Source organism: Kitasatospora sp. NPDC034035, from assembly GCF_055575755.1.
In genome coordinates, this window is sequence record NZ_JBVISA010000048.1 from 1 (window position 1) to 47,613 (window position 47,613).

General features: G+C 69.7%; 41 protein-coding genes and 2 pseudogenes. 23 read left to right on the top strand and 20 right to left on the bottom strand.

Translation table 11 applies throughout. From position 1 onward, the window contains the following. The first annotated feature begins 567 nt into the window (after positions 1-567). The 3 genes from ACZ52J_RS39140 (at position 568) to ACZ52J_RS39150 (ending at position 2,720) form a co-directional block, all read left to right on the top strand. The gene (locus ACZ52J_RS39140; RefSeq protein ID WP_465625760.1) at positions 568-1,110 is read left to right on the top strand and encodes a hypothetical protein; all 543 of its coding nucleotides are present in this window, start codon (positions 568-570) and stop codon (positions 1,108-1,110) included. A 450-nt stretch (positions 1,111-1,560) separates the two neighbouring features. Then, entirely contained in the window at positions 1,561-2,088 is a 528-nt protein-coding gene (locus tag ACZ52J_RS39145; RefSeq protein WP_465625762.1) for a hypothetical protein, read from the top strand. Between the two features lie 428 nt (positions 2,089-2,516). Next, entirely contained in the window at positions 2,517-2,720 is a 204-nt protein-coding gene (locus ACZ52J_RS39150) for a hypothetical protein (RefSeq protein ID WP_465625764.1), read from the top strand. Between the two features lie 588 nt (positions 2,721-3,308). On the opposite strand, the gene ACZ52J_RS39155 is transcribed toward ACZ52J_RS39150, so the two are convergent. Then, positions 3,309-4,520 (bottom strand): alpha/beta hydrolase family protein, encoded by a 1,212-nt coding sequence (locus ACZ52J_RS39155; protein ID WP_465625766.1) that lies wholly within the window; start codon positions 4,518-4,520, stop codon positions 3,309-3,311. Positions 4,521-4,954: 434 nt separating this feature from the next. On the opposite strand from ACZ52J_RS39155, the pseudogene ACZ52J_RS39160 reads away from it, so the two are divergent. After that, positions 4,955-5,179 (top strand): annotated as a pseudogene (locus ACZ52J_RS39160) (IS256 family transposase); the annotation flags it as partial. A gap of 66 nt (positions 5,180-5,245) precedes the next feature. Here the strand turns inward: ACZ52J_RS39160 and ACZ52J_RS39165 are convergent. After that, positions 5,246-6,076, bottom strand: a pseudogene (locus tag ACZ52J_RS39165) (helix-turn-helix domain-containing protein); the annotation flags it as partial. 396 nt (positions 6,077-6,472) lie between these two features. Between ACZ52J_RS39165 and ACZ52J_RS39170 the strand changes: the two are divergent. After that, entirely contained in the window at positions 6,473-7,669 is a 1,197-nt protein-coding gene (locus tag ACZ52J_RS39170) for a ParA family protein (protein ID WP_360505595.1), read from the top strand. After that, positions 7,666-8,883 carry a ParB/RepB/Spo0J family partition protein gene (locus ACZ52J_RS39175; RefSeq protein WP_465625768.1) on the top strand — a complete coding sequence of 406 codons (1,218 nt, stop codon included), beginning with the start codon at positions 7,666-7,668 and terminating at the stop codon, positions 8,881-8,883. The genes ACZ52J_RS39170 and ACZ52J_RS39175 overlap by 4 nt, the downstream gene beginning before the upstream one ends. A gap of 729 nt (positions 8,884-9,612) precedes the next feature. Here ACZ52J_RS39175 and ACZ52J_RS39180 read toward each other — a convergent pair. After that, on the bottom strand, positions 9,613-9,759 hold the full coding sequence (locus ACZ52J_RS39180; protein WP_465625770.1) for a hypothetical protein: 147 nt from the start codon (positions 9,757-9,759) through the stop codon (positions 9,613-9,615). A 930-nt stretch (positions 9,760-10,689) separates the two neighbouring features. On the opposite strand from ACZ52J_RS39180, the gene ACZ52J_RS39185 reads away from it, so the two are divergent. Then, on the top strand, positions 10,690-10,995 hold the full coding sequence (locus tag ACZ52J_RS39185; RefSeq protein ID WP_465625772.1) for a hypothetical protein: 306 nt from the start codon (positions 10,690-10,692) through the stop codon (positions 10,993-10,995). 539 nt (positions 10,996-11,534) lie between these two features. On the opposite strand, the gene ACZ52J_RS39190 is transcribed toward ACZ52J_RS39185, so the two are convergent. From ACZ52J_RS39190 to ACZ52J_RS39200, 3 genes are all read right to left on the bottom strand, one after another. Next, the gene (locus tag ACZ52J_RS39190; RefSeq protein WP_465625774.1) at positions 11,535-11,927 is read right to left on the bottom strand and encodes a hypothetical protein; all 393 of its coding nucleotides are present in this window, start codon (positions 11,925-11,927) and stop codon (positions 11,535-11,537) included. 272 nt (positions 11,928-12,199) lie between these two features. After that, on the bottom strand, positions 12,200-12,496 hold the full coding sequence (locus tag ACZ52J_RS39195) for a cupin domain-containing protein (protein ID WP_465625776.1): 297 nt from the start codon (positions 12,494-12,496) through the stop codon (positions 12,200-12,202). A gap of 135 nt (positions 12,497-12,631) precedes the next feature. Then, a complete protein-coding gene (locus ACZ52J_RS39200; protein WP_465625778.1) occupies positions 12,632-12,754 on the bottom strand; it encodes a hypothetical protein in 123 nt (40 codons plus the stop codon). Here ACZ52J_RS39200 and ACZ52J_RS39205 point away from each other — a divergent pair. From ACZ52J_RS39205 to ACZ52J_RS39215, 3 genes are all read left to right on the top strand, one after another. Then, positions 12,734-13,558: a helix-hairpin-helix domain-containing protein gene (locus tag ACZ52J_RS39205; protein ID WP_465625817.1), complete on the top strand. Its 825-nt coding sequence runs from the start codon at positions 12,734-12,736 to the stop codon at positions 13,556-13,558. The genes ACZ52J_RS39200 and ACZ52J_RS39205 overlap by 21 nt on opposite strands. Positions 13,559-13,677: 119 nt before the next feature. Further along, positions 13,678-14,355, top strand: a complete 678-nt coding sequence (lexA, locus tag ACZ52J_RS39210) for a transcriptional repressor LexA (RefSeq protein ID WP_360505521.1) — start codon at positions 13,678-13,680, stop codon at positions 14,353-14,355. Positions 14,356-14,772: 417 nt separating this feature from the next. After that, entirely contained in the window at positions 14,773-15,330 is a 558-nt protein-coding gene (locus ACZ52J_RS39215) for a hypothetical protein (RefSeq protein WP_360505519.1), read from the top strand. A gap of 1,404 nt (positions 15,331-16,734) precedes the next feature. On the opposite strand, the gene ACZ52J_RS39220 is transcribed toward ACZ52J_RS39215, so the two are convergent. Next, positions 16,735-17,340 carry a 2'-5' RNA ligase family protein gene (locus tag ACZ52J_RS39220; RefSeq protein WP_465625780.1) on the bottom strand — a complete coding sequence of 202 codons (606 nt, stop codon included), beginning with the start codon at positions 17,338-17,340 and terminating at the stop codon, positions 16,735-16,737. A gap of 365 nt (positions 17,341-17,705) precedes the next feature. Here ACZ52J_RS39220 and ACZ52J_RS39225 point away from each other — a divergent pair, with 365 nt between their 5' ends. The 7 genes from ACZ52J_RS39225 (at position 17,706) to ACZ52J_RS39255 (ending at position 23,629) form a co-directional block, all read left to right on the top strand. Further along, positions 17,706-17,984, top strand: coding sequence for an HU family DNA-binding protein (locus ACZ52J_RS39225; RefSeq protein ID WP_360505515.1), 279 nt, complete (start codon positions 17,706-17,708; stop codon positions 17,982-17,984). Positions 17,985-19,827: 1,843 nt separating this feature from the next. Continuing rightward, positions 19,828-20,205: a hypothetical protein gene (locus ACZ52J_RS39230; protein ID WP_360505513.1), complete on the top strand. Its 378-nt coding sequence runs from the start codon at positions 19,828-19,830 to the stop codon at positions 20,203-20,205. Further along, positions 20,205-20,648 (top strand): MarR family transcriptional regulator, encoded by a 444-nt coding sequence (locus ACZ52J_RS39235; protein ID WP_465625783.1) that lies wholly within the window; start codon positions 20,205-20,207, stop codon positions 20,646-20,648. The genes ACZ52J_RS39230 and ACZ52J_RS39235 overlap by 1 nt, the downstream gene beginning before the upstream one ends. Before the next feature lie 1,746 nt (positions 20,649-22,394). Continuing rightward, positions 22,395-22,661, top strand: coding sequence for a helix-turn-helix domain-containing protein (locus ACZ52J_RS39240; protein ID WP_360505510.1), 267 nt, complete (start codon positions 22,395-22,397; stop codon positions 22,659-22,661). 171 nt (positions 22,662-22,832) lie between these two features. After that, positions 22,833-22,985, top strand: a complete 153-nt coding sequence (locus ACZ52J_RS39245) for an LxmA leader domain family RiPP (RefSeq protein WP_360505508.1) — start codon at positions 22,833-22,835, stop codon at positions 22,983-22,985. A 38-nt stretch (positions 22,986-23,023) separates the two neighbouring features. Next, the gene (locus ACZ52J_RS39250) at positions 23,024-23,206 is read left to right on the top strand and encodes a hypothetical protein (RefSeq protein WP_360505506.1); all 183 of its coding nucleotides are present in this window, start codon (positions 23,024-23,026) and stop codon (positions 23,204-23,206) included. A gap of 240 nt (positions 23,207-23,446) precedes the next feature. Continuing rightward, on the top strand, positions 23,447-23,629 hold the full coding sequence (locus tag ACZ52J_RS39255) for a hypothetical protein (RefSeq protein ID WP_360505506.1): 183 nt from the start codon (positions 23,447-23,449) through the stop codon (positions 23,627-23,629). Between the two features lie 100 nt (positions 23,630-23,729). Here ACZ52J_RS39255 and ACZ52J_RS39260 read toward each other — a convergent pair whose 3' ends face one another. Together ACZ52J_RS39260 and ACZ52J_RS39265 are read right to left on the bottom strand one after the other, a co-directional pair. Next, positions 23,730-24,059, bottom strand: coding sequence for a transcriptional regulator (locus ACZ52J_RS39260; protein WP_465625786.1), 330 nt, complete (start codon positions 24,057-24,059; stop codon positions 23,730-23,732). After that, positions 24,056-24,475 (bottom strand): hypothetical protein, encoded by a 420-nt coding sequence (locus ACZ52J_RS39265; RefSeq protein ID WP_360505502.1) that lies wholly within the window; start codon positions 24,473-24,475, stop codon positions 24,056-24,058. Before ACZ52J_RS39265 ends, ACZ52J_RS39260 begins: the two co-directional genes overlap by 4 nt. 137 nt (positions 24,476-24,612) lie before the next feature. On the opposite strand from ACZ52J_RS39265, the gene ACZ52J_RS39270 reads away from it, so the two are divergent. Together ACZ52J_RS39270 and ACZ52J_RS39275 are read left to right on the top strand one after the other, a co-directional pair. Continuing rightward, complete coding sequence (locus ACZ52J_RS39270; RefSeq protein WP_465625788.1) at positions 24,613-25,521, top strand: ABC transporter ATP-binding protein; 909 nt, start codon at positions 24,613-24,615, stop codon at positions 25,519-25,521. Between the two features lie 77 nt (positions 25,522-25,598). After that, the gene (locus ACZ52J_RS39275) at positions 25,599-26,693 is read left to right on the top strand and encodes an ABC transporter permease (RefSeq protein ID WP_465625790.1); all 1,095 of its coding nucleotides are present in this window, start codon (positions 25,599-25,601) and stop codon (positions 26,691-26,693) included. A 77-nt stretch (positions 26,694-26,770) separates the two neighbouring features. Here ACZ52J_RS39275 and ACZ52J_RS39280 read toward each other — a convergent pair whose 3' ends face one another. The 7 genes from ACZ52J_RS39280 to ACZ52J_RS39310 form a co-directional block, all read right to left on the bottom strand. After that, positions 26,771-28,573: an ABC transporter ATP-binding protein gene (locus tag ACZ52J_RS39280; protein WP_360505496.1), complete on the bottom strand. Its 1,803-nt coding sequence runs from the start codon at positions 28,571-28,573 to the stop codon at positions 26,771-26,773. A 69-nt stretch (positions 28,574-28,642) separates the two neighbouring features. Continuing rightward, complete coding sequence (locus tag ACZ52J_RS39285; protein ID WP_360505494.1) at positions 28,643-28,936, bottom strand: helix-turn-helix domain-containing protein; 294 nt, start codon at positions 28,934-28,936, stop codon at positions 28,643-28,645. Between the two features lie 65 nt (positions 28,937-29,001). Continuing rightward, complete coding sequence (locus tag ACZ52J_RS39290) at positions 29,002-29,976, bottom strand: hypothetical protein (protein WP_465625793.1); 975 nt, start codon at positions 29,974-29,976, stop codon at positions 29,002-29,004. After that, entirely contained in the window at positions 29,973-30,596 is a 624-nt protein-coding gene (locus ACZ52J_RS39295) for a flavoprotein (RefSeq protein ID WP_465625795.1), read from the bottom strand. The genes ACZ52J_RS39290 and ACZ52J_RS39295 overlap by 4 nt, the downstream gene beginning before the upstream one ends. Then, complete coding sequence (locus ACZ52J_RS39300; protein WP_360505489.1) at positions 30,596-31,570, bottom strand: LLM class flavin-dependent oxidoreductase; 975 nt, start codon at positions 31,568-31,570, stop codon at positions 30,596-30,598. Before ACZ52J_RS39300 ends, ACZ52J_RS39295 begins: the two co-directional genes overlap by 1 nt. A gap of 77 nt (positions 31,571-31,647) precedes the next feature. Continuing rightward, the gene (locus ACZ52J_RS39305) at positions 31,648-32,802 is read right to left on the bottom strand and encodes a M16 family metallopeptidase (protein ID WP_465625797.1); all 1,155 of its coding nucleotides are present in this window, start codon (positions 32,800-32,802) and stop codon (positions 31,648-31,650) included. A gap of 122 nt (positions 32,803-32,924) precedes the next feature. Beyond that, a complete protein-coding gene (locus ACZ52J_RS39310; RefSeq protein WP_465625799.1) occupies positions 32,925-34,235 on the bottom strand; it encodes a M16 family metallopeptidase in 1,311 nt (436 codons plus the stop codon). A 156-nt stretch (positions 34,236-34,391) separates the two neighbouring features. On the opposite strand from ACZ52J_RS39310, the gene lxmK reads away from it, so the two are divergent. The 4 genes from lxmK to ACZ52J_RS39330 all read left to right on the top strand — a co-directional run bounded on the left by lxmK (position 34,392) and on the right by ACZ52J_RS39330 (position 39,277). Next, entirely contained in the window at positions 34,392-35,495 is a 1,104-nt protein-coding gene (lxmK, locus tag ACZ52J_RS39315; protein ID WP_465625800.1) for a class V lanthionine synthetase subunit LxmK, read from the top strand. Between the two features lie 2 nt (positions 35,496-35,497). Continuing rightward, on the top strand, positions 35,498-36,487 hold the full coding sequence (locus ACZ52J_RS39320; RefSeq protein WP_465625802.1) for a T3SS effector HopA1 family protein: 990 nt from the start codon (positions 35,498-35,500) through the stop codon (positions 36,485-36,487). 56 nt (positions 36,488-36,543) lie between these two features. Next, a complete protein-coding gene (locus ACZ52J_RS39325; protein WP_465625804.1) occupies positions 36,544-37,959 on the top strand; it encodes an NAD(P)/FAD-dependent oxidoreductase in 1,416 nt (471 codons plus the stop codon). A 76-nt stretch (positions 37,960-38,035) separates the two neighbouring features. Then, positions 38,036-39,277 carry a cation:proton antiporter gene (locus ACZ52J_RS39330; protein WP_465625806.1) on the top strand — a complete coding sequence of 414 codons (1,242 nt, stop codon included), beginning with the start codon at positions 38,036-38,038 and terminating at the stop codon, positions 39,275-39,277. A 58-nt stretch (positions 39,278-39,335) separates the two neighbouring features. On the opposite strand, the gene ACZ52J_RS39335 is transcribed toward ACZ52J_RS39330, so the two are convergent. From ACZ52J_RS39335 to ACZ52J_RS39350, 4 genes are all read right to left on the bottom strand, one after another. Next, positions 39,336-39,581, bottom strand: a complete 246-nt coding sequence (locus ACZ52J_RS39335; protein WP_465625808.1) for a hypothetical protein — start codon at positions 39,579-39,581, stop codon at positions 39,336-39,338. A 58-nt stretch (positions 39,582-39,639) separates the two neighbouring features. Beyond that, a complete protein-coding gene (locus ACZ52J_RS39340; RefSeq protein WP_465625810.1) occupies positions 39,640-40,848 on the bottom strand; it encodes an IS110 family RNA-guided transposase in 1,209 nt (402 codons plus the stop codon). 595 nt (positions 40,849-41,443) lie between these two features. Then, positions 41,444-42,856, bottom strand: coding sequence for a hypothetical protein (locus tag ACZ52J_RS39345; RefSeq protein WP_465625812.1), 1,413 nt, complete (start codon positions 42,854-42,856; stop codon positions 41,444-41,446). A gap of 2,145 nt (positions 42,857-45,001) precedes the next feature. Further along, positions 45,002-45,277 (bottom strand): chaplin, encoded by a 276-nt coding sequence (locus tag ACZ52J_RS39350; RefSeq protein ID WP_465625814.1) that lies wholly within the window; start codon positions 45,275-45,277, stop codon positions 45,002-45,004. Positions 45,278-47,613: the final 2,336 nt, after the last annotated feature.

The following is a 47,613-nucleotide window of genomic DNA, read 5'->3' on the forward strand; positions in this document are numbered from 1 at the left end:
ACGGGGCATCCGACAGGAGAGAGTCGGTCATGTCTGCCTTGCGTTTCGTGTTGCCTTTCGGCAGCCGGCGTTAGCTTCTTGGGCATCCTGTCCCGTCAGAGAATTAGGCCCCTCTTACGATCGGCTTACCGTTACGTTCGCGCACTGCGCCCGTCTCGGACTCTAGCGGGGTTTCCATGTTCCGCATGTGTGAGGTGCGGCTGGGGTTGGGTGTCCTTTATACCCCGAGGGCGGTGGTATCCACGCGACCAAAATCAGTCTTTGGCCGCCACCTGTCGCCTTTCAACGACGGGCCCCTGTCACCTTGTGATACATACCGCCACAAAGCGTTGGAATTACGAGGCATCAGCAAGGATTCACTGGTATTCACCCCATACCCAGCCTTCCCATCGCCTGTGGCCCCGGGGCGGAACGGAGACTCTTGGGCTTTCACCCGAGCTTCACACCCGGCTGAGCAGGACCCAGCCACGCATGTCGGGGTAGGGACAGGCCACGGATACGGCCCGGACTACGTCTTCGACCTCAGTCGAACCTCCTTCGACGTCTTCACTCAACACAAGCGACCTCATGTCGCAACGGACAGTTCCGATACTCAACGACGACAAACTGCCCACCACGGATCGCGTTGCTGGACTGCTGCTGATCCTCTACGCGCAGAAGATCTCCACGATCAGCCAGCTCACCGTCGATGACGTCGACATCACCGGCGACACCGTGGCCATCACCTTCGGAACCTCGCCCGTCACCTTCCCGAGTCCGCTGGCCGCCTTGGTCCGCGAGCTCGTCGCGACCCGTCGTGGAAAGGCCAAGATCGGCACACCGGACAACATCCCCTGGCTCTTCCCTGGAGGACGGCCAGGGCGCCCGCTCAGCGACAGCCAGATCGGTATGAGGCTGCACAAGATCGGAATTCGGCCCCAACAGGACCGCTCCACCGGGCTCTTCACCCTCGCCGTGGAACTCCCCGCCGCCATCCTCGCCCGGATGCTCGGCATCCATATCCAAGTCGCCGTCCAATGGCAGAAAGCGTCCGCCGGGGACTGGGCCGCCTACGCCGCAGACGTCAGCCGACGGAACAGCTGGCCCGACCCGAGCGGAAGTGGCACATGACTCCTCGTGAACAGCACCTTTGGGCCCTGGGGCCGGCCTTCAACGAAGCATCGTGCTGAGAATCGCGTCCCGCCGCTGAAATGATCACGTCCCGGAAAACCTCCTCGTGCCGGGCGGGATCGGCCCGATATGGTCATGCGCGGACTGGTCGAGCGTGGGATAAGGGGGCGGAGATGGCGGGAATCCGGGTCGTGGCCTGTCTGCCCGCGACTGCGCGGGATGACCTCGTCACGGCGCTCGGGCAGGCGATGGCACCGTTCGAGATGTACGCCAACCCGCAGTGGCGGTCCATCTGGGACGATCCGCGGAGGCAGTGACGGCAGCGGATTCTCGGCACGCCCTGGGTTCCACGACAGCACGCAGCTGATCCACGACGACCCCCGCTATGACGGCACACCGCTTCCGAGCCTGCCCGGGATGTGCGCCGGCGGGCCACGGGGGCTGCTGGACTTGACCGACTTCCGCGCACTCTCGAAGCGGATGGCGACCGTCCGAACCCGAGCAGGCGATCCGTGGGATCTGTGGCACCGCCTCGCCCCCGAGCATCCGCCGATGCTGCCGTGGTCGACGCTCCGCGCCCTTCACCTGGAGGATCCGCAGGGTTATCCGACGGAGCGGATGTGGGCCGACTTCACGACGCAGCCGCTGCTTCAGGCGTTCGTCGCGGATCCGTTCAGCCAGATCCCTGAGCTCGGTGACATCTCGTGGTTGAACCACCAGACTGGCCTTGTCGCCGCACTCGACGGTGACCGGGCGGACTTCGTTCGCCGGGTGACCGCCCGCATCCAGCAACCCGACCTTCTCACGCTCGACGGCTGGTGGATCGAGGACGGAATCACGCCCGTCCACGCTCTCTGCGAGGACTGGGAGACCTGCCCTCACATGGATGACGGGTGGCACTACCAACACGACATCGGCGGGTACCTGGACACGCTTGCCGACGATGTCCTGCTGATCAAGCTCAAGTGCCATGGGTGACCGGCCCCTGCTGGTCGAACCAACACGGCATTCGGACAGTTCCGATACCCGACTCCACCATTAGCCCGGCCCGGTGGCGCCCAGGCCTCCCTCCTCGCCGAGGTCGGCAAGCTGGAGGCCGAACGCAACAGGGACCTCACCTGGCAGGTCTGGCAGGACCACAAGGCCGGCCGGATGCCCGCCGGCCCCGGCGCCAAGAGCCTGCTCGACTTCTTCGCCTTCGTCGACACCCACACCGGCGCTGAACCCGGAGCGCCGGCCACCAAGCGCGGAGACCAGGAGGTACTGAACCTCCTGGCCTGGCGCGCGAAGACCCTGCATCTGGGCACCGCGAACTACTGCTGGCTACTTGCTGGTTCGCCGACCCCGCCAAGGCCCTGTGCCTCAAGCCGGCCGGTACACCGGCCGCCGACCGGCCCCTGGTGGGGATGTGCGACGCCGCGCGCTGCCCGCAGGCCACCCACCATGCCTGCCACCGGCCGGTCTGGGCCGCCGGCGCCGAGAACAAGAAGGCGTTCATCGCCGCGATCGGCCGCAGCCAGCGAGTGGAGAAGAGCCGGCTGCAGCAGGAACTCGACCGCGATATGCGCGTCCTGGAAGCCATCGACACCGCCCACAAGAACGGGGTGTGAGATGGCCCGGATCACCGAACAGACCCGCTCCCGCAACGAACACGCGATCCGCTCGGCCATGGACCGACTTTCTTCGCGGCGAAGTACCAGAGGGCGGCCGGTGCGATCCCAAGACCCTGGCTGCCGAAGCCGGCGTCACCCGTACCGCCTTCTACCCGAAGAAGAACCCCGACGGCACCACCAGACCGGGTCCCTACCGGCACCTCGCCGCGGAGGTCACTCGCCGACTCAAGGCGACGCAGGGCGCAGGAGGGACCCCGGACCCGCGAGACTCCCGGATTGCCCGCTTGAAGGACGCCAACGCCGTCCTGGCCCAGCGCCTCCAAGCCCAGGAGAAGCAGCTCAAGGAACTCATGGCATTCCGACAGCTGGCCCTCTCCCGGCTCGCCGCTCAGCACCTGGAGATCGAACGTCTACGTGCCCAGTGCGTAACACGGGCGCAGGACCCCGCCCAAGCGGTCAGGCGGCTGCTGCCTAACGCATCCCTGGGGACGGTGACGTCCATCACGCCAGCAGCGACCCCGAGGCGACAGGAAAGCGACAACGCCGGGGGACCCGATACGAGTAGGCCTCGCTGCTAGCGCCTGGCTAGTGCTGGAAGAGTACTTCCGGATTGTTCGGCGAGGGGCCGTCCAGCAGCGGACTGTGGATCCCCTTCAGCGTCCGGTCGAAGAACGCCGTCACGTACTCGCGGGTGATCACCAGCCCGCGTTCCGGGGAGAGGCCCTGCGTCGGGAACCCGGCCTGCTTCTTAAGCAGGTCCAGGTCGCTGAAGTCGAAGTGGTCGGCGTCGGTGACCGTCAGCCACTCCTTGTAGCCGCCGAGGGCGGCCCATGCCTGCTCCCACGTGGTGTTGTGGCCGCCGGCCGAGTGGTTTTCGGCCGTGCCCAGCATGAGGAACGGCCGGTTGATCTGGCCGGGCATCGGGGTCGGGTGGAAGGTGCCGTCCATGTTCACTCCGGCCCGTACTCGCGGGTCGGCGATCATCGCGGCGGCGGCGGACGCTCCGCCGAGGGAGTGTCCGGCCATGCCGATCTGGTGCTTGTCGATGAGGTGGGCCAGGCGCCACGCGGTATTGCCGTGCGTCAACTGGTCGATCACGAAGGACACGTCCGTCGCGCGGCTGGCGACGACGGAGTCGAGGTTGAGCGCCGGGTTGTCGCAGATCACGCACGACGACGTCTGGCCGTTCGCCAGCGTCTCGCCGCTGTCCTCGTTGGTGTGGCCGACGAGCGCGACGACGTAGCCGTGGCTGGCCAGGTCGGTCGCGAGCGCGGTGAGCGTCATGCGCGGGTTCTCGTGCGCGGCTGAGAGGACCACCAGCGGATACTTGCCCCTCTGCGGCCGCGCGCCGTCGAAGGCGTGGGTGGTGACGCCGGCAAGGGTCTGCGGGGTGACGCCGGAGCTCGCCGGCGTCTTCTGGCGCTGGAGGATTCCGGCTGCCTCGCCGAGGGTCATGTAAGGGGCCGGCGTCCCGGTCCCGGGGACGGCCGGGTAGATCATCGTGACGGTCAGTTGGCGGGGGCCGGATGACGGCACCCACGGGTCGGGACGGTTCGCGTCGGTGAGGTGGATGACCTCCTTGCCGGCGGCGTAGGGGCCGGTCGGCGCGGGGAGGGTGCCTTGGAAGGACCGTGTGGGCGCGGTGGCCGTGGCCGTGGCCGGTGCGGTGTCGAACGCGTGCGTGGCCACCGGTGTGGCCGACGGTGTGGTCGTGGCGGCGAACCCGGCGCCGGTTCCGGCGACGATGGCGGCGAGCGCCAGCGCCGCGACAGCGCTGATACGGCGATTGCGTTTCATGGGATCGACGCTAGGTTCCGCAGCTCCTCTGTCGCGTCGGCCGGTGGATGCAAACACTCTGATGTCGTTCGTAGCCCCGCGAGGTACCGGAGTAATCCGCCGGGAGTATGTCGTGCGGCGCGGGTTCCCTTCGGCGGCATCGTCGAGCGCCACCTTCGTCTCGGCCTACGACGAGCACGACGCCAAGCCCTACCGCTGGATCTACGACGGCAGCCCACTCAAAGCGGCATGAACCCCCGAAGGATCAACGCGGCGCTGCACTAGTCCTGTGAGACATGTTGCTCGCGGGACACGGGCGTGCCGGAACAAGGCTCGCGGTGGGCGGCTCGATCCTGGTCACCAGTACCAAGTCGGGTGCGGCCGCGTACGTGGACGACCGCGCCGCTCACCACGCCGGCAACTGGACCAGCACCCTCGCCACCGTCAGCCTCATCTGGATCCATCTGCGGACCACCTACCCGATCGAGTCGACCCTTCGCCACCGTCCGCCATCGCACGAAGGTCAGCAAAGGCGCCGGCTCCCGTGCGCCGGGCGGGCGATGGTGTTCAAGCTTGTCGAGTCCGTCCAGGCCCGCTGGCGGGCCGTCAACGGCGCCCACCTCGTCCCGTTCGTCCGCGCCGGAGCACGCTTCGAACGTGGCCGGCTCGTGGAGCGCCCCAGGGGGCCTCGCGGCCTGATTGTCTCAGCACCTCGAGGGCCGCTGCGGGGCGCACACGGCAGCGCGCTACTGCTCGAAACCGGCGCGCAGGGCCTCGATGAACCAGGCGAACACCGGCGCGAGGCTTGTCGGGGCGGGCCATCCGTTGATGACGGCCAGGAGGTGCCAGTAGCGTTCCGCGCGCGAGTCGTTGGCGACCTCCAGGCGTGTCGACAGCCAGCGGCGCAGGTCAGTGTCGTCGGCGCGGCCGAAGACCTGGGCGTAGCGGGCGGTGAGGGCGTCGATGATGGGTGCTGCCGCGGCGGAGGTGGGGGCGATGCCGGCCGTGAGGGCGTGCCCGACCTGTTCGCGGACCGTCTCGGTGAGGTCGTGGTGCAGTCCGGTGGTGTCGCCCTGGGCGCGTTCGGCTGCCTGGTGCTGTGCCATCCGGCGCACCGCGGTGCGGAAGTCTGGGTCCTGGGTGAGTTCGGCGAGTTCCACCCATGCTTCGACCTGATCCGGTTCGGGGTCGTCCGGCAGGTCGGGCATGGCCGAGCGCATCATGTCCACGAAGTCGGGGTTGGCGTCCAGGCCGCCGAAGGTGTCGTCGATGAAGTCGTTGACGAGGCGTCGGCGCTCGTCGTCGGAGAGTTTCGCGAGCTTGTGCATGAGGTCCGTCTCCTCAGGGGTGGAGCCCCGCTTGGCTACCGCTCGCAGTACCGCGCGGCGCAGCCGTAGGGTGCGGATCTGCACGTCCAGGGCGTCGGCATGCGCTGCCGCGACCTCAGGAACCGAGATCTCCCGGTCCAGCACCTGCCGGATGCCGGCAAGGTCGACTCCCAGGTCACGCAGTGTTCGCACGAGGTCCAGGCGCGCGAGCGCATGGAGGCCATAGAGCCGGTAGCCAGCCGGGCTGCGGTATGGCCCCGCCCATGAACGGCTAGCGGTGATGGGTGGGGAGTGACTCTCCTCGGCAGGCCTGGATCCGATCGCCGACACAGCGAAGGGCCTGCCTCCTCGGCGTCGAGCCAAGGAAGCAGGCCCTTCCGTGTTTTCGGGGCCGGAGTCATAGCCCCTGTACGGCGGGGGTCTTCCGGGACCCATGCCGCGGGCTGCCACCGGGTCAAGAGCCCTGGCCGGTCGGATCCCTGTGCTCCAAGGACCGGGCGACGTGAGCGTACAGGCCGCAGTGTCACGGGCCTCACCGTGAGCTCACGTGTAAACGCCGTTTACACCCGGGCGGAAGAGAAGCCCGAAGACACACGGTCGCAGGATGTGCCTAAACCAGCATGGCGCCACTATGGTGACGCCATGATGACTCAAAACTCTGGAGGCGGGCGGGAAAAGGTTGCGTCGAAGCTTCCCGTAGCCCTCCGTCAGGAACTCAAGACCCGGTCGGCGCAGCTCGGGATCGACATGCAGGACGCTGTCGCCCAGGCTGTCGAGCAGTGGCGTGTCCGGCCGGCCACGGACAACCCGACCGTTGACACGTCCGGGGCCGAGAGCTGGAACACCTGGCTCCCCCCCGGCCTGTACGACGAGTTCAAGGAGGACTGCGCCGGTCGTGGGATCTCCTTCGTCCAGGGCCTCGCCCAGGCGATCCGCGTGTGGATCGACTCACACAACGTCTCCCTGGCCGAGCTGGCGATCCCCAAGTACACCCGGCGGATCGTCGTCTGCAACCAGAAGGGCGGAGTCGGCAAGACCACCATCGCCGCCGGGACAGGCCAGGCCATAGCGCTCGGCCTGCCCGCCAGCACAGGCGCTTCGAAGCTGCCTGCCCTGCCCGGGCTGCGCACCCTGCTCGTCGACTACGACCCGCAGGGCCACCTGACGTCTCAGCTCGGCGTCAAGCAGACCCCGCCGGGTGAAGAGAGCCTGGTGACCCACATGGTGGACCGGGACCGCGTCGTCGGCTCACTGCTCGACCAGGTCGTGGCCATCGAGCCGGACCACTTCGAAGGCCGCCTCAGCCTGCTGCCCTCAAGCTTCGATGCGTTCCTGCTCGACTCCCGCCTGGGATCCGTCCGCGGCCCCCGCGAGACCAGCCTCCAGCGCGCCCTCGCCCCGCTCGAAGAGCACTTCGACGTCATCGTGATCGACGCCCCGCCGAACCTCGGCCTGGCGATGGACGCCGGTCTCTACTACGGGCACCGCCGCAAGAACGAGGCACCCGGCACCTCCGGCGTCCTCGTCCCTGTGGAGGCTGAGGACTCCTCCGCCGACGCCTACGCCATGCTCGACAGCCAGATCCGCACCGTCAGCCTCGACTACGAGGTCGACATCGACCGGCTCGGACTCGTCGTCAACAAGTTCGACAAGCGCAAGGGCTACGTCGCCACCCACTCCCTCGACAACTGGCAGTCCCTGGGCACACCGCCCGTCGTCTCCGTCGTCCCCGACCTCAAGGAACAGCGCGAGGCCGTCCACGTCAAGCAGCCGCTGCTCATGTACGCACCCACATCCATCCAGGCACAGCGCATGCGCGAGATCCGACGGAGGCTCTCGTGAGCATCGCCAAGAAGCTGCAGGGCGGCGGCGGGTCGTTCGGGGCGCTGGCTCAAGGCGCCGCACGCGGGGACGAGGTGCGAGCGCGCAGCGAGGCGCTGGACGCGACGGGCCGGGTGCGGCGTGCGTCGTCGGCACCGGTGTCGTCGATCGTTTTCAACCCGCTCAACCCCCGGAAGACCTTCGACAGGGAGTCGATCGGTGAGCTCGCCGAGAGCCTGGCCCGTCGGCAGATCGTCCCCGTCACCGTGGTGAGCCGAGGCGCGTTCCTCGACGCGCACCCGGACCAGTCGGATGCGATCGGCGAGGCGGACTTCGTCGCTCTCGATGGAAACCGGCGTCTGCGGGCCGCGCAGCAGGCTGGGCTCAAGACCCTTCGTGTGGACCTCAACGACGACTTGGTCTCGCGTGCCTCGGACATGGTCGAGGCGGCTCTGATCGCCAACGCGCACCGCGAGGACGTGTCGCCGTTCGAAGAGGCCCAGGCGATCGAGCAGCTGCTGAACACGGTCTACGAGGGCAACCAGGCCGCCGTCGCGCGGGCGCTGGGCAAGTCCCGTGCCTGGGTCGGACAGCGGCTGGCCCTGCTCCACCTCTCTCCGGAGCTTCAGGAGCAGACAGGAACCGGAGAGCTGGCCGTCGAGGACGCGCGCAGGATCGGGGCTGAAGCCCGGTCAGGGAGAATCACCCCGGCCGAGCAACTCGAGCGGGCCGAGGCCGCGAAGCAGGCGGCCGCCGAGAAGCAGGCCGCGAAGGCGGCGCGGACGGCCAAGCGCGCGGACCGTCCGGCGGGGGAGCAGGCGAGCGATCGCCCCTCGGCACCTGCCGCCGGGAACCACCGCGCCGGTGACGGTGTAAACGGCGTTTACAGGACGACTGCGCCCCAGCTCCAGGACGGCAGCTCATCGGAACAGCCTCCGGGTGTAAACGGCGTTTACACCTCCGGCCTACCGGACCAGCGCGACGCCGGCATCGATGCGAGCGACCGCATCACGTATTCGGCGGAGGAGTTCCCCGCAGACATGGTCCGGCAGGCTCAGCAGGCCGGCGGGGCGACGGTTCCGCCAACTGCGACCGGGGTGCCCGACTGGCGCGACCTCGAGGGAGTGGCGACCTGGCTCTGCCGCTTCCTCCAGCCCGACGAGCTGAGGGTTGTCGCCACCAAGGTGCTGGACCGGCTTGATGAGTACGCACCGGAACGGACGGCCGGCGGCTGATCAGCACGGGTTATGACCGACGGCCTGGGCACCGTGAAGGTGCCCAGGCCGTTCTGTCCTCGCCGGACCGGGGCGGTGTAAACGGCGTTTACACGCCGGGCGTGGCGCAGTCGTCGGCGGGTGGCTCGCAGGGAGGCTCTGTGATGTAAACGGCGTTTACGCTTCCGTCCGGCGGGCCAGCACGATGTCCGTGCAAGTCGGGTGTCCTACCGCAAATGGGGACAGTCGCGTCATATGCGGATCGTTGACATGTGCAAGCCTGAAAAGTGAGGCACAGAAAGGCCACTTGGGCGGCTTCTCAGGGCATGGCTGGCGTGTAGGGCTTCTGGGCTGACGGATAGGCAGCCACGGACCCCTTCCAGGGATTTTGATCATGAAATCTCGTGTCTGCGCCTGCATGGCCCGATCCCCTCACGCCGGAACTGGCAGGACAGGGCCCACGAGGGCGGGAAGCTGGCCGGGCAGCAGACCGCGTTGTCGGACGTCCTGCACGCTGCCTGAATTCGGGCCGGGGAGCACCGCACGGGTGGCCCGTAGGTAGCCCGCTGTTCCCAGCGGCCGTCGCTGTCGTCCTCGTGCCCCGGGGGGCGGCGTCGTTGAACCCGGGTGGGTGTCCCGATCAGGATGCGCGGCGAGGCCCTGCCTCATACACCCGCCCCGTGGCGCCGGGCTGGTGCCCGGCAAGCCGGGACGGCCCGCCGGATTCGGCGGGCCGTCCCGGGGATCGGGTCAGTACCAGTTGGTGCAGGCGATGTTGTAGCCCCATTGGGGGTTCGCGTACGGGCTGCCCGCCCATTCGGCGGCTGAGCAGGCGCGGTACCACACGCCTCCGTCGTCGTACTTCGTCGGCAGGGTGTACCAGCCGCCAGGGCCCACGTACCGCCGGTCAAGGAAGCTGTTCCAGGTCCGGCCGCCGTCGAAGGACTGCTCGGGCCGGCCTGAACCTGACGCCGGGGCCGCCGCTGAGCCCGGCCACGGGCCAGGTGCAGGATCCTCGGCCAAGCCCGCCGCCGCCTCTGCTGCCGGATCCGCAACCAGGGTCCTTTCTCCCGCCCGGCCTGAGGCCGAATCCCGTCCCCGTGCCGCTCCGGCCGCCTCCACCTCCGTTCCGGTGGCGCCGGCTTCAAGAACGGCCCCTGCAGTGCCGTCCCCCGGGCTGGTCGGCGGAGCGGACGGCTCCCGGCCACGTACCGCCGGCGGTTGGAGGCGCTGGCGGACCCCGGCGCAGTGGGCCGCTCTGCTGGCGTTGCTCGCGGCGGTGGTGGTCGCGAACCGGTACCAGCAGCCCCGGCACGGCGAGGACACCGCCGCGCCCGCGGTCACTGCCTCGCCGGACGGCCTCTCCCTGCCGTCCGACCCCAACCTGCCGTCCCCGTCCGGGGTCCCGACCATCGCGGGAACGACGCCGCCCGGAGAGGGCCCCGGCCTGCCGTCGGCCCCGGGTCCGGCGCCTACCAATGGTGCCGCGGCTCCCGCGCCTGTCCCCGGCCGCACCGCGTCCGCGACCGCGAGCGTGCCTGCGGCACCCGGCGCCGCACCGACGGCGGCCGCCGCCGGCCCCACCGTCGCCGCCACCTGTACCGGATCGCCCCGGACCGTACGGCCGTCGAGGAGTACACCGGCAAGGACGGCGCGTGGACGAAGGTCGGCGGCCCCGCCGGCCGGATTTACACCAGCGCGACGACGCTGTACGCGCCGGACCCGGCCTCCGGTGACATCGGGCAGTACGACCGTGCGCGCGGGACGTGGACGCGGATCGGGGGCCCGGGGAGTGGTTTCGCTGCCACCGGTGACCACCTGTACGGGGTGAGTGTCGATCATCACGGGGTCTTCGAGTACACCGGTGCCGACGACACCTGGGAACAGGTCCGCGGCGCGACTGACCGCATCTTCACCAGCCGCACCACCCTCTACGCGACCGACGCGGCGACCGGCGACATGGAGCAGTACGACCCCGCGCGCGGGACCTGGACCCGCATCGGCGCTCCCGGAGCCGCCTTCGTCACCACCGACGACCACCTCTACGGCGTCAGCCCCGACCACTCCGGCGTCTACGAGTACACCGGCGCCAACGGCGCCTGGTCCAAGATCGGAGGCCCGGTCGCGCCCTGATCCCGGCCCTGGCATCGCCTGAACGCCGGGCGGGACCGACAGCCGATCGACCCACCGTGCCGAGTCGAACCCGAGCGGGGAGCAGCCGGCTGACGGGTCCTCGCAGCAGTCACCGAGGAGAGCGGAGATCCACCGTGGCCACGCACGCCATGCCCTGCCCGCCGGCCACAACTGCGGCCGCACTCGGGCGGCGGCGCTGGCGGGTGCGAGGCCCACAGTGACCGCCGCCGTCGAGACCCCGCCCTTCGGCGGCGTTCCGTTTGGGTGTCGCAGCCGTACGCGCCGCAGTCCGCCAGCAGGGCCCCCGGCCTGCTGCGCACCTACTCCACGAGCTGCTCCACGCTTGGCGCCGAGGACTTCGGATTCACCTTCGGCCCTTGGGCTCGGCCGGCAGACCGGGGGGAGAGGTCTGCCGGCCGAGCCCGTGCACCGCCCGCCCGGGCTTCTTGTTGCCTCGATTCGCGGGGGCAAACATCGGCGTTCCCTGCAGGCCGCCCGGGGCGGGACTGCTGCGTCGGCTGCCGAGTGCGCGCCGCCTTCTACGAGGCGGTGCGTCGGTGTCGTGTGGTGTGTTCGAGGGCGTGCTGGAGTTGGCCGCGGGTCATGGTGGAGCGGTGGGGGATGTCGAGGTCGGTGGCGCGCTGGTAGAGCTCGGCCTTGGTGAGCTGGGACAGCTGCCGCTTGCCGGTCGCGCTGGTGCGCTTGCCCGTGGCCCCGGTGCGCTTCGACGTGGACTCGGCCGCGGCCGTCTTGGTGCTGCCGGCGTTGGGGGTCTTGGCGGAGGTGCTTCTCTTCCCGCCGGTCTGCTTCGGGGAGTGGCCGGCGCGGGCGGCGGGGGCCCGGCGTGTGGGCTTGGCCGGGGCCGGTTCGTCGGCCTGGTCCTGGTCCTTGTCCCTGCGGGCGCTGTCGAGGCTGCGGCGCAGGGCGTCCATGAGGTCGATGATGTTGGCGGCCTCGGGGGCGGGGCCGGTGGAGACGGCGATCTGGCGGCGGCGAGCTTGTCCTCGTGCCGGTGCGCTCGTTGACGCGCTTGTTGCGGACCCGGTCGGATGTGCCGCGCTGCAGCTGGTGGAGCGCACGTCGTGGGACTGCGTGGCCGTGTACAGGGCGACCGGCCCGGTGACCTGGTTGTGGACGCGGTCTCGGTTGACCGTTGACCACCGGCGGGCATCCGCTGAGGCTGACGTGTCGGTTGTGCGGGCCGCTACTTCAACTCGAACAGCAGCGAGCGGACTTCGGTGTTCCCCGTGTTGTGCGTGGAGTGGTCCACTGCGGGGCTCCACATCGTCTCGCCAGCCGCGAGCGAGACCTCGACGGTTTCGCCGGACTCGTCGGTGAAGGTCACCTTCCCATCTGCGAGGTTGTAGACGAGGTTGTCACGATGGTGGTGCATGGCTGACGTGGCACCAGGCTGGAGTCGGGCCTCGAGAAGCCGTACCCGATCGTTCTCGAAGAGGATCTTGTATACATCAGGTGCTACCTGCACAGCGTCAGCTGCCATGGGGATCTCCTGGTTGAGGAGTGGAGCGTCGTTGACCTGATGGCGACGGTAGTTCCGGGCACACGGCCGTGCACGGGGGGACAGCCAGACCGGTGACCCGGAGGGCCGTCAGGCCGGACGTCATGCGGTCGCGGGTCAGCCGGCCCGGCCGTCGTCCTTCAGGTTCCGCAGCCGCTTGGCCGCCTCCCGTGTGGCCTGACCCTGGTCGCCGACGCCAAACGACACGGCGTCACCGTCCTGCCCGTCGACGTCAACCACAGCGACGCCGCTCCCACCCTCGAAGCCACCACGGCGGGCACCGGTCCCAGCATCAAAACCAGCAGCGCTGCGGGCGGTGCCGGGGGAGAGCGAGGGGCCTCTGCCCGGCCCGCGATCCGTCTCGGGCTCGCCGCGGTGCGCGGACTGGGCCCGGAGCACGCAGACGCGATCGCCGCCGCCCGCCCCTACTGCGACCTGGAGGACTTCGCCCGCCGCACCGCCCTCCCCGCGCCCGTGCTGGAGGCCCTCGCCACAGCCGGTGCCTTCGCGAGCCTAGGGGTGACCCGCCGCCAGGCCCTGTGGTCCGCAGGACTGCTCGCCCGGACCACCGGCGCCATGCTGCCCGGCACCGCCCCGGCGCTCACCGCCCCGGCGGACCTGCCGGAGATGACCGCCGTCGAGGAGACCATCGCCGACCTGTGGGCCACCGGCGCCTCGGCCACCACCCACCCCGTCCAGCACGCCCGCCCGCACCTCGACCGCTGCGGCGCCATGACCGCCGCCGACTTCAAGCACAGCGCCATCCCCGGAACGACGGTGGCCGTCGGAGGCCTCGTCACCCACCGCCAGCGCCCGCCCACCGCAGGCGGGGTCCTGTTCATCTCCCTTGAGGACGAGACCGGTCTCGTCAACATCATCTGCCAGCCCCATGTGTGGGAGCGCCAGCGCCGCGTCGCCCTCGGCAACGCCGGCCTGCTCGTCCACGGCACCGCCGAACGCAAGGACGGCGCGATCAACCTCGTCGCCACCCGCCTCACCTCGCTCACCCTCGCCCCCGGCGCCCGCAGCCGCGACTTCCGATGACCGGACACACCAACACCATCCCGACGGCCCCCGTTTGCGCAGGTCACCCGCCCCGGGCGGATGACCGCCCGCACCGCGGCGGGATACAGTCCCCCGCAACGACCGAAAGGCACCTGACGATGGACGACACCACCCCTGCGCGGGCCCGCCGCGGCCGGCCCAAGGGCGTCCGCATCGGCGAGGACGGCCTCACCGAGCGCCAGCGGCAGGTGATCGACGCGATCCGCACCCACCTCCGCAGCAACGGGTACCCGCCGTCCATCCGCGAGATCGGCCAGGCCGTGGGCCTGTCCAGTTCCAGCTCGGTCGCCCACCAGCTCACCCGGCTCCAGCAGCTGGGCCTGGTCGCCAAGGACCCGCACCGCCCCCGCGCCTACTGCCTCCTCGACGACGGCCCGGCCACCACCGTGCGCCCGGCACCGCGCGACGCAATCGTTCCGCTGCTCGGCCGCATCGCCGCCGGCGGCCCGATTCTCGCCGAGGAACACATCGAGGACGAGCTCACCCTGCCCCGCCGGCTCGTCGGCGGCGGGCAACTGTTCGCCCTGGAAGTACGCGGCGACTCGATGACCGGCGCCGCCATCACCGACGGGGACACCGTCGTCGTGCGCCGCCAGCCCGTCGCCGAGAACGGCGACATCGTGGCCGCGATGATCGACGGCGAGGCCACCGTCAAACGCCTCAAGCGCGAGGCCGGCCGGACCTGGCTCTTGCCGCACAACCCTGCCTACGAGCCCATCAACGGCGACAACGCCACCATCCTCGGCAAGGTCGTCGCCGTCCTGCGCCGACTCTGAACAAACGGACGACACCACGCGATGACCGGCGGCCACCAGGCCACGCCCTCGCGAGCGTCCCACGAAGTCGTCATCCGAGGGGCTGAGCACCAGGGGAGGTCGGCCCGCAGGCGCCTCACCGCGGCCGGCGACGGCACCACGCGAAGTTCGGCTGCCGAACGCCGCACGAGGCCCGTACGCGGCACCCCGGCCGGCGGCTGCGGTGTCGGCCGACCGGCCGCATCCAGCCTCGTCGCGGGCTTGGGCAGTTGCACCCTGGAGACATGAACCCTCGACGAACGTCACCTTGATCCAGAAGGATCTTGCCAGGATGCCCGAGCGACCTTGAAATCCAGCGAGACCAGTGAAGGTTGCGGCGGCCTGGGACGGTCGAAAACACGTGTCTACATTGGGCACCCTGATGCGAGACTGCGCGCCATGACCACACCTGAGCTCAGCGAATCGGACTATCTCCGAGAGATCGAGCGCCTCGCCTACCGAGTCACTGTCGAAGCGTCCAACGAGGACTGGCTCTCGTTCGAGCGCGATCCGGACGACGCGACATCGCTCCAGCGGAGCGTGAACGCGCTCGCCCGGGTGCTACGCAGTTACCACTTCGACGGCGACGGCTGTGTGGATGAGGACCGTCCCCTGGTCAGGCTCGTCGGTGCCGCGGTCCTGAAGCCCGGGGTCATGCCGGCCGGGGTGGATGAGGACTACGAGGACGCGTGCGCGCGGATCGGTGTCGACCCGCGACCAGAGGGCTGGGCGCTGTGGAATACCTGGGATGACGGGGACTGCCAGGTAACCATGGTGGTGTCTGCTGTCGAGACGACCGAGGGGTTGTTCGAGAACTGGTCGCGCGGAAGGGCTCTCGACCCGGTGACCCCACTGCCGTCTCAGATTGCGCTCGTCCGTCGGGGCTGGATCGGGCCGATGACGTTTTCGCCGCGGGGTGTCAGCCGCACCGGTCGTGGTGGGCAGCCATTGTCCTGACCGTGCATCGTCACAGGTCGTAGCCACCACGAACAGGGACGCACTGAATTCCGCTCCCTTCGAATCGGGTGCGCCCGCCAATAGGGCCGATGTGAGCGGTCGCGATAGCTGTCACCTGGTCGCGACGTCTGCCGAATCCCGCTCCCAGAAGAATCGGGCTCTGGTCGCAGTGCCGTGAGGGACGCTGCGGAGGTCGCTACCCAGCAGCCACGACCTGGCCGGCCGTGACGTGGGGAGGATTAGGGAGCAGTGACGCGAGGCTGTCCCGCACGAAGTCCGCCGCTCTCCGGATCGATTCCTCGGCCCCGGCTTGGTCTTCGAAGACGCTGGTGGAGACCATCACCCCGTCCCCGGCATCAACCCAGTAGTAGGCCATGAATCCGGGAACCTGGCGAAGGAGTGGCACGAATCCCTCGGCCACTCGGCGCCCTGCCTCCGCAGGATCGGTCACTCCTTCGTACCGCCGTACTACTGCGTACACGCTGGTCTCCTCATGGGTCCCGAGTCATCTCGTGCGAGACGACATACCCTTCACCGGGCGTCTCCCGCTCACGAGATATCCGGATGGCGCCCGGATAGCCGCATGGGCAGCCACAGCCGACTCCGGGCCCGGGACGAACGAGGCAGATGACACCACCCCGACCAGCTGGTAGCCAAGGCGGGCCGAAGGCGCAGGCCGCAGGAAGCGCCTGGTAACAACTACCTCGATCAAACACACCGCGCCGCCCGGGGCCGTCCCCATGGCCAAGGCCCGGCCGATTCATACCCCGGGGGCTCACCGACCGGTCGCCCGGGCATCGCCGGCGCCAGGGGCGCCCATCGGCCGCCGACCACCGCCAGGTGACCAGCCGACCTCTGCGTCCCCAGGACTACGTCGGGCTGCGGGCGGCTGCGGGCGGCGACCCGGTCCTGACCCGACAGGGAGGCCCGGTACCCATCCGCCCACACGGCGTGCGGCTGTCCGCTGCCGTCCACGGGCCGACGGGGGCCGAGGAAGAAGGCGAGCGCCTCCGGGGCGCTGTCGAGCCTGGCCTGCTGCTCTCCCCGGCCGTGTCGCGGTCGCGGTCGACCCACCTGCGGACCCTGGTCGGGCGCTGGCTGTGGTGCCGCGCCGCACGCGCTCCGTGCAGTTGGGGCGTCCCGGCGGTCCCGGGTGTGTCCGCTCTGGCGGGAATGCCCGTTCAGGCACTGTATGCCGGGGAGGTGGACGAGCCGGGTTGCGGGAGGTTTGAGTTTCGTCCGGTTGGTACTTGCGCTGGCCGAATTGAGCGGGACGTCTCAGCTTCAGGCCGTTTTCCGGTGGCGTTCGACCGAACGTGCGCCACCGTCGATGCGCGCCGTGGCTGGTGCGGCATCCGGGAAGTGCCGCAGCTGATCAAGCCGCGAATGTACTGAGACCCGTGGTCACGCGGGCCCGAGGTCCGACGGCTGTGGCAGCTGCCGGACCTCGCCCGTGCCCAGCTTGACCGTGAACCGCTCCCGCATCGGGCCGTCGCCCCGGCGGGACAGGAGGGTGAGTTCGGTGACCGGTGCCGAGGTGGTGCCCAGGCGGGCGGCCAGTTCGGGCGCGAGCCGGCGCGGGTCCCGGGTCCGCCCCAAGGACAGGTGGGGTGTGAAGCCGTCCGCCCGACCCCGGCAGCGGGGGAAGCGCTCCACCAGCGAGCTGTGGAGTGCCTGCCACGGGCCGGGGCCGCCGGCCGCCGGGTCGAGCCAGACCGTGGCGTCGTGGCGGTGGGGGAAGTGGCGCACTCCGTGCAGACGCGCGGTGAACAGGGTGTGCTCGGCCGCAGCGGCGCCCAGCAGCGGGAGCGCGGGCCCGAAGTCCGACTCCGAGACGAAGCCGAACAGCACGTTGACGTGCGGCGGCCAGCGGCGGATCTGCGGATCATGCTCCTCCCGGATCCGCTGGACGGCCTGCCACAGTTCCGTCGGCGGCAACCAGGCAAGCGCCGTCCGGGGCGTCGGTCCGACGTCCAGGACGCCCGGAACGTCGATCGGGTGTCCGTCCACCCCTCCATGGTGACCGCTGCGCGCCACTGCCCTCCCAGCACGCAGAGATGAGGGACGAAGCCGTCATCGCCCGGGTGCTCAACGACCTGCCTGATCAGGCATTTCGATAGTGGAAGGCGCCTTACGACTCACCGGCATCAGCCCGGGTAGCTCGCGACGACCCAATGCGCGATGCCATCAGTAGTTCTGCGCGCGGACCGATTCCATCGGCGTGGGGGGACATCGGGGATGCACGGTTGCGTGATCTTGTTGCGGGTCAGTCGTTGGCATGAGGGCGGCGCTCAGGATCGCGCGGCCCGGCTGTCGTTCCGTATTCGGGACCTCTTTCCCGCGCTCCCCATGGGGCCGGGCGGAAGGATGATGTTGTGAACAAGCAGGAGCTCATCGACCTGGTGGCTGAGGATGCCGATGTCGCCAAGGAGACCGTCAACAAGGTGCTCGGCAGCATGCTGCAAACGATCAAGAACAGCGTCGCGGCGGGTGACGCCGTGCAGTTGCTTGGGTTCGGATCCTTCTCGCCGGGCGAGCGCGCGGCTCGTACCGGGCGCAATCCGCAGACGGGTGAGCCGATGGAGATCGGGGCCTCCCGCACGGTGAAGTTCACGATGGGCAAGGAGCTCAAGGACGCCGTCAACGCTCGCTAGCCCAGCCTCCCGGTTTCCGTGCCCCGCGAGCACGGAAACCGGGGGCCTCGGCCTCCTCCCCCCCACAGTCGGGCGACGTGGGCGACGCCGGCGATCCGCCGGGTCGACGGCATGCTGCGGCAGGCGCGGCCCGCGCGCGTCGCACAGCCAGCAGGCCCGGTCGCGAGACGGGGCAGAGGCCCGCGTTCCCATAGCGCGGCACAGCACGTGGCCTCGTGCTCGCCGGACCCCAGGGCGGAGACGCGGAGCTCGGTGGGGCCGGGCCTGCTGACGGTGGCAGGCCCTCAGGGGCCCAGTAGAGCCCCGTGCATACCGCAGGGCACCCGAGTCCGGTGTTGTGACGGAGCGCGCTAGTTTGCGAGTGGCCGAGAGGTAAGCCCTGTTCAGGGGCTTGGTGGAGCAGGCTGGTTTGCGAGTTCGGAGCGCGGTAGTTTGCGAGTGCGGCACTGTTGTCGGCGTTCACTTGTGACTGTCAGTGACTCGTTGGGGGAGTCCAGCCAGAGAGTGACCGTTTGTAGTCGCCCGCAGGCCTGACGGTCAGACAGCGCGGCGAGAACGCCGAGGCAGAGGAACTGCTTCGCCGCGCCAGAGAGGCTGGCGGCCTCATCCCCGGGGGCGATTACTGACGGGGTGGGCGCGGCTGACCTCCTACCCGGATACTGCCATCGTGCCTGAGAGCAGCGTTCCGACGCCTCAACCAAGATGACGAACCGCAGCTCAGAGCCGATGTATGCCGTCATGATCGACGCGATGGTGCTCAGGCCGCCGCCCGCCCGCCCACACCCGCCACACCGCCCGCCCGGCTGAGCCCGGTGCCGGAGCCGACGCTCTCCAGGCAGGTCTGGTCGACGCCGACACCGCGCCGACGCACAGCTGACCGCCGACGGCCCGCGAGGCCGCAGTCCAGCGATGCGGGTGTTCGCGATCAACGGGGCAGGCGAAGAGGTTCCGGTGCCAGGGCGGCCCACGCCGACCTCAAGGCCAGGGCTGACGGGGAGAGGTACCGCTGGACCTGATGACCACCGCCCGGACCTACGACGCCCTGGTGCGGACGACCACGCAGTTCCCAGCGTCGAATCCCACCCGGAGGAGATCGAGCTGCCCAACCTGCGCGACCCCAGCAGCCAGGCCGCCCCCGCGCTGGTTTGGCCCGTGTTTGAGCAGCAGCCACGACTCCCGGCAGGGCAAGGACACCAGCCACCTGGTGAAGGAGCGCGGCAAGGGCCCCTTGGGGCCCGGTTCCGGCGGCAGCCGGAATGCCGTGATCGGCGTCGTACAGTCCAGCTACGACGGTCGCCAGCCTGACAACTGTGCCTGACCCGGGAAGCGGGAGCGGCACGGGCCTCAAGCCCGCCGGAGGCTTCGTGGCAGAAGCAGTGCCCACGCACTGGCCTCGCGGCCTGCGGGATCGGGCGGAGCCCGATGGGCGAGCATGCGACGCCGAGTGGTTCTTGGGTATGTAAAGAGGCGCAGCGGTTTGACCTGGGGAAACGCGAAACGAATGTGGGGTTGCAACCCCCGTTACCAGCAAGTAACTGCGGGGTGCAACCCCACACTCAGGATCTGGCGCGCCGAATGCGGGTTTTAGACCCACAAAAGTTATCTCCTGGGATAACCTTTGGTGGTGATCAGTCCTTCGACGGGCGGCCGTGTGGTGCGCCTTCCCTCGTCCCGGCCGGGCAGGCAGCCCGCCAAACCCCCGGCGCCTGAGACCGCGGGCGGGCAGAACGTCGTCGCGATCCGACTGGAGCCGGGCGAGTCCGTCTCGGTGAACCCGGCCCCAGTACCGGAGCCAGCGGTCGGGCGGCGTGAGGACTTCGACTTCCTCGGGCACACCTTCTACATGGCTTCCAAGGAGCTCTCGGCGAAGCTGCCGTTCATCGGCCTGACCGCGACCGAGTACGACGTGTGGCACACCATGCTCGGCGCGCAGCTCAAGGGCGGCATCGTCCTGACCACGGTCATCAAGCTCGGCGAGCGCCTGGGTATCGGCCGCAAGGAAGCTGGAAAGGCCCTGGCAGTGTTCCTCGACATGGGCTTCATGTGGCTGGAGAAGCGCGGCCGCTACCGCATCAACCCGCGCATCGCCTTCTGGGGCAGCAGCGCCGAGCAGCAGCGCGCCCTGGCGCTGATGCCCGACAGCATCCCCGAGATCCGTCTGCCCGAGGGCGAGGTCCGCCCGCCGCGCCGCACCCGCCGACCTAAGCTGGAGTCGCTGTGATGACCGCCGAACGCCACGACCAGGACCAGGAGACCGCGACCTTCCTGACTGCCGAGGACTCGGTTTTCATGGCGCAAGACCTTTCGCGCGCACTGCCCCTGTACCGGCTGACGACCTTGCAGTACGACGTGTGGCACACGGTGCTCAGCGAGATGACGGACGGCGGCTGGGTCCCCTTCACGCTGGAGGAGATCGCCGACCGGCTCGGAACCAAGAAGAGCAACATCTCGCCGGCCCTCGGCCGCCTGGCCGAGCTCGGCCTGATCTGGCGCGTCTCCAACGGCCTGCACCGCATCAACCCGAGGATCGCCTTCAAGGGCAGCCATGAGGAGTGGGTCGCCGCGCTCTCCGAGGTGCCGGCCGACGTCCCCGAGGTGATCCTCCCGGCCTACCACCGTCGGCCACCGCGCGGCGGCCGCGGAGGCCTGGCCGCCACCGGCTGAGCGAACGACGCTTGCTGACCACGAAGTGCGGGTTGGAAGCCCACAGAAGTTATCGCCAGGCATAACCTGCCGGGCGGCTGCCGGCAAAGTCGGCTTGCATGTTCGCGTCCGAAAGAAGGCAGTTCACAGCCCTGTTCCCAGACGCGGGACAGGGCTAGCATTCCCGCCACGACGGTCCCACCACGTTCCTCCAGCGGGCTGCCGAGCAGGTCGGCCGCGCTTCCAAGCGGCTCGCGCCTCCCACGGCCGGAGCCCTGGGCACCCCTGCCCCGGGACTTCGGCCGCGCTGCGTCGGGACGACCGGAGCCGAGACGCGCACCGTGGGCGATTCCCCGCACCGCCGGCTGAGCGGCTTTCCGGGTGCCGGTGGCGCCGTGCGTCGTCGGAGCTGCCGGGATCCGACTGCAGCCCGGTGTCAGGCGTGGGTGTCGGCGAGCTCGATGCGGCGCAGGACTGAGGCGTCACTCCGCTTGAACGGGAGCGGGTATGCGGGATCGTGCTCCTCATGTCGCACGCGCAGGGCGTGACCGCGATCAGTCCCGCTGCGGCTAATCAACGGGGTGGGTTTCGTGACGGAGCGCCATAGCTCGCGAGTGGTGCACGGCAGATCGAGGGCTGTACGTGGTTGAGAGTGAACCTCAAGGGAAGCTCAGGGGTGGCAGTTGGTATTGGTTGAAGGATCTGTCTGTTTGCCGGTAGACCCTCCAGGCAGGAGGAGGTTTTCGGCTCTCTGGCGACAACCTTGCGCCGTCAATACATCCTTGAAACCCCTACCCTTTCAGTCAAGGTCAACTTAAGATCCGAGAGCCCAGTTCGGGAAGCGGCAGGCGAGTGGCCACCGGCGCGCCTCCGCTGCGGATGGACATGACTCAGGCCCCGGGGGGGGTTAGTGAAGTTTTAGTAACGATGTGGACTCGGTCCGGCGCGGCCAGATCCGCCGGGGCTCCGATCCCCTGTCGGACGAGGTATGACGGGCACCCCGCAGTAGGCACGGGATAGTCGTGGCATCACCCGACATCGAACAGTCCTGGCGTCACGACGTGCCATGCGTAACCCCTGCACGCGTCGCCAGCAGTCTCTCCTGAGTTAGTGGGCCCGCCTTTCGATGCACAGGCATACCTCGATCGGTCCGTGTCCGGTCCGGTGGGTGTCGTCGTCCATAAATGAAGCGAACGGAGTGGTCAGTGCTGGAGCGGGGACCGGGGACCGATAGGCCTGCAGGACATCCGGACGCCGCAGCGCCCGGAAAACGGCGGCTGCTTTGCGGCGGCGCAGGCGCGGAGTTCGTGAGAAACGTACCGGCCGAGCTCGCGGAAGCGGCGAAAAGAGTTGACGTGTCCGGTATTGGCCAGGTCATCACGAAAGTCCCTTGGGGGGTGGCATTCGCCGTGATGCTCACGTATATGGAAGCCCCCTTGAGTGTCGTGCTGGTGTCGTCATGGCACCGATCGTGCAGTGCTGGCCGGCGCAACCGCTGACCCTCTTCTCCTCCGCCGGGCGCAGCAGCGGGTTCCCGTCCTTTGCTGCCCAGCCTGCAGCGGGTCGCTCGACCCATCTGGTTTGTATGCGTATTTCTATGAGTGCCAGCAGGGCCTCGCGGCTCAGGCCCCCCGTCCTCCGGACAGGGAGGCCTGCCCGGCTTGAACCAGCCGGCCCTGGACTTCAGTTCAGAACAGCGTACAGAGCTCGACTTCCCCTACGGAGGTATCCATGCCGCGCCCCCCAGCTCTTCCTGCAGCGAGAAAAGTGGAGATCATCCTCGCGGTGTTGGCCGGCGATATGACGGCGGCTGAGGCTGCCCGTGTCGCGGGAGTCTCCAGTCAGGCCATCAGCAACTGGAAGCGATGTTTTCTCAAGGCGGGTCAGGACGGCCTGGTCGGCGCGGTCGACCAGCGGAGCAGCCGGGAAGCCCAGTTGCAGAAGGAGATCGCGGTGCTCAAGGGCGCCTTGGGTGACTCCTATCTGCAGATCCAGGCCTTCCGGTCGCGTCTGCAGCAGCTTCAGCGCCGCTGAACGTTCCGGATCAAGCTACCCCGGTGATTGCGCCTTTCCGGGGAAGTACGAGGCAGTCGGCCTGTTCCCTCAATTTCCCGTCAACTCGTACTGGACGCCTCCCGGCTCCGCTTGGAATTCTGTTCCTGGGCGGGACGTCGAGCACCCGCCGAATTCTACGAGGAGGCAGAAATGAACGAGAAGCTGATGGCCGGATACACCGCTTACACCGACGCGGCCGAGTACGGCGTCGGCGCCGTCGGCGAGGCGCCGGCGACCACCCCCGTCTGCACCTTCCTGATGTCGGCCGCGCTCTCCGCGCAGACCGTCATCGGCGGCTGCTGAACCTCCCCCGTTTCTTCTCGAGAGCTTAGGACTTCGCCATGAACACCAGTGAGAAGCTGATCGCCGGTTACGCCGCCTACACCAGCACGGAGGAGTACTCCCTCGGTGCGGCCACCGACCCGCTGGCCTCGATCGAGTCGGTGAGCTGGCTGGTGTCGGCCGCGGCCTCCGGCGCCGTGGTCTCGGCCAGCGTCTCGGCCAGCGTCAAGTACGGCTGCTGATCCGGCCTCATCGGCGCCTGTGACTGGCGCAGTACGGTGCGGCCGTGCTGCGCCCAGTCACTACTTCCTTCCCGCTCAGGGTCTCAATTTTCCGGAATTCTTTGACGGGTTCCGGGAAAGGTTCGAGATCCTGGGTGTGCACTGTCACTTAATCATCGGCGCTTGCGCATCGGTCTGGAATTCTTGACCTGTGGATTTGGGCGCTGCCTGTCGGCCTTATCGGTCCTGGAAGGACTATTCATGAACACCAGTGAGAAGCTGATCGCCGGTTACGCCGCCTACACCAGCACGGAGGAGTACTCCCTCGGTGCGGCCACCGACCCGCTGGCCTCGATCGAGTCGGTGAGCTGGCTGGTGTCGGCCGCGGCCTCCGGCGCCGTGGTCTCGGCCAGCGTCTCGGCCAGCGTCAAGTACGGCTGCTGATCCGGCCTCATCGCCATTACCCGTGACTTCGCAGTGCGGCCCGCCGGCACGACCGGGCCGCACTGCGCGCGTTGCCTCCCCACGACCGGCCGGTGGCCGGTCAGTCCCGGTCCTTGCCCAGGGCCCGGCCCTGACCGGCCGCGGCGTCGGCGATCTCCTGTAGTGCTGTCAGGTGGTGGGCCAGCGCCGTTCTCCCCCGTTGGGTCAACCGGAGCCAGGTGCGCGGCACCTTGCCCACATGCCCCTTACGGACTTCGGCGTACCCCTGTTCCGCGAGGAATGTCACGTTTTTGGACAACAGTGACGGCGACAGTCCGCAGTACTCCTGTACCGCCCGGAAGTCCGACTCGTCGCATGCCGAGAGGAACGCGGCGATCCGCAGGCGGGTCACCGTGCGGAACGCCTCGTCCAGCCCGGACCCGGGGGTCATCGACGCGCCGCCCTACGGCCGAGTGCCACCCAGACGGCGAGTCCGGCCACTACGCCGAGCCCGGCCATGATGTACCGCATGCTCTCGGCGGCACCGAGGCCCACAATCACGAAGAACGCGGCCATGGTGACCAGGCCGGCCCGCTCCTTGCGGGCCGGCCCCCGTACGCCCCGGACGCCCTGCTGGGTCCGGACGCCCTGCAGCAGGAGCAGAGCGGCAACGCCCAGGACGATTCCTCCCGCGACTCCCGCCAGCCGCAGCCAGATCGACTCGGGTGCCAGGCCGTCCAGGGCGATCGCGGCGGCCACCAGCACCCCGCAGGCCGGAGGGGCCCAGCCGGGCAGCGGAGGACGTGCCCCCAGCTCGTAGGAGATCCGGGCCTCGTCCAGGTCGCGCCGTGCGTCGTCTGCATCCATGGCCATAGAGTGGCATCAAGTTTCCAGTTTTTCAAGTACTTTCTCAAAGAGAAAACTGAGGAGGGGGAGGCCACGTGAAACCTTTCGGCTTCGAGAGGGTGTCGAAGAGCTACGGGTCCCATCGGGCCCTGGAATCCATGACGTTCGCCGTGGAGGCCGGCGAGATCTTCGGCTTCGTCGGCGGCAACGGAGCAGGCAAGACCACCGCCCTGCGCATCGGCATCGGGGTGCTCGCCCCGGACGACGGGCAGGTTCGGTGGGGCAACCAGCCCGTCGGACGACAGGAGTGGGCCCGGTTCGGCTACATGCCCGAGGAACGCGGTCTGTATCCCAAGATGACCGTGTCCCGGCAACTGGTGTACCTCGGCGAACTGCACGGCCTCTCCAGGGCCGACGCCCGGGACGCCATGCTCCGCTGGACGTCCCGGCTACGGATCGAGGACCACCGCGACAAGCCGGTAGACACCCTCAGCCTGGGCAACCAGCAGCGCGTCCAGCTGGCCGCCGCGCTGGTCCACGACCCTGAGGTACTGATCCTGGACGAGCCGTTCTCCGGGCTCGACCCGCTGGCCGTGGACGACATGAGCGTGGTGCTGCGCAACAAGGCTGAGCAGGGTGTCCCCGTGCTCTTCTCCAGCCACCAGCTGGAACTGGTCGAGCAGCTCTGCGACCGGGTGGGGATCGTCCGTGCCGGGCATCTGGTGGCCTGCGGAACCCTGGATGCCCTCCGCCCCACGGAGCACACTCGCCAGATATATGTCGAGGTCGGCGGGGCCCCCGACAACTGGCCCGCCGACTGCCCCGCAGTGGCCGGATTCCGGCGGCACGACCAAGGCGTACTGGTGGACCTTATGCCCGGCCGCACCGAGAACGACCTCTTGACGGAGGCCGTCCGCCACGGCATCGTCCACCGGCTCCAGCCGTTCCGGCCCAGCCTCGCCGGACTCTTCCGCGACCTGGTGGAACCGGCCGACACGGAGACGAACGAGGCCGGGTTGCGAACCCATGCTCCCCGAACCACTGAGAAGGACGGTGTGTCCGTATGAACCGCCCTGCCGCTGAACAACGGTCGCTCCGCCCCGCCCGGGTCCGCCTGGTTTTCCGCCGGGAGCTGGACGCACGCATGTTCACCAAGGGTTACCTGATCAGTCTGCTGGCACTCTCCCTGATCACCTTCGGCCTGGTGATGGGGTTCGACCTGGTCGGCCGGGCCACCTCGTCCACGGTGGCTGTCTGCGGCGCGCCCGCCGCATCGTTCGGCGCCGCGCCCGACAAGGTGCGGCTGCAGCCGTGCGCGGACCGAGCAGAGGCCCGGGCCCTGGTCCAGGACAAGGATGTGGACGCGGCCGTGGTCGTCGACGGCAGCCACGCCACCGTGCTGGTCCGCGCCGACACCGGTGACCACGCCCGGGCGGGCGTGTCCGCGCTCGGCGAAAACTGGGTGACCTTCCACGCCCTGAGCCTGCAGAAGGTGGACCTGGACCAGCTCGCGCGAGACGCCGCGGCAGCCGCACCCGCCACGGTGACGGTCGGGGACGCGGTCAGTACGCTGCAGCTGGGAGCCGCCGTCAGTCTGATCGTCATCCTGTTCATGCAGATCATCGGTCAGGGGGCGGTGGTCGCCCAGGGGGTGGTCGAGGAGAAGTCCACCCGCGTCGTGGAGGTGCTCCTCGCCACGCTCACCCCTCTGGAACTGCTCATCGGCAAGGTGTCCGGCATCGCCACCGCTGCGGTGGTTCAGGTGGCCTCGATGCTCGGCGCCGTGATCGCGGCACGGTCCCTGATGTCCGAGCAGGCCGAAGCCCTGCCGGGACCCCAGGCCCTGGCCACCACAGTGCTATGGTTCCTGCTGACCTTCGCGATGTTCGCCTCGCTGTTCGCGGCTGCCGGATCGCTCGTCTCGCGGCCGGAGGACCTGCAGGGTGTGATGATGCCGGTGATGCTGCTGGCCCTCGCACCCGTGGGGGTCGCGGCGGCGGCCGCCGCCCAGCTGTCGGCTCCCTGGGTAACGGCAGTGCAGTACATTCCGCCATTCTCCGGCCTGGTGATGCCGCTGAAGGCCGCGGTCGGCGCGGTCTCTCCGGCCGAACAACTCGTCGCCGCCGGGATCCTGCTCCTGGTCACCGCAGGCTGCATGGCGCTCGCCGCCCGGATCTACCGCAACTCGATTCTGCGGATCGGCGCTCCCGTCCGCTGGCGCCAGGCGCTCGTTTCCTGACTTCGCGAGGCAGGGCTGCAAAGGGGGCTGTCCCGGCGCTCGAGCGCCGGGACAGCCCCCTTTGACCTTTGGTCCCGTCAGGCGGCTGCGAGCGCCTGCGTCTCCACCAGCCGGCGGTAGGCGGCACAGCGTCCCAGCAGAACTCGGTGATCGGCCGCGTCCAGTACCCGGCCCCGGTCCATCATGATCACCTGGTCCGCATGCTGAATGGTGGAGAGCCGGTGGGCGACCACGATCACCGCCCGGGAGGCAGCCAGATCGTCCACGATCGCCCGGAAGCGCCGCTCGTTGAGACCGTCGAGCTGGCTGGTCGGCTCGTCCAGCAGCACTACGTCGGCCTGGGACAGCAGCGCCCTGGCCAGGGCCATCCGCTGGCGCTGGCCACCGGAGAGGTTGCTCTCACGGCCCAGCACGGTGTCCAGACCCTGCGGCAGGACGGAGATCTCCGCGGCCAGGCCCACGGCATCCAGGACCCGGCTCAGCTCCTCCTCGGAGGCCGGTTCGGTGCGGCCCAGTTGGAGGTTCTCCCGGACGGTGGCCTCCACCAGGGTGAACTCCTGATCCACATAGGCGATTCGGGCCCGCAGCGCGTCCAGGGGCCAGTCGCAGGTGTCGTGGCCGAGCAGACTGATACGCCCGCCGCTCACGTCCACGAACCGGTCTGCCAGCGAGAGCACCGTAGTCTTCCCTGCGCCGGACGCGCCCACCAGCGCGGTCAGGCCGACCCGCTGCATGCTGAAGGAGACGCCGTCCAAGGCCTCCGTGGTCACCCCCGGGTACCGGTACGACACGTTGTCGAACACCACTGCGGGTGCGTCCGCGACCGGCTCAGGGACGGTGTGCGCGGTGTCGTTCTCACCTTCCGGATCCAGCGCCAGCAGCTCATTGCAACGATCCCGGGCAGCCAGTCCCGCCTGCAGCCGGCCCACCGCGGTGGTGAGCGAGGTGGCCGGAGCGAGAGTCTGCAGGAGGTAGAGCAGGAATGCCGCGAAGTCGGGCATGGACAGGTCACCCGAGGCCATCCGGTGACCGCCGGTCAGGATGACCGCGATCATCGCACCCTGGTTGGCCAGCGCAGTCACCGCAGGAATCAGCGTCTCCAGCCGGGCGCCCTTGACGGACACCGCGCGCAGTTGGTCAGCCTCCTGCTCCAGCGCCCTGGTGGACAGTGCTTCGGCACGGTAGGCCTTGATGGTGGTCAACGCGGACAGGTGAGAGCTGAACCGCTGGGCGATCTGTCCCACCGCCGACTGCTGCAGGACGAAGTTGTTCTTCAGCCGGGCCAGCACCACGGTCATGGTCGCGGTGACCAGAGCCAACGCGCCAACCGTGACCAGAGTGAGGATCCAGTCGATCCACAGCATCACCCCCAGGGTCGACACCACCGTCAGCACAGCCAGCGGCACCTGGGCACTGACATCGACGACCTGACGCAGCAGCAGGGCGTCCGAGGTGATCCGAGCGGTGAGATTGCCGGCGCCCTCGGTACGAACCGTGGCCAGCGGCAACCGCAGGGAGTGCTCCATGATCCGCACCCGTAGGCGCATGATCATGGCCTCGCCGCTGCGCGACACCAGGTACCCGGCGCCGGCTTGGGCCGCGGCCCCGCCGACGGCGGCAAGGCACATCCACAGGACCGGAGTGATGACCGATGTGTCGGTGGCAAAACCGACAATGACCTCCTTCACGAGCAGAGGCACGCTGAGCGCGGCCGCCGTGGCCACCAATGCCAGCAGGATGGCCGAGGCCAGGGTGGCGGGCCGGGTCGACAGTTCCCTGCGCAGCCGGATGACACGGTCGGCCGACCCTGGCCGTTCGAGGCCGGCGGCGGAAGGTGGGGTCACGGCGGTACCGGACTCTGGAAGGGTGGCAACGGACATGGCGTGTTCCTTCGGGGTCGATGTGGACGACGGACGGGACGCTTGAGGAGCCGGCGGGCGACGCCCGGGTCAAGGCAGTCCGCCACCGCGGGCACGCAGGGCGAGGTGGGCCTCGCCCAGGGCAGCCTTGAGCCCGTCGATCTGGTTGAGAAGCTCCCGCTCGCGGCGGGCGGACTCGCTGCTCCCTCGGGACGGCTGCAAACCGTGCTGCCCGGCCTCGACGAACTGGCGGCGCCACACTGACACCGCCTGGGCCGACACCCCGGCCTGCTGCGCGGCCACGGACAGCGTTATCCGCCCGGCGAGCAGGTCCAGGACGAGCCGCGTCTTCTCCGCGGGGGAAACCGCTGGTCGGTGGGACACTGGGCGTGCGACCCCCTAATCACGTGTTTTGGATTGTTGACGGCGACCGGCCGAGTGGCTGGCGTTCACTCGATCCCGTCGAGGAGGCCGACCAGCAGGTCCGAGTAGCCGTGGAGTTGCGGGGCCCAGCCGACGTAGCAGGCGAAGTCGGCGGCGTGGCAGGCCACTCGGACCGTCTCGCCCGCTCTTAGCAGTCGGGTGTCCAGTCCCTGCCCGTAGGCGGTCAGGAAGCTCTCGCGCACCTCGTCCAACAGCGGCCACTCGATGCCGGCCTGCTGGGCGGCGGCCCGGTACTCGGTCAGTTCGCCCAGCGCCCAGGCGACGTCCGCCTCAGGGCGGCCTGCGGCGGCCTCGGGACCGGACAGGACCGAGACCTCAGGCCCGGAACCCGCAGACGCCTCCGAGCCGGTGCCGGCCGGATCGGCCACCACCACCGCGCCCAGGGAGAACCCGCCGTGCAGTGTTACCCGTGCCTCCTGCGGACCGGGTGTCAGCAACAGGTAGGTCAGGTCGGCCAACTGCCGCCATCGGGCGGTGCCGAGCCGGGAGCGCAGCCGGTAGTGGAACCCCGCCGAGGCGCGCGGACCGCGTCCTGTGGCAAGCCACTGAGCCAGCCGCCGGGGCCCCGGCGGCTGCGGCAGTTCTTCGGCCGGTGAGGGCCCGGGGCCCGAATGCAGCGCACGCAGCACGAGGCCGAGCACCCGGGCGTACTCCGGGAGCCGTTCGTGGCCTGGCTCCACACCGGCCTCGGCTGGTGCGGCGGACGCCTCGAGCAGCGCGCCGAAACTGTGCCGCCCGTTCACCTCCCACAGGTAGGCGTCGGGCTCCGCCACGACGGGCCGTGCGAAGCGCACTCGCTCGTCGGAGGCGTCCCGGAGCGCTGTGGCGTAGCTGGCGGACAGGACGGGGAACGGCGCCGGGCGCTGTGGGCCCGGGGTTCGCCGCCAGCTGACACCACCGCCGGGGATCGCACTGATTCGGGTGTGCTGGAATCCGGTGCCGAACTCCAGCAGTACCTGCTCCTCCTCGACGGCCGTCATGACCCGCCCCCCGACCAGGCGCACAGGTCGTCCAGGGCTGCCACGGCGTGGGTCAGCAGGGCGGCCGTGCCGACGCCCTCCTCGCCCGTGGTCAGACTCACCCCGTTGACCGGCGGCAGGACCGCGAAGTTGTCCCGCTCCGCCAGGGCTTCCACATGGGCACGGTAGGCGGGGTTGAGATGCCCGCCCGGTGGCAGCGCCGGGCAGACGACGACCGGCGCCCGGGTGCACTGCAGAGCCAACAGCGTTGGTGTGTCGGCGAACCCCAGCGCGAGCCGGGCGACGAAGTGCATGGTCGCAGGGTGGACCAGAACGGCGTCGGGCCATTCGGCGAGTTCTACATGCAGCGCCCGGTCCGGCTGGTCCGGCCAGATGTCCACGGTGGGCAGGCTGGCACCGCTCGCCACGGCGATCGCGGTGGCGCCGGTGAACCGGAGCGCGGACGGGGTGACTATGCACCGCACCTCGGTGCCGGGGTAGCCGCTGCGGAACCAGGACAGCCACTGGGGGAGGAACATGGCCTGGATGCCGCCGGTCGCGACGTAGAGCAGGCGCTTGGCCCTCAGCGGCGGCAGTGAGTCCGAGCCGGTCAGCGGGGCTCCGGAAGCGGGGGCGGTCATCAGTTTCCCCTCCGCTCGACGGCGGCGAGGATTGCCGACAGGTCGCGGACCGCCGCTCCGGGGCCTTCCCCGATGTGCACGCCCCCCACGTTCACCACGACTTCGTCGACGCCGATCGTGTAGAACTCGGCAAGCCGGGCGGCGATCTCGTCGGGAGTTCCGGTGACCACCACACCGTGTTCCACCAGCAGTCGGGCGCCGGTGCGCGGGTCGGCCGGGTCCACCGGGACGCCGGCTTGGTTGAGCATGTTCGTGTAGTGCTGGGTGGACAGGTGGTTGCGGACGGCGTGGTGGGCGATCTCGGCCAGGTCTCGTCCGGGCCGGGTGACGGCGCACTGGACCACCGCCGCGATGCGCGGAGTGCGGCGCCCGGCCTCCCGCGCAGCAGCCGCGAGGGTAGGGCCGATCTGTGCGGCAAGGTAGGCGGGAGGCGTGAGCCAGGTGATCGCCCAGTCGGCGATCTGGCCGGCCAGGCGGGCCATCGGCTCGCGCAGCACGCCCAGGCCCAGCTCGACCGGCGGGGCATCGACGTCGGGAAGTTCCAGACCGTCGGTGGCCCACGGTCCGTCGGGCTCTACGGCGCACTTCCCGTCCAGCAGGGTGCGCATCATGGTGACGTACTGGCGGGTCGCGGTGACCGGCTTCGCGTACGGGGCGCCCAGCATGTTCCGTTGCAGGGCGGCCGCGCCGGGGCCGATGCCCGCCACGTAGGTGCGGCCGGAGAGAAGGGCGACCGACCGGGCGTTGACGGCAGCGGTCAGCGGGTGACGCAGCGGCATCACGGTGACGGCAGTGCCGTAGGCGAGGTCCATGCCGCTCTGGGCGAGTGCGGCGAACATATGGTGCGACTCGATGTTCAGCGACTGCCCGACCCATAGGCGGCGCGCTGAAGTGGTCTCCGCGAGCCTCGCGTAGGAGGAGACGGAGCCCGTCTCGAAGGGCATGACGGGATAGAAGACACTGGTTGTGGGCATGCGGGATCCCTCCTTCTTCGTTCGGTGGTGCGTGGTGGCGCCGTTTGCCCGGTGCGCGTGGCGAGGGACGAGGTATTTCAGTTCCACCGTTCGGCCAGGCCGTCGCCGTCCCCGCAGAGCACCCCGGACAACAACTCCCGCCGGTACAGTCCGGCGGCCTCCCGTACGTCCTCGCGGGTCAGTTTCGCCACCTCCCGGGGCAGTCCGGCGATGGCCTCGATGGGCAGCCCGAGGGTCAGATAGGACAGCAAGCACGCCGCCCGACCGTGCTGGGAGCCGAGGTTCAGCGCATACTTGCCGGTGATGTGTCCGACTGCCTCGGCGAGCTCCCGCTCGGTGGGGCCGTGCTCGGCGAAGTTGTCGAGCATGTCGAGCAGCCGATTCATGGCCTCGCCGCCAGCTCCCGCCCTCACATCGGCCTCAATGGCGAAGACGTCGCCGTCCACATGGTCGGCGACCAGGGCCACAGTCCGGTAGGCCAGGCCGAGTTCCTCCCGCAGCAGGGTATTGATACGGGAGGAGAACGAACCGCCCAGGATCAGCGAGGCCACCTGGGCAGCCGCGTAGCGGGCAAGATCGGTGCGAGGGAACGACTCGGCGGAGAGCCGGAGGTGGTCCTGCGCCAGCCCGGAGACCCGCACGGTGCGCACCTCCCGCCGACTGCTCGGCGCGGGACGGGTGGGTCGCGCCCCGGCGCCCGGGGCCCAGCCGTCAAGCCGTGCCCTGACCAGCTCCGCGGTCCGGTCCTCGTCGAGGTCTCCGCACAGCACCAGCAGGGCGCCGCCGGGCACGACCTGCGCCCGGTGGGCGGCAGTGACCTCGTCCGCGGTGACCGACGCGGCGTCGTGCGGTGAGGGCGCCGGCTCCGCGAACAGCGGTACAGCCCCGTAGTGCTGCTCCCACATCCGGCGGCTGGTGTGCACTGCCGGCTGGGCTGCGGCCAGGGCTGCCTGCTGGGCAGATTTGGAGGTCGCGGCACGGACCCGTTCCTTGGGATAGTCGGCCCGTACGACTGCCGCAACGGTGTCCAGCAGCACCGGCAGGCGGTCCGCCCTGCTGGTGAGCGAGAGGGTGAGCCAGTGGCTGCGACGGGCGACCGTGACTATGCCGCCCTGCTGTTCGAAGGCCGCGCACTGTGGCAGGTCGGGCCAGCAGGCGGCGAGGGCGTCGAGGACCGCGAGGTCACGGGCGGCCGTCAGTTCCACGGGCAGGGCCAGGTGTGCCTGCACCATGGGGACCGTGCGCAGCGCTGAGACGACCGTGGTGGGTCCCCCGTCCGGCCGGCTGGTCAGGGCGGCAGGCATACAAACGGCTGCGGCGGCGGGCCTTGCCCAGCCGGCGGTCTGGGCTGCGGTCATGCGGTGTTCTCCTGGGTGGGGAGTCGGTGCGGCGTCGGCACCGTCCCTGGTAGCAGGGTCAGTACGGCCCGGCCGGTCCGGCCGGCCACGGCGGCGGCCGCAGCGGCCACCGCGTCCGGTCCGGTTCGGGCTACTGCCTCGGCGAGCCGTTCGGCGATGTCGGGTTGGTTGAACAGCAACGTTCCGCGGGCCAGGAAGCGCACCCGGTGCAGCAGCGAGTCGAGGTTCTGATACAGGTCAGTTACCGCGCGGGCCACCGACCGCTCCACCTCCTCGCCCAGTCCCGGCGCCGAGCCGGAGGCCAGTTCCGTGCAGTGGCCGGTGATGGTCTCCAGGACGAGGTCCGCCATGCCCTCAGGGTGGTGGGAGACGATCACGAACGTGTCGGGGTCCTTGACCATCAGCGGACCGAACAGGCCCACGGAGGAGTCCACCAGTGCTCCCAGCGGTGCGAAGGCCCGCCGGAGGCGGGAGTTGGATCCACCGGTGAGCAGCTGTTGCAGCACGACGAAGGCGGCGTAGCCGTCCAGGTCGGCCGCCGCGTCAGGCAATCGGCAACCGATGGCCAGGGCGGGGCGGGGGGCCAAGGGATCGTGGCAGACGCCCTCTCGCTGCTCCTGGGCCACCGGTTCCCGGACGTCGGCGAGCGGTGCCGGCGGCTGTCCGGGCACGTCGGCGAAGATCCTGCGTGCGGCGTCCAGCACGGCCTGCGGGTCGACCTCGCCGCACACCGCGAGGACCGCGTTGCCGGGCGCGTAGTGTCGGCGGTAGAAGTCGGCGCAGTCGGCGACGCTCGCTGCGTCGAGGTCGTGTGTCTCCCCGTAGCCGTTGTGGGTGTTCTCCCACTTCCGGTACAGCACTGCGGGCAGCCGGATCCACGGGAACCCTCCGTACGGGCGGCCGGTGACCTGTTGCCGGATCTCCTCTTTGATCACATCACGCTGGGTGGCGAAGTTCCGTTCGGTCACCTCCAGGCGGGCCATCCGGTCCGCCTCCAGCACGAGGATCTCCTCCAGCGCGTCGGCCGGAACCACCTGATGATAGTCCGTCACATCGGGAAACGTATTGCCGTTCACGGTTCCGCCGCGCGCCTGAACCCGGGCGAAATGCTCACCGGCTGCGACGTTCCGCGACCCCTGGAACATCATGTGCTCGAACAGGTGGGCAAAACCGGCCCGGTCCGGCGGCTCGCTACGGAATCCGACGCCATAATTCACAGCAACGCCCACTCCGGTGACGCCGGGAATTCCCCATGCCACTACTTTCAATCCGTTGTCGATGGTTGTCTCAAGGATGGTCTCCGGCATGCCCGAATAGAATCACAGCCCGTACCCGGCATCAAGCTATGGTTAGACGGTGGGTGAGGAATGCGCAGGTAGGCGCCCTATAACCTGCTGCCGAGTAAAAAAACCCGCAAAATTGAGCATTGCCCAAGGCCAATCCCCCCGCCTATGGTTCAGGTCATGGTCAAACTGCGTGCATCTGCGAAGCGGCCCCAATTTCAGCCAGTGGACCTGCAAAAGGTCCCGCATGTCGACGCTCTCCTTGAAGAGCTGAATGTCGGGCCTTTCGATCCGTCGACGGTGAGCGCGGCCCTGGGGCGCAACAACAACTGGTCCGGAGCGACCCGCGGTGGTGAACGGGTATTCGTCAAACAACTTCTCGATGGAGAGAGTGACGAGCGGATACGCCGCACCGAGTCCGCCTGGCGGGCCTGCGACGGCCGGCTGAGCACCCCGCGTCTGATCGGCTCCGATCCCGAGCACGCCCTGCTGGTGTTCGAGCACGTGCCCGATGCGCGCAGTGGTGTCGAGCTGCTGGGCGATGAGGAGTTCGACGAGGATCTGTGTGCCCGCGCCGGGCGCGCGTTGGCGGTCCTGCACGGGCTGGACGTCGAGGAGCTGGACACCTCGCCCCACCCGCTACCACCGCTGCCGCTGCTGGAGGCCCTGTCGCTGGACTACTACCGCCGCGCCTCGGCGGCGGAACTGTCCATGTGGCGGCTGCTGCAGGCCGATCTCCCGCTGATCGAGGCGTTGGGCGCGCTGCGCGCCGCGGACACCGAGGAGGTGCCCTCACGCTGTGCGATCCACGGCGACCTGCGCCTGGACCAGTTCCTGCTCTCCGGCGACGAGCTGCACCTCACCGACTTCGAGGAGTTCCGGGCTGGCGACCCCGCCCGCGACATCGGCGCGTTCGCCGGTGAGTGGCTCTTCCACGCAGTCGTCGGCATCCCAGCGAAGCTGGCCGAGGCCTCGTCCTTCGGCCATGTCGCCACCCACGAGGAGATCATCGCCACTGGTGCCGCCGAGATCGAGCAACGCGCTCCCTACGTTCGCGCGTTCTTCAGTGCCTATCTGGAGGACGCCCCCGGCCGGGTGCACGATGACAAGGGCCTCGCGGCGCGCGCGGCCGCCTACGCTGGCTGGCACATGCTCGACCGGATGCTGGCTGCGGCCGGCAACGCCGCCCACCTCTCCGCGGTGAACAAGGCCGCCGCAGGCATCGGCCGCACGGTGCTGCTCTCCCCGGCCGACTTCACCTCGTCCCTGGGTCTGGAGGCGTGAAAATGCACGGACACCTGGAACTCTCCCCGCGGGTCGCCGCCCTGATCGAGCGAATCCACGTCCAGCCCGGTGCCCTCAAAGCCGAGACGGCCGGTGAGATCTACGAGGGTGAGACGCCGCAGGCGCTCTCCCGCAGCCTGGGCACCGCCCTCTACCAGACGCTGCACGTCGGCCGGGACAAGCCGATCGACAGCGTCCGCCGCACGTGGCGCGACCCTGCCTTCGACGAGGTGCTCACCCAGGCGGTCGGCGGCCGGCACACCCGGCTGCCGGTTCGTGTCCTCGCCGAAACGGCCTCTGGTGCCACGGTCTCCATGGACGGTGTCCGGGTCCGGGTCCCGGCCGAGGCGATTGACAACCGCGCCGAAGTCCAGAGCAGCGACGGCCCGCGCACCGAGGCAACCGTGCGGATCCCCACCTCGCGGCCGGGCCTGTCCCCTGGCTTCTTTCTCACCTTCTCCTCCCGTGGACCGCTGAAGGCGGGCGGAGCGCTGCTTCGGCTCTATGCCCGGATTGAGGACCCCGACGCGGCGCCCGAGGTGTGGCGCGCCCTGGTCGACCACCTGGAAGATTCCGGGGTTCCGTGGCAGGCGAAGATCTCCTCCTCCCTCGAGCTGTACCCGCGCAATGACGCGCTAGTGGTCTACCTGCCGCGGCCCGGCTGGCGCCAGGCCCAGTCGTGCGCCGAACTCCTGCAGTCCACCGGCCTGTTGGGCGAGGGCACCTCGCCGTTCGCACAGCCGATCACCAGCTCCGTCGGCTGCGCCTTCGAGCCTGACGACCCCAGGCCGGCCCGGCGCGAGATGAGCTTCGGTCAGCACCGCACCCAGGTCCTCGCCGACGCGCTGGTCCGCCATGCCCTGCTCCCGGTGGCCGAAGCGGGCCCCGTCGAGGAGATCGTCGCCGAAGCGTTCATCGACGCGGGCATCGACCCCGCGGTCCCCGCGCGCAACCTCTCCTCTCCCATGACCGACGTGCTCCGCGGCTACTGAGCCACCTGCTTGCCTCTCCGCTCCACGACTGTCCAGTACCCGAAAGGAACTTCCCCATGTCCGCAGATACGTCTGCAGCCTCCTCGTATGACGTCGTGGTCGTCGGCGGCGGCCCGGCCGGCTCCACCCTGGCCGGGCTGCTGGCCAAGGACGGACACCGCGTCCTCGTCCTGGAGCGTGAACGGTTCCCTCGCTACCACATCGGCGAGTCCCTGGTCACCGGCATGATCCCGGTGATGGAGGAACTCGGCGTGGTGGACGAACTCGAGACCCGCTTCCAGCGCAAGAGCGGTATCAACCTGGTGTGGGGCAGTGACCCGCAGCCCTGGCGCTCCGACTTCTCCGCCACCGGCGGCCTCTACGACCACTCCTGGCACGTGCGCCGCGACGAGTTCGACCAGCTACTGCTGGACACCGCCCGCAAGTTCGGCGCCGATGTGGTCGAGGAGGCCCACGTCACCTCCGTCATTCAGGACGAGGCCGGCACCGTCACCGGCGTCACCTACACCTGTGACGGTGTGGAGCATCAGGTGGCGGCCCGCTACGTGGCGGATGCCTCGGGCCAGAGCCGCCTGCTGACGCGCAACCTCACCACCGTCACCTGGCAGGAGGACCTGCGCAACGTTGCCGTGTGGACCTACTACAACGACTACAAGCCGCTCGAGTTCGCCCAGGACATCCTGGTGGAGGCATTGGACCAGGGGGGCTGGATGTGGGGCATCCCGGTCTCCGACACCAAGCTCAGCCTGGGCTACGTCATGCCCGCTAACCAGCTGAAGGACGCCTCCAAGGACGGCCGCAGCCGACGCGAGGTCTTCGAGGAGGGGCTCGCCTCCAGCCGGATCGCCAAGGGCATGGTCGAGAACGCAACGGAGGACGGTGAACTGCGTACCGCCCGCGACTGGTCACACGTCAGCAACGCGTTCCACGGGCCGGGCTGGCTCGCGGTCGGTGATGCCGCCTGCTTCATCGACCCGCTGTTTTCGTCCGGCGTGTGGCTGGGCACCTCCGGCTCCTGGCTCGCTGCCCGCTCCCTCGACGTGGCGCTGAAGAACCCCGCCGACGCGCAACAGTCCCTCGACCGGTTCGCCTCGCTCTACCGCCAGCTCTTCGAGGACATCCTCGCCTACGTGCGGTTCTTCATGGATCCCACCCGACTCAAGGAGGAGTACATGGAGCGGGCCCAAGGCATCGGCCGCACCTACACCGAGAACTCCCGGGTCGGCTTCATAAGCCTCATCTCCGGCGTCAGCGCGCTGCCGGAGCTGGTCACCTTCGACCCGATGGGTGAAGAGGGCATGATCGAGAGCATCCGGGCGCGCTACGAGAAGGTCATCGAGACGAAGCTGGCCCGCGGCGAGATCGACCTGGAGACCCTCACCGCGATGGAGGCAGAGTCGATGGCCGCGATAGCGGCCCAGGCCGCCGCCGAGGACGGGGAAATGGCCTCCGCAGAGACCGATCCCGCATGACCCCGCCCCCCTGCACCGGCGTACCCGCACAACCCCCGGGCGGGTACGCCGGCCTCACCCGTCCCGGAGGACACCCGTGTCCAGTCATGACCTGGTACGCCTGTTCGTGGGGCTCGCCGCCGCAGTACTGCTGTCCCGGCTGGCCGGACGCCTTGCCATTCGGCTTAGGCAGCCGCCCGTGGTCGGTGAGATCGCCGCAGGGGTGCTGATGGGCCCCACACTCCTCGGCGGAGCCGTCGGCAGCCTGCTCTTCCCCGAGGGTGTGCGACCGCTGCTCACAGGGGTCGCCGACTTGGGGCTCGCCTTGTTCATGTTCGGTGTTGGCCTGCACCTGGAACCGTCGTCCCTGCGGAGGCAGGCAAGGACCGCGGGTGCCGTGTCCCTGGGCGCCACGCTCCCTGCCTTCGTGCTCGGCGCAGGACTGGGTCTGCTGCTCACCGATGGCGGCTCCAACGGTCACCGGATGGCAACCGTTGTGTTCCTGGGCCTCACCCTCTCCGTCACCGCGCTACCCGTCCTGGCTCGGATCCTGGCGGACCGGGGCTTGGCCGCCAGCCGCGAGGGTGCCGTGGCGATGGCGTCCGCCGCAGTGGTGGACGTGCTGGCCTGGGGCGCGCTCGCCGCCGTCACCGCAATGGTGTCGGACGGGCAGGCGGGCATCCTACTCTTCGTCCCCTATCTGCTGCTCATGCTGCTGGTGGTCCGGCCGTTGCTGGCCCGTTCCCCCCGGCGGCCAGGAGCGCCGGTCCTCATCGCCGGTGCTCTGCTCTCGGCAGCCGCCACCGAGGTGATGGGGCTGCACCTCATCTTCGGCGCCCTGTTGTTCGGTCTGATCACACCGCGTTCCCCCGCCGGTTCCCCGGAGCATGACCGGCTGCGCGAAACGGTGGACCAGTCCGCCTCGCTCATGATGCCGGCGTTCTTCGTGCTCAGCGGCCTGGCGGTGGACCTGAGGGGCCTGGACTGGCAGAGACTGCTGGAGCTGATTCTGATCGTGGTGACGGCCGTCGCGGGCAAGATGGGCGGCACCTACGCCGCGGCGCGGCTCAGCCGCCTGCCGGCCCGCTCGGCAGCTGTCCTCGCCACGTTGATGAACACCCGTGGTCTGACCGAACTGGTCCTGCTCTCGGTCGGCCTCCACCTGGGCCTGCTCAGCCAAGACCTCTACTCGCTCATGGTGGTGATGGCCCTGGTCACCACCGCGATGACGGGCCCTCTGTTGGTCCTGCTGGAGCGCACCGAGCCGCCCTCGCAGGCATGGGCCGGCACCGAGCCTCGGGACGAACGGATGCGCGACAGCCGACCGGTCCGGTCGTAGGCGAGCACTGAGGTGACCGTCTGCGGCGACGGGTTCGGACACGCTGGACCGGTCGCTGCTACCTCGGGGCGGGCGCCCGGGACAAAGGGGCGGGACAAGGGGTGCCGTCAGAGCGCGGACAAGGGGTCGGCGTGCAGGGTCGGCGGCGCTTGTCCGGGCCCGGCACCCGGACGCCCGGGCGCAGGGCCTCGGGGAAGGTGGCGGTGACGGCGGAGCCGGCCGCGGTGAGGTGCCAGGCCTTCGCCCGGCCGGCCTGCGGCAGGGTCACGAACTCCGCCAGGCCCTCGGCCGCCAGCCGGGCCATGCCGGGCGGGGCTCCATCGGGGGGGGTGCCTCTATGTCCTTCGTCAAGGCTGCGCGGGTCATGCTGGCGCGGTTTCGGGGGTGCGGGTTTCGTAGAGGGTGCCGTCTCGGAGCATGGCGAACAGGACGCCGATGCGTTGGCGGGCGAGGCGGAGGAGGGCCTGGGTGTGGGTCTTGCCGCGGTCTCGCTGCCGGTCGTAGTAGGCCCGGGAGTCGGGGTCGTGGAGGGCGGCGAACGCGGAGAGGAACATGGCTCGTTTCAGGAGCCGATTGCCGGTCCTCGGGGCGTGTTCGCCGTGGATGGAGGATCCGGAGGACTTCGTCGCGGGGGCGAGGCCGGCGTAGGAGGCCAGGTGCGCGGCGGTGGGGAAGCTGGTGCCGTCCCCGACGGTGACCAGAAGGGTGGCGGCGGTCCTGACGCCGACTCCGGGCATCGAGGTCAGGACCGTGGAAAGAGGGTGGGCCTCCGGCAGTTCGCCGATCTGGGCTTCGACGGCTCGCCGCTGTTCGTGGACGGCGGCGAGCGAGCGGGCCAGGGAGGGCACCACGACGTCCAGGGTGGTGGTGCCCGGGACGACGACGGTCTGCTCGTTGAGCGCGTCGAAGATCTCGTCGACCAGGCGCTCGGCCATGCGCGGGGCCTTCGGGCGTATCAGTGTCACGAGTCTTCGTCGGCCGGCCTTGCGCAGGGCGGCCGGGGAGCCGTGCTGTTGAAGCAGGTGGGTGACGGCGGGGTGGTCCAGGCGCGGGCCGAGGACGCGTTCGAGCGAGGGGTGGAACTGGGTGAGCAGGCCGCGCAGGCGGTTGCTGGTACGGGTGGCCTCGGCGGCGAGGTCCTGGTCGAAGCCGGTCAGGACCGTGAGCTGGGACGCGGTCTCGTCGGCGAGTTCGAGGGCGCGCAGGGTGTGGGGCATGGTGCGGGCGGCGTCCGCGATCACGTGGGCGTCACGGGCGTCGGTCTTCGCTTCGCCGGGGTAGAGGTCGGCGATGCGGCGCATGGCCAGGCCGGGCAGGTAGGCGACCTCGCAGCCGGCGTCACGAGCCACGGCGAGCGGCAGCGCGCCGATCGAGGCCGGCTGGTCGACGATGACCAGGACGCGGCCGAACTTGGCGGTGAGCTTGTCGAAGACGGCTCGCAGTTTCGGTTCGCTGTTGGGCAGCCGCTTGTCGAAGACGGTCTTGCCGGCGGTGGTCAGGCCGTGGCCGTGGTGGTCGCCCTTGCCGACGTCCAGGCCGAGGAAGACCGCGATGTCACTCGTGTCGAACATCGAACCCCCCGAAGGTCGTTCATCGTCCTGGCCTCGCCCGTCGGCACCGTTCGCGCGCATCCACGTTACGTAGACCCGGCACCCGTCAGCGGCCGGGCGTTGCGCTCGGCCGGGTGCCGGTCAGGCCTCTCATCAGCGGTCACACGGTGCTCCGGGCCCGGTGACACCACCCCCCAGGTCATGCGATCGACAGGGGGCAACAGTCATGCCGGACCCGGAGGCCAGGAGCCCCGTTTCAGGGCCACGAAGAAGGTAACGGGGCTGGAGCTGACCGAGAAGGCCGGCCCTGAGCGGCTGGAGTGCCCGCGGTGCGAGCGGGACCGCACCGCGGGCAGGACTTGGGCCCGCTGGTGCTGCCCGCCCCGTCCATGCGGGAGCTGATGGCCGCGCTGGTGTCTGCTCCGGACGATCCGTGGTAGGAGGCGCGGGTGCGCGCGCGAAGCTCCATCCGGCCAAGGGTCGCTAAGTGTGACCTGTTGGCACGTGGGGGCGTGGAGTGGCGGGTTGTCGCATCCGGTGCCACTGATCAGCGGCGCATGCCTGACGGCGGGGCCGTCCTCATGGACGGCCCCGCCGTTGGCCCGGGTCGGTCGGTCTACCAGTGCTCGTGGCGCTCGCAGCGCTCGTCGTGCTCGTGGCGCTTGATCTTGGTGGGGTCGGCGGCGATGTGGCTGGCGGTGTCGCCGCCGCCGATGGCGGTGGCGATGTTGGTGACATCGCGCGGGGCGGCGCAGGAGACGTCGACCTTCAGGGTGATGGGCGGGTAGCTGCTCCCGGCGGCAAGGACGTCGTTACGGGTGCAGGTGAGGTTGGTCAGGGCGCAGTTCCATCCCGTGCCACTGATGCTGTCGGCCCTGAGCCCGTCGGGAAGGGTGTCGTACACGGTGACCGTGGTGCCGTCGGTCGGGGAGGCCCCGGAGGCGTTGCCGACGGTGATGGTGTAGGTGCCGTCCCGCCCCTGGGTGAAGTGCCTGCCGTGGGTTTTGGCGATGGTCAAGGACGGGGTGACCACCGTGTAGGAGATGGTCACCTGGCCGTTGTGGTTCGCCGTCCCGATCGTCGACGGCGCGTAGGACGTGGGGATACCCGTGGGGGTGGCGAAGCTGCTGCCCCCACCACCTCCACCCCCACCCGCCGAGGTGCCGTTGCTGTTGACGGTGGCGCTGCCGCCGCCCCCGCCGGCGAAGTACCCGCCGCCACCGCCCCCACCGGCACCGGTAGTGGCGGTGCAGCCGCCGTCGAAGGTACCGCCGGTGCCGCCGGTGCCGACCGTGACGCCGGCAAACCCGTCTCCCGGCCCGCCATTCGTGGCCGTACAGAGTGGAGCGGTGCCGGCGGCCCCGCCGGCGCCACCGGTGCTCGTGCTGGTGCTGCCACCGTCCCCGCCCTGCCCCGGCGAAGCCCCAGAGCCGGTAGCACTTCCCGCGGTACCTCCGGTGGCATCCGCCGTTCCGCCGTTACCCCCGTTCCCTCCCGCAGAACCCGCTCCGGTGCCGCCGGCGGCACCGCCGCCCCCGGCGACCACCAGCAAGGAGCCGCCCGCGCTGACGCTGGAAGCTCCACCCCCACCCGGACCTTCGAACTGGGCACCACTGGCCGCGCCGGCCCCGCCCGGGGCGCCGCCGTTGAACCCGCCGACACCACCCCTCCCGCTGCCGTTGCAGCCTTTGCCGCCGGTGCCACCGACGTCGATGGTGAACGTCGTCGGGGCGGTGGTCTGCGGCAGGGTGGTCACCACCTGCGCCCCCGTCCCGCCCGTCCCCGTGACGGAACAGGCGGTGCCGGTGTTGTCGGCGCCGCCGGCGCCGTCCGCGGTGATCGTCACCACCGCCGCCGCCGGAACCGTCAAGGTCTGCGCAGCGCCGGTGAAAGTGAAGGTCTGCGACGGATCAGCCCGCTGCGCCCGCACTGGCATGGTTTCCACTGGTGCGGCGGCCACCGGTGGAGCCGTGGCCGCCAGCAGCGCCATACCGGACAGCAGCGCGCTCCCCACCGATACCACCCCCACGCGGCGCTCCCCACGTCGTTCACCCGAGCCAACCGGGTCGGACGCGACGGCGGTACGGACCGGGGTCGTCCCACCGGCCGGGGTCCTGTTGAACTCGGCCACTGGCCGTTGACGGCTGACCCGGTACCACGGCAGATCGCCCTGTCCACGCGTACGAGCATTCATCCGCGGGTTCACCTCTCCTCACAGCGAAGCGCCCTGCGCCCCTCACGTTGCAAGTCGCGGGCATGACTGGATGCCTGACATAAATTCAGGACAAAACATCATTAAATGCCCTGATCCGATCACTTCGAGGTAGTGAGGCGATGGGATACCACGTGTGTCGCAGCGGGCCGTGCGGCTAGCCGTAGAGGGCGGTGACCCGGGCCAAGGAGTGAGGAGATCGTCTCTCCGTGAACGGAGACACACGGAAGATCCCGGGAAACATGGCCCAGCCTCGCGGAGAACAGCAGAACCCGAAGGCAGTTCTCTTCTTTCCGCCCTGCCCACCTGCTTTCCCGCCCTGTCGGTCAAGCGCGCACCCCAGATCGCCCGGGCGGCGAGCGCTTGCTGCGCCCGTGTTGGACGTGCCGGGGCTCGATTGGCGGGAAGGAGGGTTTGCTGCTGGAGCTGACCGAGAAGGCCGGCCCGGACCGGCTGGAGTGCCCGCGGTGCGAGCGGGACCGCACCGCGGGCAGGACTTGGGCCGGCTGGTGCTGCCCACGCTGACCAAGCGTGAGCAACTTGCCGCGCTGGTCTTTGCCCCGGATGATCCGTGGTGGGGGTGCTGCAGGCGAAGCTCTGCCCGCCGCGGAAGCGCCCTCGGGCGCGGCTGGATGACGGGTGGCCAGGTGCGGAGCAGGGCGATCGCCTCGTCGATGCGGCCCTGGCGTTCGCGGATCGTCGCGAGCAGGCTGGCCGCCGTGTCCGGGTCGAGCCAGCTGCCGGGCGACAGCTCGGGCGGCCGGGGATTGCGCTGCTGGAGGAGGGCCACGGCGTCGTGGCTCGGACTGGCTGGAGTGCCCGGGCTGCGCACACCCTCCGGAAAGCCAAGGAGGCCGTCGGCCCGCCGTGCAAGTCGTCCAGGAGACGCTGCACCGTTCCGTGCTGTGCCCCGCTGCTGGTCGCGGGTGTCAGTCAGGAGCCCGCTGTTCCTGCGGCCGCTTCGCCGCAGGCCCGGCATCGGGGCCGGTGGTCTGGTGTGGGTGGCTGGAGGGTGTTCAGAAGCGTTCGCCGTCACGGGGTGGCCTCGGGTGTCTGTGGTCTGGTGCTGTCGCGTTGGGCTGTCGCGGGCCTGTGACGTGGGTGGGTGCCGGGACCCCCGTGTGTGGTGGGGTGCGACAGACGGGTGGGACAGGGGCTCAGGGCTGCCTGGGCGCCGAGATCGGCCGCTATGGTGCTGGTGGCCGGGCCCACTATGAGCCCCGTCTGCGGATCCAGCCCGCTGGGACCGGTCGGGCGATACCTCTGAGTCCACCGGGAGCAACCCCGGCGGCAGCGCGGCCGGGGCCCGCGCAGACTGGAAGGGCAGGCCGGTCCGCGTCCGGACCCCCGAGCGGGCAGCGGACCGGTGTTCCTCACCCGCGCCGCTTCCCGCAACCGCCCTGCGTGCCATCGCAAAGGGGCCGCTCTTGGGTGGCATGTTCGCGGCCGAAATTTCGCAGGTCAAAGGCCTGGCATCGGCTGATCGGCGGGTCTAGCATTCCCGGCACGGCGGCCCCACCACAGCGCCCACCGGGCCGTCGAGCAGAGCAGCCGCGTCTCCTGTCGGCGCTGCTGGCCTCCCACCGGCCGGGCCCGCGCGGAACGCAGCCCCTCGTTCCCGGGCCAGGCCGCCTGCGCCTTTCGACAGCAGACTTGTCGCCAACGCCGCCGCACCCGCGCGGCTGGAACTGTCCGCCTCCCGCAGTCAGCCCGCGCCCGCCGACCGGGACCTGGGCCGGGCAATCCTCGACTCCCCACTGGTGCGCGGCGCGATGTGGCTGCGCTGGACCCGGCACGACGGCATCCGCACCCTCCACCACGGTGCCGGCCTGGCCCGCGGCTGGGGCTCTGCTGGGCCCTGAGTCCCTTGGCGATGTTCTGCTGTGTCCCGGCTCGCGCTAGGGGATGTCGGTATGTTCAGCGGGACAAAGGTCCGCGTGGGAGCCCCCTGCCCAACATCTCTCAGCCACCGCCACCGCCACCGCCACCGCCATCGCCGGGACCGGGCAGAGCGATGGTGTTGCCGCACAGGTTGAGCGGGATGTTGATCGGGGCCTGGACCAGGTTTCCTGACAACAGTCCCGGGGATCCGATGGCCGCGCCCTCCGCGGTGGTACCGCCGACGTTCACGCAGCCGGCTTTGCCAGCCGCGTTGCCGAGCGCTTGGGCGGGTGCGACACCGGCGACCAGCAGGCTGCCTGCGGCAGCAATAGACGCGATCACGCTTGGGAGAGCCATAAAGAGCAGCGTCGCAGACGCGCGTTCGTCTCAGGCGGCGGCAGGGCGGCATGACATCCCATCATCACCCTTCTGGTCGCTCGCCCGGTGTGACCTGTCGTGGTCTGTCGGGTTCGTATTGGGGTGTTTGAGGGTTTTGTGGTGTGCTGGTTGGACCAGTTGGGGGTGGTGTCAGGGGTAGGTGGGGGGTGGGTTCAGGGTGGTGTTTCCGGGCCTGTCCCGGTCACGTTCCCGTGTGTGTAGTAGGCATGCCAAGCCGCCCAGGGGTCCGGCTGTCGGGTTGGCAATGTGTCGGGTTTTCTGGCGTGCTCTCCGGCTGTTTTTCCTGGCTTGTTCCAGGGGATTTCGTCGGTGAATTCCGTGCGGGTTTTCCGGGTTTTCTGGGGTGTCTGTGTCTGCTTTCGGTACCGGCCTGGGCGCCCGCCGGTTCGGCGCGTCGGCTCTGCTCCGGTCGATCTCGGTGGCCGCTTGTCCGGGCCTGCCTCGGTGGCGGCCGGCCGCGGGGGCCCGTGCTGCTGCGCCCGGCCCTGCCCGGCCCGCTCGGCGACGTTCCCGGGCCTGCCCCCGACGCCCCGTCCCGCTGGTCCTTGGCCGCTGTCCTCGGCGCCCGTTCGTTCGTTCCGGCCGTCCCGTCCCCGTCTCCGGGCCTGCCCCGGCGCAGCGGGGTCGTTCCAGAAATCTGGAACGACGGGTGACGAGCCTGCCGCTGCTCCGCCTCGCTCGTCGCGGCCGCCGTCCTCGGGCCGCTGCGTCCCGCTCGGCGCCCGTCGTGGCCGCCGCCCGCCCCGTCCTCGCTGGCGCCTGCTGCGCCGCCGCCGTCCTGGCCGCCGGGCGGCCGTCCCGGCTGTCGCGGGTGCTGTCGCGTCGGGGTGCCGCGTGGGGTGTTGTCATCTGGTGTGACGTGGGCGGGGACCCGGGAAACCCTGTGTGTGGCAGGGGTGCGACAGGCCGGGGTGCGACAACTGTGCCCTCGTCGGCCGGCGGTCTCGGACGTAGGCCCGTCCCTGGTGTCCTGTGTGCCGGTGGCCCGGCCCGAAGGGAGCCGCAGGCCACCGTGCCCGCCCGCTCCGCCCTGCTCCCCGCCCGCCCGAAAAGGGGCCCGCAGCCTCACCCGGACTTCCCCGGTCCCCTGGCCACTTCCCGAGGGGCCGCCAGGCCCCGCTCCCGGCTCTCCTCCCACCGCCCTCCGGAGGGGCCGCAGGCCCCGCCCCCGGCTCCCGGTGGCGCCGCAGACGCCACCCCCCGACCACCACCAAGGGGCCGCCAGGCCCCGACCCCCTGCCGAAGGCCCGCAGCCTCTTTTCCTGTTGTTCCGTGTCGTGCTGCGCCCCGCTTTTCGGGAGAGTGGTGTCCGTGTTTTTCACGGTCGGATGCCGGTAGCGGGTTAGTGCTCAAGGTGGTATTACGATCTAAGATCTGCCCTGGTTGGAAGGAAGCATCGTTTCTGGCGCCTTTTACTGGATATTTCGTGGTTCGGTGGAGCGGGCGTCATATCCAGGCAGACGGGCGGGTTTTCCGGGGTGTTCCGTGCGGTGTCATGGTGGCGTTCTCAGGACGTTGTGAGGGCGGCTCAGGTGACCGTCCCACGCGGTCTCGGAAGCCTCGTGCTGCGCCCCTTTCCCCGCATGCTGCGCCCCTCTCCCCGGCGCCTTTAGGCGGGGTGGGGTGCGGTGCGCCGCAGGGGCTTTTCCCGGACTTCCAGGCGCCCCTTTCCGGGGTGGTGTGCTCGGCGTTTTCTGCCGTGTGCCGGGGAAAGCCCTGGCCCCGTCAGGACTGGGGGGTGTGCTCGTCCGGGCCGGGCCTGCGCGCGGGGCAAGGCCGTGACAGCTCTTGCATCTTCGAACCCCGGCCCTGGCACGGGGCGAGAGGCCTGCTTTGGGGGCTGTCGGCCGCAGGCCGCCGCGCTGCGCCTGGCGGTCGCCCCCGAGGCTGGCCCGGGGGCCCGGCACGGGCGTCTGGACGGGGTGCCGGCCGATGTCGCCGGAGGACCGGACCGGTGGGCCCCGACAGGGCCTCATCCCGGGTGAGACGCCGGCGTCGGCAATTCGCGCCACATCGTCAACGGGCACCGTTCCGGATATCCCCCTCCCCGTCAGGGGAGGGGGATATCCGAAATTCACGCCACATCGTCAACGCCCGGGGCCGCCCCGCAGGGGAGGCCCTGCTACCCGCAATTCACGTCACATCGTTAACGCCACTCATGGCCGGCCGCAGGCCCGTGCCCAACCACCCATCAACTAACCTCGATATTTCGTGACGGTCCGTCGGTCTATCCGGCGGGCCGTTTCGGCTTGTTCGGGCGATGTGGGGCAGGCTGGTGGCCCGGCTGTCGCGTC

Excerpts from the sequence above, each read along its gene's own strand:
- ACZ52J_RS39140 (WP_465625760.1), top strand. The coding sequence starts at position 568 with ATGTCGCAACGGACAGTTCCGATACTCAACGACGACAAACTGCCCACC.
- ACZ52J_RS39150 (WP_465625764.1), top strand. The coding sequence starts at position 2,517 with ATGTGCGACGCCGCGCGCTGCCCGCAGGCCACCCACCATGCCTGCCAC.
- ACZ52J_RS39155 (WP_465625766.1), bottom strand. The coding sequence starts at position 4,520 with ATGAAACGCAATCGCCGTATCAGCGCTGTCGCGGCGCTGGCGCTCGCC.
- ACZ52J_RS39170 (WP_360505595.1), top strand. The coding sequence starts at position 6,473 with ATGACTCAAAACTCTGGAGGCGGGCGGGAAAAGGTTGCGTCGAAGCTT.
- ACZ52J_RS39190 (WP_465625774.1), bottom strand. The coding sequence starts at position 11,927 with ATGGACGCCCTGCGCCGCAGCCTCGACAGCGCCCGCAGGGACAAGGAC.
- ACZ52J_RS39195 (WP_465625776.1), bottom strand. The coding sequence starts at position 12,496 with ATGGCAGCTGACGCTGTGCAGGTAGCACCTGATGTATACAAGATCCTC.
- lexA (WP_360505521.1), top strand. The coding sequence starts at position 13,678 with ATGGACGACACCACCCCTGCGCGGGCCCGCCGCGGCCGGCCCAAGGGC.
- ACZ52J_RS39215 (WP_360505519.1), top strand. The coding sequence starts at position 14,773 with ATGACCACACCTGAGCTCAGCGAATCGGACTATCTCCGAGAGATCGAG.
- ACZ52J_RS39230 (WP_360505513.1), top strand. The coding sequence starts at position 19,828 with ATGGCTTCCAAGGAGCTCTCGGCGAAGCTGCCGTTCATCGGCCTGACC.
- ACZ52J_RS39235 (WP_465625783.1), top strand. The coding sequence starts at position 20,205 with ATGACCGCCGAACGCCACGACCAGGACCAGGAGACCGCGACCTTCCTG.
- ACZ52J_RS39245 (WP_360505508.1), top strand. The coding sequence starts at position 22,833 with ATGAACGAGAAGCTGATGGCCGGATACACCGCTTACACCGACGCGGCC.
- ACZ52J_RS39250 (WP_360505506.1), top strand. The coding sequence starts at position 23,024 with ATGAACACCAGTGAGAAGCTGATCGCCGGTTACGCCGCCTACACCAGC.
- ACZ52J_RS39255 (WP_360505506.1), top strand. The coding sequence starts at position 23,447 with ATGAACACCAGTGAGAAGCTGATCGCCGGTTACGCCGCCTACACCAGC.
- ACZ52J_RS39260 (WP_465625786.1), bottom strand. The coding sequence starts at position 24,059 with ATGACCCCCGGGTCCGGGCTGGACGAGGCGTTCCGCACGGTGACCCGC.
- ACZ52J_RS39265 (WP_360505502.1), bottom strand. The coding sequence starts at position 24,475 with ATGGATGCAGACGACGCACGGCGCGACCTGGACGAGGCCCGGATCTCC.
- ACZ52J_RS39270 (WP_465625788.1), top strand. The coding sequence starts at position 24,613 with ATGACGTTCGCCGTGGAGGCCGGCGAGATCTTCGGCTTCGTCGGCGGC.
- ACZ52J_RS39275 (WP_465625790.1), top strand. The coding sequence starts at position 25,599 with ATGTTCACCAAGGGTTACCTGATCAGTCTGCTGGCACTCTCCCTGATC.
- ACZ52J_RS39280 (WP_360505496.1), bottom strand. The coding sequence starts at position 28,573 with ATGTCCGTTGCCACCCTTCCAGAGTCCGGTACCGCCGTGACCCCACCT.
- ACZ52J_RS39290 (WP_465625793.1), bottom strand. The coding sequence starts at position 29,976 with ATGACGGCCGTCGAGGAGGAGCAGGTACTGCTGGAGTTCGGCACCGGA.
- ACZ52J_RS39295 (WP_465625795.1), bottom strand. The coding sequence starts at position 30,596 with ATGACCGCCCCCGCTTCCGGAGCCCCGCTGACCGGCTCGGACTCACTG.
- ACZ52J_RS39300 (WP_360505489.1), bottom strand. The coding sequence starts at position 31,570 with ATGCCCACAACCAGTGTCTTCTATCCCGTCATGCCCTTCGAGACGGGC.
- ACZ52J_RS39305 (WP_465625797.1), bottom strand. The coding sequence starts at position 32,802 with ATGGTGCAGGCACACCTGGCCCTGCCCGTGGAACTGACGGCCGCCCGT.
- ACZ52J_RS39310 (WP_465625799.1), bottom strand. The coding sequence starts at position 34,235 with ATGCCGGAGACCATCCTTGAGACAACCATCGACAACGGATTGAAAGTA.
- lxmK (WP_465625800.1), top strand. The coding sequence starts at position 34,392 with ATGGTCAAACTGCGTGCATCTGCGAAGCGGCCCCAATTTCAGCCAGTG.
- ACZ52J_RS39320 (WP_465625802.1), top strand. The coding sequence starts at position 35,498 with ATGCACGGACACCTGGAACTCTCCCCGCGGGTCGCCGCCCTGATCGAG.
- ACZ52J_RS39325 (WP_465625804.1), top strand. The coding sequence starts at position 36,544 with ATGTCCGCAGATACGTCTGCAGCCTCCTCGTATGACGTCGTGGTCGTC.
- ACZ52J_RS39335 (WP_465625808.1), bottom strand. The coding sequence starts at position 39,581 with ATGGCCCGGCTGGCGGCCGAGGGCCTGGCGGAGTTCGTGACCCTGCCG.
- ACZ52J_RS39340 (WP_465625810.1), bottom strand. The coding sequence starts at position 40,848 with ATGTTCGACACGAGTGACATCGCGGTCTTCCTCGGCCTGGACGTCGGC.
- ACZ52J_RS39350 (WP_465625814.1), bottom strand. The coding sequence starts at position 45,277 with ATGGCTCTCCCAAGCGTGATCGCGTCTATTGCTGCCGCAGGCAGCCTG.